The 57,671-nt window shown below is 45.6% G+C and carries 54 protein-coding genes (2 of these 54 running past the window's edge); 27 read left to right on the top strand and 27 right to left on the bottom strand.

Going from position 1 to position 57,671, the window contains the following annotated elements; genetic code table 11:
- Positions 1–2,883: the 3' portion of a S8 family serine peptidase gene (locus tag L5M17_RS03745; RefSeq protein WP_263145306.1), read on the top strand. 981 nt of this gene lie to the left of the window's left edge; 2,883 of the gene's 3,864 nt are visible here — the last part of the coding sequence; its start codon lies off the left edge, out of view; it ends in the stop codon at positions 2,881–2,883.
- A 68-nt stretch (positions 2,884–2,951) separates the two neighbouring features.
- Here L5M17_RS03745 and L5M17_RS03750 read toward each other — a convergent pair whose 3' ends face one another.
- From L5M17_RS03750 to L5M17_RS03790, 9 genes are all read right to left on the bottom strand, one after another.
- Positions 2,952–3,722 (bottom strand): ABC transporter permease, encoded by a 771-nt coding sequence (locus L5M17_RS03750; RefSeq protein ID WP_006080287.1) that lies wholly within the window; start codon positions 3,720–3,722, stop codon positions 2,952–2,954.
- Positions 3,719–4,657: an ABC transporter ATP-binding protein gene (locus L5M17_RS03755; RefSeq protein WP_028761727.1), complete on the bottom strand. Its 939-nt coding sequence runs from the start codon at positions 4,655–4,657 to the stop codon at positions 3,719–3,721. The genes L5M17_RS03750 and L5M17_RS03755 overlap by 4 nt, the downstream gene beginning before the upstream one ends.
- A gap of 202 nt (positions 4,658–4,859) precedes the next feature.
- Positions 4,860–5,390, bottom strand: coding sequence for a hypoxanthine phosphoribosyltransferase (gene hpt, locus L5M17_RS03760; protein ID WP_028761726.1), 531 nt, complete (start codon positions 5,388–5,390; stop codon positions 4,860–4,862).
- Positions 5,391–5,397: 7 nt separating this feature from the next.
- Entirely contained in the window at positions 5,398–6,057 is a 660-nt protein-coding gene (locus tag L5M17_RS03765; protein ID WP_028761725.1) for a flavin prenyltransferase UbiX, read from the bottom strand.
- A 1-nt stretch (position 6,058) separates the two neighbouring features.
- Positions 6,059–7,453, bottom strand: coding sequence for a UDP-N-acetylmuramate:L-alanyl-gamma-D-glutamyl-meso-diaminopimelate ligase (mpl, locus tag L5M17_RS03770; RefSeq protein ID WP_263145309.1), 1,395 nt, complete (start codon positions 7,451–7,453; stop codon positions 6,059–6,061).
- 447 nt (positions 7,454–7,900) lie between these two features.
- Entirely contained in the window at positions 7,901–8,539 is a 639-nt protein-coding gene (locus L5M17_RS03775; protein WP_063883553.1) for a hypothetical protein, read from the bottom strand.
- 169 nt (positions 8,540–8,708) lie between these two features.
- Positions 8,709–9,575 carry a sterol desaturase family protein gene (locus tag L5M17_RS03780; protein WP_263145315.1) on the bottom strand — a complete coding sequence of 289 codons (867 nt, stop codon included), beginning with the start codon at positions 9,573–9,575 and terminating at the stop codon, positions 8,709–8,711.
- A gap of 131 nt (positions 9,576–9,706) precedes the next feature.
- Positions 9,707–10,738 carry a DUF2804 domain-containing protein gene (locus tag L5M17_RS03785; RefSeq protein ID WP_168824786.1) on the bottom strand — a complete coding sequence of 344 codons (1,032 nt, stop codon included), beginning with the start codon at positions 10,736–10,738 and terminating at the stop codon, positions 9,707–9,709.
- A gap of 215 nt (positions 10,739–10,953) precedes the next feature.
- Positions 10,954–11,478: a porin family protein gene (locus L5M17_RS03790; RefSeq protein ID WP_411568932.1), complete on the bottom strand. Its 525-nt coding sequence runs from the start codon at positions 11,476–11,478 to the stop codon at positions 10,954–10,956.
- A gap of 227 nt (positions 11,479–11,705) precedes the next feature.
- On the opposite strand from L5M17_RS03790, the gene L5M17_RS03795 reads away from it, so the two are divergent.
- The 4 genes from L5M17_RS03795 (at position 11,706) to L5M17_RS03810 (ending at position 14,981) form a co-directional block, all read left to right on the top strand.
- A complete protein-coding gene (locus L5M17_RS03795) occupies positions 11,706–12,272 on the top strand; it encodes a YajG family lipoprotein (protein WP_105250136.1) in 567 nt (188 codons plus the stop codon).
- 29 nt (positions 12,273–12,301) lie between these two features.
- The gene (locus L5M17_RS03800; protein WP_028761870.1) at positions 12,302–12,886 is read left to right on the top strand and encodes a peptidylprolyl isomerase; all 585 of its coding nucleotides are present in this window, start codon (positions 12,302–12,304) and stop codon (positions 12,884–12,886) included.
- Positions 12,887–12,959: 73 nt separating this feature from the next.
- Positions 12,960–13,280 (top strand): hypothetical protein, encoded by a 321-nt coding sequence (locus L5M17_RS03805; protein ID WP_028761869.1) that lies wholly within the window; start codon positions 12,960–12,962, stop codon positions 13,278–13,280.
- A gap of 285 nt (positions 13,281–13,565) precedes the next feature.
- Positions 13,566–14,981, top strand: a complete 1,416-nt coding sequence (locus tag L5M17_RS03810; protein ID WP_263145319.1) for an AmpG family muropeptide MFS transporter — start codon at positions 13,566–13,568, stop codon at positions 14,979–14,981.
- A gap of 121 nt (positions 14,982–15,102) precedes the next feature.
- Here L5M17_RS03810 and L5M17_RS03815 read toward each other — a convergent pair whose 3' ends face one another.
- The gene (locus L5M17_RS03815) at positions 15,103–15,588 is read right to left on the bottom strand and encodes a YajQ family cyclic di-GMP-binding protein (protein ID WP_006080274.1); all 486 of its coding nucleotides are present in this window, start codon (positions 15,586–15,588) and stop codon (positions 15,103–15,105) included.
- A 155-nt stretch (positions 15,589–15,743) separates the two neighbouring features.
- Between L5M17_RS03815 and L5M17_RS03820 the strand changes: the two genes are divergently transcribed.
- The 4 genes from L5M17_RS03820 (at position 15,744) to L5M17_RS03835 (ending at position 19,112) form a co-directional block, all read left to right on the top strand.
- A complete protein-coding gene (locus L5M17_RS03820) occupies positions 15,744–16,106 on the top strand; it encodes a VanZ family protein (protein ID WP_105250138.1) in 363 nt (120 codons plus the stop codon).
- 50 nt (positions 16,107–16,156) lie between these two features.
- On the top strand, positions 16,157–17,113 hold the full coding sequence (locus L5M17_RS03825) for a ketopantoate reductase family protein (protein ID WP_263145321.1): 957 nt from the start codon (positions 16,157–16,159) through the stop codon (positions 17,111–17,113).
- 350 nt (positions 17,114–17,463) lie between these two features.
- Positions 17,464–17,802, top strand: a complete 339-nt coding sequence (locus L5M17_RS03830; RefSeq protein ID WP_105250140.1) for a P-II family nitrogen regulator — start codon at positions 17,464–17,466, stop codon at positions 17,800–17,802.
- Positions 17,799–19,112, top strand: coding sequence for an ammonium transporter (locus L5M17_RS03835; RefSeq protein ID WP_263145324.1), 1,314 nt, complete (start codon positions 17,799–17,801; stop codon positions 19,110–19,112). The genes L5M17_RS03830 and L5M17_RS03835 overlap by 4 nt, the downstream gene beginning before the upstream one ends.
- Before the next feature lie 83 nt (positions 19,113–19,195).
- Here L5M17_RS03835 and L5M17_RS03840 read toward each other — a convergent pair whose 3' ends face one another.
- The 6 genes from L5M17_RS03840 to L5M17_RS03865 all read right to left on the bottom strand — a co-directional run bounded on the left by L5M17_RS03840 (position 19,196) and on the right by L5M17_RS03865 (position 25,432).
- On the bottom strand, positions 19,196–20,716 hold the full coding sequence (locus L5M17_RS03840; RefSeq protein ID WP_263145326.1) for an EAL domain-containing protein: 1,521 nt from the start codon (positions 20,714–20,716) through the stop codon (positions 19,196–19,198).
- A 160-nt stretch (positions 20,717–20,876) separates the two neighbouring features.
- Positions 20,877–21,749 (bottom strand): DMT family transporter, encoded by an 873-nt coding sequence (locus tag L5M17_RS03845; protein WP_263139577.1) that lies wholly within the window; start codon positions 21,747–21,749, stop codon positions 20,877–20,879.
- A 188-nt stretch (positions 21,750–21,937) separates the two neighbouring features.
- Positions 21,938–22,786, bottom strand: a complete 849-nt coding sequence (gene kdsA, locus L5M17_RS03850; RefSeq protein WP_105250144.1) for a 3-deoxy-8-phosphooctulonate synthase — start codon at positions 22,784–22,786, stop codon at positions 21,938–21,940.
- A gap of 58 nt (positions 22,787–22,844) precedes the next feature.
- Positions 22,845–24,092 carry a DUF819 domain-containing protein gene (locus L5M17_RS03855; protein ID WP_105250145.1) on the bottom strand — a complete coding sequence of 416 codons (1,248 nt, stop codon included), beginning with the start codon at positions 24,090–24,092 and terminating at the stop codon, positions 22,845–22,847.
- 156 nt (positions 24,093–24,248) lie between these two features.
- Positions 24,249–25,037: a SirB1 family protein gene (locus L5M17_RS03860; RefSeq protein WP_168824767.1), complete on the bottom strand. Its 789-nt coding sequence runs from the start codon at positions 25,035–25,037 to the stop codon at positions 24,249–24,251.
- On the bottom strand, positions 25,037–25,432 hold the full coding sequence (locus tag L5M17_RS03865) for a SirB2 family protein (RefSeq protein WP_006080263.1): 396 nt from the start codon (positions 25,430–25,432) through the stop codon (positions 25,037–25,039). Before L5M17_RS03865 ends, L5M17_RS03860 begins: the two co-directional genes overlap by 1 nt.
- A 119-nt stretch (positions 25,433–25,551) precedes the next feature.
- On the opposite strand from L5M17_RS03865, the gene L5M17_RS03870 reads away from it, so the two are divergent.
- Positions 25,552–25,965, top strand: a complete 414-nt coding sequence (locus L5M17_RS03870; protein ID WP_113939757.1) for a GNAT family N-acetyltransferase — start codon at positions 25,552–25,554, stop codon at positions 25,963–25,965.
- A 203-nt stretch (positions 25,966–26,168) separates the two neighbouring features.
- Here the strand turns inward: L5M17_RS03870 and L5M17_RS03875 are convergent, their stop codons facing one another.
- Positions 26,169–26,372, bottom strand: coding sequence for a YheV family putative zinc ribbon protein (locus L5M17_RS03875; protein ID WP_012088350.1), 204 nt, complete (start codon positions 26,370–26,372; stop codon positions 26,169–26,171).
- A 253-nt stretch (positions 26,373–26,625) separates the two neighbouring features.
- On the opposite strand from L5M17_RS03875, the gene L5M17_RS03880 reads away from it, so the two are divergent.
- Positions 26,626–28,539 carry an ABC transporter ATP-binding protein gene (locus L5M17_RS03880; RefSeq protein ID WP_263145330.1) on the top strand — a complete coding sequence of 638 codons (1,914 nt, stop codon included), beginning with the start codon at positions 26,626–26,628 and terminating at the stop codon, positions 28,537–28,539.
- 54 nt (positions 28,540–28,593) lie between these two features.
- Positions 28,594–29,055 (top strand): TIGR02444 family protein, encoded by a 462-nt coding sequence (locus L5M17_RS03885; protein ID WP_263145332.1) that lies wholly within the window; start codon positions 28,594–28,596, stop codon positions 29,053–29,055.
- Between the two features lie 78 nt (positions 29,056–29,133).
- Here the strand turns inward: L5M17_RS03885 and L5M17_RS03890 are convergent, their stop codons facing one another.
- From L5M17_RS03890 to L5M17_RS03900, 3 genes are all read right to left on the bottom strand, one after another.
- Entirely contained in the window at positions 29,134–29,544 is a 411-nt protein-coding gene (locus L5M17_RS03890) for a GFA family protein (protein ID WP_263145334.1), read from the bottom strand.
- A gap of 51 nt (positions 29,545–29,595) precedes the next feature.
- Positions 29,596–31,191: a GMC family oxidoreductase gene (locus L5M17_RS03895; RefSeq protein WP_263145336.1), complete on the bottom strand. Its 1,596-nt coding sequence runs from the start codon at positions 31,189–31,191 to the stop codon at positions 29,596–29,598.
- A gap of 69 nt (positions 31,192–31,260) precedes the next feature.
- Positions 31,261–31,767 (bottom strand): TAT leader-containing periplasmic protein, encoded by a 507-nt coding sequence (locus L5M17_RS03900; protein WP_263145337.1) that lies wholly within the window; start codon positions 31,765–31,767, stop codon positions 31,261–31,263.
- Between the two features lie 188 nt (positions 31,768–31,955).
- Here L5M17_RS03900 and L5M17_RS03905 point away from each other — a divergent pair, with 188 nt between their 5' ends.
- From L5M17_RS03905 to L5M17_RS03915, 3 genes are all read left to right on the top strand, one after another.
- Positions 31,956–32,999 carry a hydrolase gene (locus tag L5M17_RS03905; protein WP_113939745.1) on the top strand — a complete coding sequence of 348 codons (1,044 nt, stop codon included), beginning with the start codon at positions 31,956–31,958 and terminating at the stop codon, positions 32,997–32,999.
- On the top strand, positions 32,983–33,228 hold the full coding sequence (locus L5M17_RS03910) for a YheU family protein (protein WP_113939743.1): 246 nt from the start codon (positions 32,983–32,985) through the stop codon (positions 33,226–33,228). The genes L5M17_RS03905 and L5M17_RS03910 overlap by 17 nt, the downstream gene beginning before the upstream one ends.
- Positions 33,229–33,318: 90 nt before the next feature.
- Positions 33,319–34,206, top strand: coding sequence for a phosphoribulokinase (locus L5M17_RS03915; RefSeq protein ID WP_011847692.1), 888 nt, complete (start codon positions 33,319–33,321; stop codon positions 34,204–34,206).
- A 545-nt stretch (positions 34,207–34,751) separates the two neighbouring features.
- Here L5M17_RS03915 and L5M17_RS03920 read toward each other — a convergent pair.
- Positions 34,752–35,261 (bottom strand): GNAT family N-acetyltransferase, encoded by a 510-nt coding sequence (locus tag L5M17_RS03920; protein ID WP_263145343.1) that lies wholly within the window; start codon positions 35,259–35,261, stop codon positions 34,752–34,754.
- Positions 35,262–35,449: 188 nt separating this feature from the next.
- A complete protein-coding gene (pepB, locus tag L5M17_RS03925) occupies positions 35,450–36,742 on the bottom strand; it encodes an aminopeptidase PepB (RefSeq protein WP_263145346.1) in 1,293 nt (430 codons plus the stop codon).
- 188 nt (positions 36,743–36,930) lie between these two features.
- On the opposite strand from pepB, the gene sfsA reads away from it, so the two are divergent.
- From sfsA to L5M17_RS03975, 10 genes are all read left to right on the top strand, one after another.
- The gene (gene sfsA, locus L5M17_RS03930; RefSeq protein ID WP_105251524.1) at positions 36,931–37,635 is read left to right on the top strand and encodes a DNA/RNA nuclease SfsA; all 705 of its coding nucleotides are present in this window, start codon (positions 36,931–36,933) and stop codon (positions 37,633–37,635) included.
- A 163-nt stretch (positions 37,636–37,798) separates the two neighbouring features.
- Positions 37,799–38,242, top strand: coding sequence for an RNA polymerase-binding protein DksA (gene dksA, locus L5M17_RS03935; RefSeq protein WP_006082967.1), 444 nt, complete (start codon positions 37,799–37,801; stop codon positions 38,240–38,242).
- A gap of 169 nt (positions 38,243–38,411) precedes the next feature.
- Complete coding sequence (gene gluQRS, locus L5M17_RS03940) at positions 38,412–39,326, top strand: tRNA glutamyl-Q(34) synthetase GluQRS (protein WP_263145351.1); 915 nt, start codon at positions 38,412–38,414, stop codon at positions 39,324–39,326.
- A 19-nt stretch (positions 39,327–39,345) separates the two neighbouring features.
- Positions 39,346–40,887: a polynucleotide adenylyltransferase PcnB gene (locus tag L5M17_RS03945; protein WP_173497280.1), complete on the top strand. Its 1,542-nt coding sequence runs from the start codon at positions 39,346–39,348 to the stop codon at positions 40,885–40,887.
- Complete coding sequence (folK, locus tag L5M17_RS03950) at positions 40,887–41,369, top strand: 2-amino-4-hydroxy-6-hydroxymethyldihydropteridine diphosphokinase (RefSeq protein ID WP_263145355.1); 483 nt, start codon at positions 40,887–40,889, stop codon at positions 41,367–41,369. Before L5M17_RS03945 ends, folK begins: the two co-directional genes overlap by 1 nt.
- A gap of 56 nt (positions 41,370–41,425) precedes the next feature.
- Positions 41,426–42,223 carry a 3-methyl-2-oxobutanoate hydroxymethyltransferase gene (gene panB / locus L5M17_RS03955; protein WP_028761774.1) on the top strand — a complete coding sequence of 266 codons (798 nt, stop codon included), beginning with the start codon at positions 41,426–41,428 and terminating at the stop codon, positions 42,221–42,223.
- A 24-nt stretch (positions 42,224–42,247) separates the two neighbouring features.
- Complete coding sequence (panC, locus tag L5M17_RS03960) at positions 42,248–43,093, top strand: pantoate--beta-alanine ligase (protein WP_173246722.1); 846 nt, start codon at positions 42,248–42,250, stop codon at positions 43,091–43,093.
- Positions 43,094–43,483: 390 nt separating this feature from the next.
- The gene (locus L5M17_RS03965; protein ID WP_263145357.1) at positions 43,484–44,011 is read left to right on the top strand and encodes a DUF4124 domain-containing protein; all 528 of its coding nucleotides are present in this window, start codon (positions 43,484–43,486) and stop codon (positions 44,009–44,011) included.
- A gap of 553 nt (positions 44,012–44,564) precedes the next feature.
- Positions 44,565–44,984, top strand: a complete 420-nt coding sequence (locus L5M17_RS03970) for a curlin (RefSeq protein WP_105251518.1) — start codon at positions 44,565–44,567, stop codon at positions 44,982–44,984.
- 14 nt (positions 44,985–44,998) lie between these two features.
- A complete protein-coding gene (locus tag L5M17_RS03975; RefSeq protein WP_263145361.1) occupies positions 44,999–46,504 on the top strand; it encodes a curlin in 1,506 nt (501 codons plus the stop codon).
- Positions 46,505–46,669: 165 nt separating this feature from the next.
- On the opposite strand, the gene L5M17_RS03980 is transcribed toward L5M17_RS03975, so the two are convergent.
- Positions 46,670–47,335 carry a helix-turn-helix transcriptional regulator gene (locus L5M17_RS03980; protein WP_014611267.1) on the bottom strand — a complete coding sequence of 222 codons (666 nt, stop codon included), beginning with the start codon at positions 47,333–47,335 and terminating at the stop codon, positions 46,670–46,672.
- 394 nt (positions 47,336–47,729) lie between these two features.
- Complete coding sequence (locus L5M17_RS03985) at positions 47,730–48,338, bottom strand: DUF2238 domain-containing protein (protein ID WP_105251516.1); 609 nt, start codon at positions 48,336–48,338, stop codon at positions 47,730–47,732.
- Positions 48,339–48,492: 154 nt separating this feature from the next.
- On the opposite strand from L5M17_RS03985, the gene serA reads away from it, so the two are divergent.
- Together serA and ygfZ are read left to right on the top strand one after the other, a co-directional pair.
- Positions 48,493–49,722, top strand: a complete 1,230-nt coding sequence (serA, locus tag L5M17_RS03990; RefSeq protein WP_105251515.1) for a phosphoglycerate dehydrogenase — start codon at positions 48,493–48,495, stop codon at positions 49,720–49,722.
- A gap of 154 nt (positions 49,723–49,876) precedes the next feature.
- Positions 49,877–50,839, top strand: coding sequence for a tRNA-modifying protein YgfZ (gene ygfZ / locus L5M17_RS03995; RefSeq protein ID WP_263145364.1), 963 nt, complete (start codon positions 49,877–49,879; stop codon positions 50,837–50,839).
- A gap of 88 nt (positions 50,840–50,927) precedes the next feature.
- Here ygfZ and L5M17_RS04000 read toward each other — a convergent pair whose 3' ends face one another.
- The 3 genes from L5M17_RS04000 to L5M17_RS04010 form a co-directional block, all read right to left on the bottom strand.
- Entirely contained in the window at positions 50,928–51,944 is a 1,017-nt protein-coding gene (locus tag L5M17_RS04000; RefSeq protein ID WP_263145366.1) for a two-component system response regulator, read from the bottom strand.
- 48 nt (positions 51,945–51,992) lie between these two features.
- Entirely contained in the window at positions 51,993–57,326 is a 5,334-nt protein-coding gene (locus L5M17_RS04005; protein WP_263145369.1) for a PAS domain S-box protein, read from the bottom strand.
- 130 nt (positions 57,327–57,456) lie between these two features.
- On the bottom strand, positions 57,457–57,671 hold the 3' end of the coding sequence (locus L5M17_RS04010) for an alanine/glycine:cation symporter family protein (protein WP_105251512.1). Its footprint extends 1,144 nt past the window's final position; the window shows 215 of its 1,359 coding nt (coding positions 1,145–1,359); its start codon lies off the right edge, out of view; it ends in the stop codon at positions 57,457–57,459.

A 57,671-nucleotide genomic window follows, 5' to 3' on the forward strand; every position in this document is an offset into this window, starting at 1 on the left:
GATGTAATCAACAACTCATGGGGGGGGAGTGCTGGTAGTGATCCAGCTAGCAGCCCATACAAAACCATGTTTGAAGCTGCAGAAGCTGCGGGGGTTGTTGTAGTTAGCGCTGCCGGTAACGATGGTAATGGTCCTCAAACTATCGGCTGCCCTGCTTGTATTGAATCAGGAATAACTGTTGCTAACACTACAACAGGGCGTTTTTTCGCTAATAGCTTTAATACCGGTGGTGATGATTTACTTGCTATCCCAAGTTCTGATGCAGTGCTTTCAGAAGATATTACCGCTCCAGTGATTGCGGCCGTTAATTTAGATGCTGAAAATGCCAATGGTTGTGATGCCTTTGCTGCGGATTCGTTCAAAGATGGCATTGCATTGATTTCTCGCGGAACATGTAACTTCTCATTAAAAGCCACAAACGCAAAAGCTGCAGGCGCTAAAGCCCTTGTAGTTTATAACAATGCGGCAGGTGCACCAACGACTATGTCTATGCCTGGTGAACCATTCCCTGCTGTCATGATTACGAAAGATGCAGGTTTAGCCGTAATTGAAGCCATGGGAGATGCTGCAACAACAGGTACGATAGTTGCAAAAACTAAACGTATCATGGTTTCTGAACTTGCTGATAACCTAAATAGCACCAGTTCACGCGGTCCTGATGGCAACCAAAATATTCTTAAACCGGATATTGCAGCACCTGGTACCAACATTCTGTCAGCTTTTTCTCCTGATGATGGTGGTGAAGACTTTAATATGATCTCTGGCACCAGTATGGCAAGCCCGCACGTAGCAGGTGCTGCAGCTATGATGCGTCAATTACATCCAGATTGGTCTGCAAACGATATTAAAACTGCTTTAACATCAACAGCTAAATTTGATGATATTTTAGATGATGATGCAACAACACCAGCCACACCATTTGGTATGGGTGCTGGACGCATGGATTTAGATGCTGCAGCCAAAGCTATATTAACGTTCGACAAACCATCCATCGCATCAGACTCTTGTGTTGGTCCATGTACTTTCACTCGAACGGTATATAACAAGAGTGACGCAAAAACATCTTGGAACTTATCAACTTCATCCGATAGTACAGGTATAACAGTATCACCTTCTAGCTTAGAACTTGCCGCAGGAGCCTCTGCCACGTTTACTGTAACCGTTGACTCAACTTTCGCAGAATATGGTGAGTGGATTTTTGGTAATGTAATGATAAGCAGCACCGAAGGACTGCAAGATGCTCACTTACCTTTGGCTGTGTTAGCTAAAGAGTCAAGTGATGCCTCACTGATTTCGACTATGAGCAAGAAAACCGAACTTAACGCAACCGATGCGATTCCAATATCAGTTGTGATTAACAATAACTCATTTGACAGTACAGTGACTATTACAGCGCAAGCACCAGAAGGCACGAAACTAACATCGAAAGATGATGTAAAAGTTAGCTTAGCTGGCGCGACGCAAAATGGTTTACAAATCAACGAAGATATAGGCAACATTACTTGGGTTGGGTCACTTAATCTTCCTAAAATGACGACAACTAAGGGCTCAGCTGGTTTCCCAAGCATAGTGAGTCTAGGGGTCAAACCAATTACTTGTCCAGAAGGTTGTGATGAACAAGCGTTCACCTTTACTGTGCCTAGCTTTAAATACAATGGGGTTAGCTATTCCAGCATCACTATGTCTGACAATGGTCTAGCGATTGTTGGAGGTGGAAGTGCAAGTGGTACATTTGCGAACAAAAAGCTACCTGATGGCAGCAACCCAAATAACATTTTAGCGCCCTTCTGGTCAGATTTTGATTTATCAGATAAATCTGCTGGCGATACTGGAGGTGGTGACTTAGCCGTTGGTGTATTCACAGATGATGATGGAGTTAAATGGTTAGCTTTAGAGTGGAATAAAGGCCAACTCTATGGTGATACATCAAATACACCTTATACGTTTAGCATTTGGATTAAGACAGGTAATACTGAAGAGGTTGTATTCAATTACATAAATATTCCAAATATGCCTTCAAACGTCACTATCGGCGCTGAAAATATAGGCGGAACAATTGGAACAACTTACCACTTTAATGGTGAAGGTGATTCGGTTGTAACAGGTAATACATTGACGCTGAAAAACACAACGGCAGGTAATGTTACTATCGACTATCTGGCTAAAGCGACAGAATTCTCCTTTGGCACTGGCGATATGGCAGAAGCTACAGAAGAAACCTCAATAGAAATTGATTTGCTCGCAAATGATATCAATCCAGATCAAAAAGTTGCTCGCGCATCAATCACAGGCAATGGCATAACCGCCAATGCACAACGTGTTTTGGATATTGCTCCTGTAGGTACATTGTCTAAAGCAACTGTAGTAGACGCACCTGCCAATGGTGCTGTCACTATCAGTGAAGCTGGCATTGCGACTTATCAGCCTAAGAAAGACTTCTTTGGCACCGATAGCTTCACTTACAGCGTCGAAGATGCCGATGGCAACGTATCAAAAGCGACTAAAGTGACTGTGACAGTTGCTAATGTCAATGATGCACCAACTGTCGCCCCAACAGGAGAAACCTTGCCTACAGGCCAAAAAATCACCGTCATGTCAAATGCTAAAGATGTCGATGGCGATGCACTCACCTATATTTGGACACAGACATCAGGTCCTACAGTGACTTTTGATCCTGCAGCAAAAAATATTAGCTTTACCCCAAAAGAGCAGGGAACCTATACATTTACTGTTATTGCGAATGATGGCACATTAAACAGTAATACTGGTGAAGTGACTGCGGTTGCTGCACCAAATAAAAATACAGACAATGGAGGAGGTTCACTCGGTTGGTTAACCGCCTTATTGTTACCACTTGCGGCAATGCGTCGTCGTATGAAGTAACGAGTTGTTGACAGTAAAAAGGGAGCCTTAATGGCTCCCTTTTTCTATTACGCTCTAAAGAAATATGTCTAGGAACGCAGGCCTATTCCGCGCGAGACTAAGTAATACGCTAAGGTCCAAAGTGCGACACAGAAACCGATCATAATGGCGATGGATAATGGCACGCTGATATCGGCAAAGCCTAAAAAGCCGTAGCGGAACACGTTGATCATATAGACCACAGGGTTAAGTGCCGACACGCCTTGCCAAAATGGGGGCAAGAGTGACAGGGAATAAAATACGCCGCCAAGGTAAGTTAATGGGGTAAGCACAAAGGTGGGGATGATACTGATATCGTCGAAGCTTTTGGCAAAAACAGCGTTAATTAAGCCACCCAATGAGAATAGCACTGAGGTTAAAAATACCGTCATCACCACTAAACCTGCGTGATGTAAGCTAATGTCGACAAAGAACATGGCCACTAACGTCACTATCAGGCCAACACACAAACCGCGCGCCACGCCGCCGCCTACGTAGCCAGCAATCAGCACATAATGGGGCACAGGTGCCACCATCAGCTCTTCTAAATTACGTTGAAACTTGGCACTGTAAAATGAGCTAGCAACATTCGAGTAAGAGTTAGTGATCACCGACATCATGATCAAACCAGGGGCGATAAACTCCATATAAGATACGCCGCCCATTTCTCCAATCCGGCTGCCGACTAAGTTACCAAAAATCAAAAAATACAAGGTCATGGTAATCGCTGGCGGGACTAAGGTCTGGATCCAAATTCGCGTAAAACGATTGATCTCTTTACTTAAAATACTTTTAAAGGCAATAAAGTAGAGCTGATTCATGCTGAGGCTCCCTGAGTTTTCTTCACGAGTTCGACGAAGAGTTCTTCTAACCGATTAGACTTGTTACGCATCGATAGCACTTCAATATTAGCTGCGCTCAATTGGCTAAAAACATCGTTAAGATTATGCTCTTTCGCTACATCCACCTCTAAGGTATGAGAGTCGGTTAAGCGACAAGCCATGCCATCGAGCACGGGGGCCGTTTCAGTATCGCGACGAAGATCGAGAATAAACGTCTCCATATTCAGCTTACTCAGCAACGCCTTCATGCTAGTGCATTCCACTAAAATACCTTTATCAATAATGCCGATATTACGGCAAAGCATTTCCGCTTCTTCAAGGTAATGAGTGGTCAGGATGATCGTCACGCCCTGCTGGTTTATTTGTTTGAGAAACTCCCACATAGAGCGGCGCAGTTCAATATCCACACCTGCGGTAGGTTCATCTAAAATCAATAATTTAGGTTCGTGCATCAGCGCGCGCGCAATCATTAACCGTCGCTTCATGCCGCCGGATAATTCCCGCGAAGGGCTATTGCGCTTTTCCCACAGATCCAGTTGACTTAAGTATTTTTTGGCACGCTCAAGGGCGATAGGTTTTGGCACACCATAGTAACCCGCTTGATTCACCACAATTTGCAGCACGGTTTCAAACTGGTTGAAGTTAAACTCTTGTGGCACTAAACCAATGCAGAGTTTGGCGTGTTCTAGCTGCTTATCGATATCATAATCAAAGACTTTGACCGTACCTGAACTCTTCTGCACTAAGGAGCTAATAATACCAATCGTGGTGGATTTACCAGCACCATTGGGGCCGAGCAAGGCAAAGAAATCCCCTTGATTGACGGTAAGGCTGATGCCTTTAACCGCTTCTACGCCGCCTTTATAGGTTTTTTTAAGCCCTTCGAGTACTAGAGCATGGGTAATATTCGCCATATTTGTACCGATCCTTACACATTAGAAAGTAATAAGATGGTGCTAAAAAACACAATTACAATGATGGGTTGCAGAACTAAAGCAAAAAAATAGCTAATTGATTGAAAAAAAATCTTTAATGATTCTATCATTTATATTTTTTATATAGCCGCAAAAAGCAAAACTCCCGCCTGCTGCGGGAGTTTTAAACTGTATCGGACACTTAATCGAGTGGTACGACTTTGGCGATATAAGGTAGATTGCGATACTGCTCGGCATAATCAATACCATAACCTACGATAAACTCATCAGGGATAGTAAAACCGATAAAATCGACCTTCACATCCACTTCACGACGCTCAGGTTTATCCAACAGGGTGCACAGTGCAAGACTCTTAGGCTCCCGCAGTAACAACATCTCGCGCACTTTGCTTAAGGTGTTACCTGAGTCAATCAAGTCTTCCACAATCAGCACATCGCGACCGGCGATATCTGATTGCACATCTTTCAGCACTTTCACATCCCGTGAGCTGGTCATAGTATTGCCATAACTGGAAACCGACATAAAATCGATTTCAACATGGCCTTTAATGCGGCGACACAGGTCTGCCATAAAGACCACTGAGCCTTTTAACAAGCCGACCATCAGCAGACGTTCACTGTGGGCATAATGGGCATTGATTAGCTCTGCCATTTGATCCAATTTCTGGCTTATCTCTTCTGCAGAGATCATCACTTCGGTGGTGTGTTTCATATAAGTCTCAATTGTCGAGGTCGCGGTTAGACTGTTTGTCATAACCCCAGCGACTCGTTAATGCATGGTCAACGCCCAAATGATCGAGAATTCGAGCGACCATGAAGTCTACCAGATCTTCAACCGATTTGGGATTGTGATAAAAGCCGGGTGCGGCGGGCATAATGGTCGCGCCGAGGCGAGAAAGGCTTAACATATGCTCTAAGTGTATGGCACTAAAAGGAGTTTCCCTCGGTACTAGGATAAGCTGACCGCGCTCTTTAATCACCACATCGGCGGCGCGTTCGAGTAAATTATTACTCATTCCGGTAGCAACTGCCGCTAACGTCCCCGTTGAGCAAGGACAAATCACCATTTGTTTAGGTGCAGCGCTACCCGATGCAGGCGGTGAAAACCACTCATCTTTGCCTAATACCACTAGCTCGCCAGCAATAATCACGCCTTTTTCGTGCAGCAAAGCCAACAGCTGGGCATGGGCTTTGTCACTGTTGGCGCTTAACTGTAAGCCGTGTTCCGTCGCCAATACCACTCGAGCGGCACTGGAGATCATCAAAAACACTTGATAACCCGATACCAACAGACACTCGAGTAGCTTAAGTCCATAGGGAGCACCAGAGGCGCCCGTCCAAGCTAAGCTAATCGCCTTAGTCGACTTTGCGTAGGCCATCTTAGCTAACCTGCTCTACAGTTGAAGCCTGTTCTAATGCGGCCAGCAGCTTCTTATGTAACCCACCAAAACCACCGTTACTCATCACCACTATGGTGTCGCCTGCTTTGGCGGTTGCTGCGACTTTGGCGACCACATCATCAATTTGATGTAACACAGTCACAGGGATCACCGCCGCTTCCATAGCTTCTTTCATATTCCAGTCAATGGTATCGGCTTGATATAAAAAGGCTTCGTCGGCTTGCATCATAGAAAAAGCTAAGGTGTCTTTATGGACACCGCTCTTCATGGTATTTGAGCGCGGCTCGAGTACCACAGTAATTTTGCTCTGCCCAACCTTAGCCCGCATACCTTTTAACGTGGTCGCAATGGCCGTTGGATGGTGAGCAAAATCGTCATATACGCTCACACCGTTAACGGTTCCGAGTAATTCGAGTCGACGCTTAGGTGGCATAAACTTAGCTAAAGCTTCAATTGCAGCACTCGGCTTAACGCCCACGTGGCGTGCGGCAGCAATAGCCATTATGGCGTTTTCAATATTATGTTGACCAATCAAATCCCATTCGAGAATGCCTTGAGACTCACCATCAAAAAACACTTCAAAGCGATGGCAATCATCACTTAACGCTTTGCCATACCAACCGCTGGTCGATTCGGCTAAATGATAGGTTTCTTGCTCACTCCAACAACCCATATCAATCGTTTGCTTAACAGCATGGGAATCGGCGGGCCAAATGATCTTGCCTTCACCTGGAACGGTGCGAACTAAGTGGTTAAACTGTTTTTGAATCGCAGCCAGATCGGCAAAAATATCGGCATGATCAAACTCAAGATTGTTGATCACTAAGGTACGCGGATGATAATGCACGAATTTCGAACGTTTATCGAAAAAGGCACTGTCGTATTCGTCGGCCTCAACGACAAAGAAAGCGGTCTTGCCTAAACGTGCCGACACACCAAAGTTTTGCGGTACGCCACCGATTAAGAACCCAGGCTCATAACCACAATCATCTAAAATCCAGGCTAACATGCTAGATGTCGAGGTTTTACCGTGAGTGCCAGACACTGCCAGCACCCAACGCTCAGGCAAAATATGATCGGCTAAAAACTGCGGGCCAGAAGTATAAGGGATGCCAATGTTCAACACGGCTTCCACACAAGGATTACCCCGGCTCATGGCATTACCAATGACAACTAAGTCAGGATAGTGCCCTGCTTCACCCAGCTGGCTAGGGTCAAAACCTTGAATAAGCTCAATGCCTTGGTCCTCTAGTTGCGTGCTCATAGGAGGATAGACATTGGCATCCGAGCCCGTCACTCTGTGCCCTTTTGCCCTAGCCAATAACGCTAGACCACCCATGAAGGTTCCACAAATTCCTAAAATATGTACGTGCATACCGCTCGCTCTGATGTGTTGAATTCACCGCCATTCTAATCCATCGAGCGACAGATTGGCAGGTAACAATCAGGGAAAAGCAATGCAATCGCAAATGACAGTTTTTAAATCCGTGGATTTCACATTCAAGTTGCAGCACTGAGATTTTTAGATAACAGGTCAACTAACACAAGGCCGAAAACTGTCGCAATGCAGGGTACTATACCCAAACAACCTGAAGATGCAGGATTCAGCGGGAGTTTAACGCACTTTAGGCAAGGCGGTTATTTGCAGACCTAGCGAGCTAAGTTAAAAATAACCAACGCAGCATAAAGTGCGTTAAAACCCGCCGGAACGGAGCGCCTAGGGCACTTCACTTCCGTGTTGCATCAATTCAAAAGGTGGCCGACATTCTGTCATTGATGCGCCTTGAATTGAAGCACCCTAGGCGCTCTGAAACTCGTATCTTCAGGTTGCTTGGGTATAGCGTAAGTCACGGTAGAGCTGAGCGTGCTGGCTACGGTGACGACTAAATAAGAATTGACGTAACGCTTCACGCTCTTCGGTTTCGGCCTGAAACTTAACGAAGGCCAGACCTTTCTCGCTACGAATAGGCTCGATATCGACGCGCATAGTCTCGCCATTGGGCAATTGTAATTGCAAGTCTTTACTGCCTAACAATTGTTTAAATTGCTGCTGTGATTTAGCACGAATGGCCATGCCAGAACTAGATAGCGAGGCAACAGACCATTGCTCACCTTGATCGTGGTCGAATATCCACACATCATCGGCTTGAGTTAACCGCCAACTGCGCTCCACTCCCGAGGCATCTAGCACTTCAGGTACACCTAAAGTGGGTTGAAACTGTCCAAAGTCATCCACTTTCATCAGTAGCGGAAACCAGAGTTTATAGGGTCCGACTTCGGCCAATAAAGTGAGTTTTGCCTTGCCGAGAATCGAGGCGATAACTTGCGGCACTTCAGTTGTGACTGTGAGCACATGATTGACCAGGGGATCGTTAGTCAAGGCAGTGCCCACACGAGTCGGCGAAAAAAGTTCGCTAAAACAAGCAAGCTCCTCCGCGGATAATCGAGGTTCATCCATCATGATAAGTCCTCCCGAGTTAAATTCCTTACCCCAAAAAGTACCACCAAAGTATGGGATTGTACATTTTTACACCAAAACAGTGGCAAAAAACGGAATATAGGCTAGCAAGGCTAAATTCAAGACTCTATTAGCCATTTGCGCTATTTAACTTGGAAAATGCAGTGAATTGTTATTCCTCGCTTTTTAAACTGCTGGAAGGCGGAGCAAACAAGATACGCAGTCGTTGTTTAACACTCAATCCTGTCGCTGTGACCTCTGCAAACATGTCTCGCCATTCACTAAAAGTCACTTTAAAGGGATTAAAACTATTCACTGGCTTAGTGATGCCGTAAATCACAGTATCTACCTCGGGCTCAAAGGTACCAAACAGCTTGTCCCAAATAATCAGCACACCCGCATAGTTCTTATCTATATATTGGGGATTACGACCGTGGTGCACCCTGTGATGTGATGGAGTATTGAAGACCCATTCCAGCGGTCCGAGTGATTTAATCGCTTGGGTATGCACAAAAAATTGCAATCCCAGATTGAGTAATACCACAAACACCACCCAGTTTGGATCGAAACCTATGACCACCAGCGGTAACCAAAATACCCACATGCCTGCAAAGGGATACATTAAACTCTGACGAAACGCAGTGCTAAAATTCATATTCTCAGAGCTATGGTGCACCACGTGAGCCGCCCACATCCAGCGGACTCTGTGGCTCGCCCTGTGGAACCAGTAATAACAAAAGTCCTGCGCAACCATCAAGGCAATAAAGCTCAATGGGCCCATTTCAATATCGAATAACTTCCAACCAAACATCGCCAAATATAGCTTAGCGATCAGCAAACCAGTGAGCAGATCGGCACCTTGGTGCATGGCCGCGAGGCTGAAATTACACAGCACTTCTTGGCCGCGATAACGTGCACTTAACGGTAGCTTTTGTCTTTTATCGCCAAAGTACCATTCCAGCAAAATACACACGAAAAACAAAGGTGCAAGCACCAGCAGTAACAATTCTGGGTGCTGGATCAGCGAGGCGATATCCATATAAGATCATCCTGTTCTATTTTTATTTTATGATTATTTTTATTGTTACTTTTATAAAAACTCTAACTGCATTCTATAAACCGCATTCAACGCCACAACGCAGGCAGCTGCGATCCGTTAGTCATCGTTAGCTACCAGCGGGCATAATGATCTTCGGCGAGCCCCAGAACATTATTTAACTGGTAACTGTGTCCTTGATTATCGGTAATCGTGCCGCTGAAATGACCGATGAATTGGCGGAAATTACTCTTAAGCAAGAGCAAATTACGCTTTTCACTGCGACAATTGCGCGCCGCAAACTGCAAATCCACTTGGCCATTTTGACTGTAGACTCGCCAAACCTCGGCGCCGAGCGTGGCATGGCGATCAAACTCAAATTGCACTGGCCCGAGTAAATGACGCTCGCCATTAATCCAAAAGACATTTTCAGTAGCCCCAGTTTCATTAACACCCGCCGCTAAATTAAGCCCCATAATGCCCTCATGGATCCGCGCGTTAATTGACGCCCAGCGCCAACTGGTATCACGGCGCATGTAACCCGCTGAAAAGTCATAGCCTGCTAAAGCTTGATTCAGCGGCTGCGGCTCATGACCCACAGTCAAACTACCTTTAACGGTCAAACCATTATGCTTTTGTGTGTAAGTCCAGCCGTTGTATCCAGTAGGACTACACATAGCCATAGGCAAACTTAAGGGGGCTGAGTGTAAAGTCACATCGGCTTGAATATTTTTAGTATCAATCACTAACCGCCAACCGCCCTCTACAATCTCAAAGCTTAACTGCGCCCCTTTACGGCCAATACTACTTCGGCCCTCGGCTGGCGATGGTGTCATTTGATAGCCAAACCTCAAAGGTTTTAGCCAATCAAGCTGGGTGAGTGTGTTGGTTTTTATGTCGTATAAATAACAAAAAGCACTGCCGACGTAGGCAATATCGGCAAGCGCGATGCCTAGGACATAACGCGGCGTGACCAAAGAGACAAACTGAAATTGTTTATAATCGAAATGCTTAGCCCACGCTGAAGCAGGTTTATCCATGGTATCAAAATAGGCAAAGTCCGCTAAACCTAAGGTTTTGACTATGCCATCGAAATGACCGAAATGGGGTAACCCCTTCTGATTGATCAGGTTATCTGGGGCGATTTGCGTTGCTATCGTTAACATGACTAAGCCTTACAAAAAAGACGCGGGAGCATCTATGCTCTCTCATTCTAAACATCGAATTTTTACTCTAACCTGTCCCCCATTGCATTAAAAGAGTGCAAGGACAAAATGTTGTCATTTTGTTGCCAGTCAGTATTCGGTTTAATGTTTTAAATTCCTTGTTTGTAAAACGATTAAAGCGCCTAAAGGCGCTTTAATCGTTGGATAAGGAAAGATTAGAATCGGTAACTAATACCAAAGTTGATCCCCTGTAATTCAAGCTCTTTCATCGGGATATATTGGTATTCCAAATTCAAACCGAATCCTGACTTAAATCGATATTGCCAGCCTGCAGCGCCATAAAAACCTACATCATCCGAGTCCATATCTTGTTTATCTATCTCATAGCTGACTTGAGTGTAAGCTGCGCCTAATTTGGCATACAAGCTGTTACCACGAGACAAAGCATATTCAGCGTAAGCGGCGGTTCTAACACCTTGGTAACGTAAATCTTTTATCTCACTGATGACGCTAACAAGCGCACTCGCCACCCCACCTGAACCCGCTAAATAACCCGCCTCAAACCCAAAATGCTCGTTGAGCATATAGCGGTAATATAAGTCGCTGGTTAAGGTGTCACCCGCATCATATTTACCGTTCTTAGTTTCAAATTCTTGGGTACCGTAACCTAAACTACCACCCAGTATATGGGCAGAATCGCCCGCGAGCACATTGGAGCTCATCATGCCTGACGCCAGCATCAGGCCAACAAATAACGAAGTGAATGATATTTTTTCCATATTTAACCTGCCTTCCATGCCTTGTAACTATGCGAATAAATGATGTGAATGCACAGAAAACACGGATGTGAATAATGAGCACAAGATATTAGCAATAAAAGCTGTACCTCAACTGAATCACGGTGTTCTGTGGCATCAAAAGTGATTTCTGGTATGCTGTAGCCACTTTTACTTGTACGAGAGATCCCATGAAACGGCTATTACTGACCTTGACTTTCCCCCTGCTGTTCGCGGGCTGTGCCAGCCAAAATCCGACTCATATGGCTTTCAGCCCTCAAGTGCCCAATATCAGCCAACAAACGGCGCAACTTGTACCTATCGCTCTTGAAACGGTAGATACACGCACAGTCGATTATGTTGCTCGTTTTATTGAAGAAGGGACAAAAACACGTTTAGTTGGCCCGAGCGAACCGCCTAAACTGTTACTCGATGAAGTATTCCGCGCAGGTTTTGCTCAAGCGGGCTACCAAATCGACCCAAGCGCAACTAATTCAGTGCAAATTCAATTAGAAGAATTGCAAATGGATATCACTAAAAAGACCTTTGGCTATGAGGCAAAACACAGTGTGTTAATCGCAGTTCAAGCCAAAAATTCCACCCAAGAGCTGGTAAAACGCTATAAAGCCAAAGGCACTTTAAAAGGTCCTTTAACGCCCGATTTTGCAACCTTAGAACTGGATATGAACAAATTGCTCGGCCAACTTACCGGCGAGATTCTAAACGATCCTGAGCTTAATCAGTTTCTACAAAAATAACAGCGTCAGTTTATTATAAGGAAATCAATATGCTCCGTTGGATATCAGCCCTCTTACTCATCTTTATGAGTCATCATAGCCTCGCACTCGACATTCAGGCCGATACCTTGTATCCCAGAGTCGAATTTGATACTAGCTTAGGCAAAATAGTGGTCGAGCTAGATAGAACTCGTGCACCAATCACTGTCGATAACTTTTTAACTCATGTCGTTAAAGGCGAATACGACAACACAATATTTCACCGCGTGATCAGTGACTTTGTGGTGCAAGGCGGCGGACTCACCCCCAAGTATGAAGAGCTCCCCGAGGGTAAGCCGATAGTCAACGAATCAGGAAATGGCCTAACAAATAGCATGGGCACTATCGCCATGGCACGTGAAAACGAGCCGCACTCAGCCACTCGTCAGTTCTACTTTAACGTAGCCGACAACACTAAACTCGATCCCTCTAAACGTCGTTGGGGTTATGCCGTATTTGGTGAAGTGATTGAAGGTAAAACCGTCCTCGAAGCTATGGCTGTCGTTGAGACAGGAACTAACACTAAGCTCAATTGGCCCGATGTTCCTGTTACCCCTATCATATTGAAAAAAGCCAAATTATTACCAAAACAGTAATCAAAATATAATTTCGAGCAAAAGCGCTAATTTTGCATCTATACTGTGATAGTAAACAAAAAGGAGGCAAACGATGACGGCAACTGAGTTCATCGATAATAAAGCGCCCCAACTCGCCTTCTATGGAAAAGCGTTTTTGAGTGAAGAACTCGACTTCCATGAAGTGCAACTTTACTTATGGGACACGTTAGAAGAATGGCAGCAACTGAATTCGACTGGCGAAGCGCAAACTGAAACTGAAAAAGTGTTTTGGCACTTGCTCCACAGCTTTAACAGGTGGCCTGACTGTGTGATCCGCGGTAATCAATATCTGCGTAAGCAAGTAAATGATTGCTGTGACTACCTGAGTTTAGGAGGCCGAGTGCCGCAGGGATGCATCGGGATAAGACCTTAAGTTCAGCATTCCTATCGAAATAAAAATGGCCCTGTAATAGGGCCTTTTTTATTTCGTAAACCAATTCCTCGTGTGTACATTATTACGCTCTCCTTACTATCAAGATCTATGCTAGCGATAAAGATAAGCGGTAAACTTTTAGCTACAAGCAGTTAACTCTCGAGCCATATTCAACCATCTTATAGTGCTAAACGGGACTCCAAAGTAAAAGGAATACCATTAGCCCTTGAACCCTATGGCACCTTACCCGTAAGCTAAGCGGATTAAACACTTAGACTCATGCCTATGTCCGCAACAGGTTTTATTCAACGTTCACTCGATGCCCTCAGTGTCTATTATCACAAGCGGGTTTTGATCCTGTTATTACTGGGTTTTTCTGCTGGTCTACCATTAATGCTGGTATTTTCAACGTTATCCTTTTGGTTGCGTGAAGCTGGTGTTGATCGCACTTCAATCGGTTATTTCAGCTGGATAGCCTTAGCCTATGCGTTTAAATGGGCTTGGTCACCCTTAGTCGATCGGCTTTCATTGCCGCTGCTAACTCGATTTCTAGGCCGCCGCCGTAGCTGGATGCTGTTCGCTCAGTTGTTATTGGTTGGTGCCATCTTAGGCATGTCTTTTAGTGACCCTCTCAAAGATCTCGAGCGCTTGGCACTGTTCGCATTAATGGTCGCCTTTGCCTCAGCCACTCAAGATATTGTTATTGATGCCTTTCGGATTGAATCAGCCCCAGAAAAGATGCAAGCCGCACTAGCAGCGGCCTATCAAGTGGGTTATCGCAGCGCCATGATTATCGCCACCGCAGGTGCTCTCACGATAGCGGCTTGGGTTGAACCCGGTAACACGGCATACAACTTAGTGGCATGGCAAACTTCTTACCTGATTATGGCAGGATTGATGTCTGTTGGGATTTTGACCACGCTTTTTAGCCGCGAACCCGAAGTCGATACCCGCGCCGCCGATGCCACTGAATTAGTGCTAAAACAACGCTTAAGTGCACGTTATCCTAGAATTATCGCAGCGGGCATATCTTGGGTATATACGGCCAGTATTTTACCCTTTATCGACTTTTTCAAACGCTATGGCCGCAGCGCTATCCTTATCTTATTACTGATTTCTTGCTACCGGATCTCGGATATTGTGATGGGGATTATGGCGAACGTCTTTTATGTGGACATGGGATTCACTAAGGAAGAAATTGCCTATTTGAGTAAAATCTATGGCCTGATCATGACCTTAGTCGGCGCAGCCTTCGGCGGTGTTTTGTTAGCCCGCTTCGGAACTATGAAAATCCTTTTCCTCGGTGCCTTACTGGTTGCCGTAACCAATCTGCTATTCGCATGGCAGGCAGTGATTGGCTACAACGTGCCCTTTTTAACCTTTGCTATTTCCGTGGATAACTTCAGCGCTGGGATAGCCACGGCGGCATTTATAGCCTATCTCTCGAGTCTCACTAGCAACGGCTACAGTGCAACGCAATATGCCTTACTGTCTTCGATTATGTTGCTTTTCCCTAAATTTATCGCGGGCTTCTCGGGCGCTTATGTCGACGCATTTGGTTATGTGAACTTCTTTGTCGCCGCCAGTGTTATTGGCTTTCCGGTGTTGTTTTTGGTTGTCTTAGTCAACAAGTATGCGCCGCATCCAAGCACATCATTAATGGATGATTCATCAAAAAGTGCACCAACAAAATCGGATTAAGGTCTCATAGCACTTATGTCATCAATATAAAAAAGCCCTCACACCTTAGTGTGAGGGCTTTTACATTTAAAGACGAAATGGCAAACGCGATACTGCATCACGTTAAACCAATTCTGCTCGATTAATCTTTAAAGTTATCAAATTGGAAAGGCTGGCCTAACTCAGACTCACGTGCCAACGCCATGACAGCTTGTAAATCGTCACGTTTTTTACCTGTAACTCGTACTTTCTCGCCCTGAATAGACGCTTGCACTTTAAGTTTGCTGTCTTTAATTAGCTTGACCAGTTTTTTAGCAATTAAGGTTTCTATACCTTCTTTAAACTTCACTTTTAGGGAGAAGGTTTTACCGCTGTGGATGGCTTTCTCATCGACTTCCATCGAAGACGGATCCACATTACGTTTGCTCAGTTGCATACGTAAAATGTCCACTAATTGTTGGCATTGGAAGTCATCTTCAGCGGTTAACGTGACCACATGGTCCTTATATTCCACGTCAGCCGTTTTACCTCGAAAATCGAAACGTGTCGCCAGCTCACGCTTAGTATTATCAACCGCATTACGCAGTTCAACTTCATTCACTTCTGACACAATATCCATTGAAGGCATAGTTTTTATGTCCCATATCAAATTAATATGCAGCTAGTTTACCCACACACTGGCCTAAGTTGAAGGTAAAGCCTAGAATAAAAGCGTAATCATGGGTGACTTTAGCCACACATTTTCCTATCATTGCCCCACTCTAAGCTAATACAAACATATTTGTGATAACTAAAAACACCCTATTTAAGCTGGCTTTAGCCGTAGCCTTTGTCGTGATCAGTTATCTGGTATTTTCCAGACCAACCTATTCGCAAAGTATTCCGAATATCGACAAGGTCGGCCATCTTGGGAGCTTTTTTTGCCTCTCCTATCTCACCTATCTTGCTTTCAAACCTAAGTGGTATTGGTTATCTCTCACACTGGCAAGCTACGCCATTTTAATTGAGTTAGTGCAATCACGTTTGCCCTACCGTAGCGCTTCTGTGGGTGACGTTATTGCCGACTTTTCGGGTATTGCACTGTTTTACTTTTGCAATTGGGCCTATGGTAAATACTTCCGCGCAGCGCAATTGCGAGAAGATTAACTCAGGCGCTTCAAACTGGTACTGATGACCGATACCTTAAGGCTACACATATGACTCATGCTGTGAACATAAATCGCGTGGTGGATATTGCGATTTTAGGTGCTGGTGCCGTTGGGCAGCTTATTTGCCACCAACTGACTACAGCGGGCATGGGTGTTGGTCTTATCGGCCGCGATTCAATTGCATCTATACAGCAGACACTTAGCGTCACTCCATTAGCGCCGGCCAATGATAATCAACAGAAAACACACGCACTCCAGTATTCTGTGCCTATCTTAGCGGCCAATGCGCTCGATAATATCCGCCTCGTGATTGTCTGCGTCAAAGCCTATCAAGTGCTCGATGCACTTTTGCCCTTACTTAACCAACTGCCCAGACAATGCCACATTTTGTTGTTACACAATGGAATGGGACCTCATTTAGCCCTAGCGCCGCTAATTGATGCGCAAGCTGATGGCAGAGGGCTAAGCCTAGGGACAACTTCCCAAGGGGTGTTACGTCAAGCCAGTTGGCAAATTAGGCAAACTGGACAAGGGCTAACTCAATTTGGGCATTTTGCAGGTACAGAGCTCACTGAGCATTATCGCAATGCTTTACTGACGGCTATCCCCAACAGTGAATGGGTGGATGCCATTGTGCCTTGTCTATGGCAGAAACTCGCCGTTAATGCCGCAATTAATCCGCTTACAGCACTATATCAATGTCCTAATGGCACACTCGCCGAGCCAGATTTTAGTGACATGATTAAAGGCATTCTCGACGAGTTAGTCACGGTTGCCACACTCGAGGGCGTGCCTCTAGATAAACAATTGTTACACGACAGGGTCTATCAGGTGATCCGCCTCACTGCGGGGAATTTCTCATCGATGCACCAAGATATTGCACACCAAAGACGAACTGAGATAGACCAAATTAATGGTTATATCTGTGAGCGTGCACGAGCGCACGGTTTAAGTGCGCCAGTTAATGCTGACCTCTGGGCGCGCGTCAAACAGCTAGAAGCTTAAGCAAGAAAACTCACATAACAAAACTAAATATAACATCATGTTTAATCTATATAATTTTTAATTCTTTGCTAAATCCCCACTTTTTATTTACCGCATTAAAACGCAAATTACACTAGCGCCATACTCACTCGGCGTTTGCTGCACTCATGCTAGTCAAGCAAATTTACCTTGCACCAAAAATACGCACCAAATCAGGGCAGATTAACTTTGCTTTGCACCGTTTTGCATCAAAATTTTAAGCTATTTCGGTGCATTTTAATGTTAACGCAATGATAATAAATGCTTTATCTATATGGCCTAATTCCTGCTTTATTCCAATAAATTGAGTCTACAGCTTGTTGGAGAGAAAATTGAAACTGGTCACCGCTATCATTAAACCGTTCAAATTAGACGATGTACGTGAAGCCTTAACTCAGCTCAGCGTCCATGGCATGACTGTCACTGAAGTGCGCGGTTTTGGCCGCCAAAAGGGCCATACGGAATTGTATCGTGGTGCTGAATATGCAGTGGACTTTTTACCTAAGATTAAACTCGAAGTTGCCATTCATTCCGATCAAGAAGATGCTGTTATTGATGCCATTATTGCTGCAGCCCATACGGGCAAAGTGGGTGATGGCAAAATCTTTGTGACTTCGTTAGAACAAGTGGTGCGCATTCGCACTTCGGAAGAAGGAGTTGATGCCCTATGATGCTAGTGAGCTTCAGACTCAGTATTAAATACCTATTGATGTTATTCAGTATATTGGCGACGAATGCCGTCGCCGATGATGGTCAATTTAGCGCTGCAAATACAGCGTGGATCTTAAGCTCATCCGCATTAGTGTTGTTGATGACCTTGCCAGGATTAGCCTTGTTTTACGGCGGTTTAGTTCGCAGTAAAAACGTGCTTTCAATATTGATGCAATGCTTCTCTATTGCCGCCCTTGTTTCAGTTTTATGGTTCGGGCTAGGTTATTCACTCGCATTCGACACAGGTAACAGTTTCATCGGTGGCTTAGACAAAGCACTACTGTCAGGTATTGGTCGCGATAGTCTTAGCGGGGATATTCCCGAGCCGCTGTTTATGCTATTTCAAATGACCTTTGCCATCATAACGCCAGCTTTAATCATCGGTGGTTTTGCCGAGCGAATGAAGTTTTCAGCTGTGCTTATCTTTTCAGGTGCTTGGTTATTACTGGTTTATGCGCCGATCACCCACTGGGTTTGGGGTGGTGGCTGGTTAGCACAGCTAGGACTGTATGATTTCGCGGGCGGAACCGTGGTGCATATCACCGCAGGGGTTGCTGCGCTCGTGGCCGCTAAAGTGCTAGGTCCACGCAAAGGATTTCTAAACTCGGCCATTATGCCGCACAACCTGACGATGACTGTCACAGGTGCGGGCATGCTGTGGGTGGGTTGGTTCGGTTTTAACGGCGGCAGTGCGCTCGGTGCCAATGGCACCGCAGCCATGGCGATTCTAGCCACTCATCTCGCCGCTTCTATGGGCGCGATGACATGGGCGGCAATTGAGTGGATTAAGTTTGGTAAACCCAGCGCCCTTGGCATAGTCACAGGCATGGTAGCGGGCTTAGGCACTATCACTCCCGCCTCTGGTTATGTTGGCCCAGCAGGCGCCTTAGTCATAGGTTTACTCGGTGGAATCGTGTGTTTTTACTCAACGGTTTATATCAAACAGAAACTTAAAATCGATGACTCCTTAGACGTTTTCCCCGTGCACGGTGTCGGCGGTATTCTTGGTACCCTTTTGGCGGGTGTATTTAGCTCGACCCAATTAGGCGTCTTTAGCGGCTACGGTTTTGCGGCCGTGAACGACACTATGATAGACCAACTTGGGGTACAGATTATCGGGGTTGCGGCGACATTCACTTATACTGCGGTGGTCACTTGGTTGCTGTTTGTGATCATCCGTAAGCTACTTGGCGGCCTTCGCGTCAGCACAGAGCAAGAAGTTAACGGCTTAGATTTATCGGAACACGAAGAAACGGGTTATAGCCTTTAATCAGAACCTCGAACCTTTAGTTAAGACAGTTGAATAGCCATAAGGGTACCAAGGCGCCCTTATGGCAGACTTACATCATGATGCTACTTTTTGAAATGTTCGACTAACCATAACTTTAAATCCGCCAGCTTCATGGGCTTAGCAAAGAGATAACCTTGTAAAAAATGGACTTGGCGACTGGTCAAATAATCTGCCTGCTCCTGGGTTTCAACCCCTTCAGCCACCACCACATAATTCATCTTATGGGAGAGCTCAATAATGGTATCGAGTACGTGGGAAGTCACGGAGTCCTGCCCTATGGTATCGATGAAGCATTTATCGATTTTCAAGTAATCCAATGGCATGGTTTGTAACAAAGATAAGGTTGTTTGCCCAGTACCAAAGTCATCGATAGCCACTAAAATCCCCAACTGGCGTAAGCTTTCAATGCGCTGGCAAATATCCGGCGTTAATAATTGCCGTTCGGTGATTTCGATTAAAGGCTTAACGCCAATACGATCCAAAGAATCCCGCAGATGAATAAATTTCGACTCGATATCATCTTGGGTAAAATGCTCTGGCGCCACGTTGAATGCGACTCTAAAGCCCGATTCAACCTTCATATTAGCAAAATCTTTTAATGCCTTTTCGAAGATATAATTGGTCAATGGAACAATCAACTTGCTCTCTTCGGCGATAGGAATAAACAAATCAGGCCGTACTAAGCCCATTTGTGGGTGCTGCCAACGCACTAATGCCTCGACTCCTTTGGCCTTGCCGTCCTCAGCGCAGATCACAGGTTGATAAACCAAAAAGAACTCTTCGTTCTCTATCCCGCTACGAATATCATCAGCAAGGGAGTGACGAGATAACCGTGAATAGAGCACAAACAAGATAGAACCCGTAATCAAAATAATGCTAAAGGGTAATGAGATGGCAAAAAATATCCAAAAAAAATGCCTAAAAAAAGCAGGTGACATTTCTAGTAACACTGAAAAATTGTGCTCATCAGAATCTAAAGTCATTACCTCATTTTTGATAAATCCGAGTGATTCAGGAATCGTTTTACCATTGATGGATAAAGCGACATTGATAACTGCGCTGGGAAACACATCGGGCTGTACAAAGGAATCTACTAAATATTTCCCTTCAATAATCACAGCGGCGCCGTGTTTAGATTTAGGGTCCCATTTAGATGACACTATCGCCGGCACCTCAGGCATAAAAGGCGTGCCCGTAATAATAAACTGGTTAGATATTTCAAGATTTTCGGTAGCACTAACAATGCTCAGGGGAGTATCAATATCACCGGTTTTAGATGAGCAATAAACATGTTGTGAATCATATATTAAAGCCGAGCGAAAGTAGGGTTGGAACAACATATAGTTGTATAACTCTTGACACTCAGAATCCTTCAATGCCAATGCATAATGGCTGATTTCATTAGCATGGGACACCAAAGTATCAATATGACTCACATAAATAGCCCCAACACCTTTGACTTTATCTTCAACAAAATACTGTGCAGAGAGATAACTTGCGACAGCAGCAATTCCAATTGGAAACAATATGACTGCCAGCCATTGCCATAATGACAGATTTAATTTTGCTAATTTTTTTCGCATATATCCTTAACTCGCACAGCGCTCGGTTAAAAATGGTATCAAAATCTATGGAGCAAGACGTGTGTATATTTGTATCTCAGCGAATGTTTGCTTGATATAAACACACTGAATCGAGTTCTATTTTAGTCTAAAAAACCATCACACCTTCTATTAATTTAGTCTATTCCCACATCACCAAAATAGCGGCGATAGCGATCAAGACTAACCCTAGCATATCTTTTATCTTTACTTTTTCCTTCAGCCAAAAGGTGGCAATCAAGATCATAAAGAAAACTTCAACTTGACCTAAAGTTTTAACATAGGGCACAGCCTGCAACGACATAGCACTAAACCAACCGATAGAACCTAAACAACTGGCGATGCTTGTCAGTAAAGTCAACTTAGGTCGTTGCCATAATGCTATCAGCGTAAATTTATCCTTAAGCAACAAATAACTGACTAACAGCAAAGTTTGTAGGCCTATCACAAATAGCAACACCCAAGCTGCGCTATGGGGGAAACCCACATTCAAACATAAACTCGCTTCTCGTACCCAAAGCGATGTCAGCGCAAACGAAGTACCGCAAGCCAAACCAATCAATACCGTATTGAGCGACAAGCTTCGCAGGCCTTGCTTGGCACTCATGAGAAAAATTGCCACACCACCCAACAACACTCCCGACCAACCTAAAAGGGATAAATGCGTCCCAAAAAACACTGTGCCTAAGATCGCAGCGACCACGGCTTCACTCTTGGCTAGCCCAGCACCAACGGCAAAGTTCTGTTGCTTGAACAATTTCACCATCAAGCCCGTCGCGAGGATTTGCATCGCCGATGCTCCGAGAATAAAACCGATAAAACGGTCGCTAAAATCGGGGATTCCGACATCCTGCCAAAGATATAAGCTCGCCAGATACACTGCGGCAATCGGCCCAGCCCAAATAAAACGCGCTAAGGTCACGCCCGCAACACTCACTTCTTTACTCAGCTGGCTTTGAAACGCATTACGCCAAGCCTGCATAAATGCCGCCAGCAAAGTGAGTAAGATCCACATAAAGGTATTCCGTAAAGAATCTGGTCGGCTATAAAAACAAGATTGTTAGGCAAAGCCCATCATAAAACATTAATGTTTCAGATAGCTACGGGGCTATACCAATCACATTCCTCGACTGAAAAACAAAAGCCCCGAACGAGTCGAGGCTTTGGGATTAAGTCACTAATTCATTAAGTCTTAGCTTGCGATTACTTACTGGTATCGATTGGCTCGAAGGATTTAACCAAATCGTCGATCGCTTTCATTTGCTTCAGATAATTTTCTAACTGATGCAAAGGCAGCGCACATGGGCCATCACACTTAGCGTTATCAGGATCGGGGTGCGCCTCAATGAATAGACCCGCTAAACCCAGCGCCATACCACTGCGCGCTAATTCGGTTGCCTGTGCGCGACGTCCACCCGCTGAATCGGCACGACCACCAGGGCGTTGCAGTGCATGGGTCGCATCGAAAATCACCGGATAGCCAGATTGCTTCATCTCGTCCATACCCAACATATCAACGACTAAGTTGTTATATCCAAAGCTTGAACCACGTTCACACAAGATGATCTCGTCATTACCCGCTTCGTTAAACTTAGTGATGATATGGCGCATTTCATGTGGTGCTAAAAACTGTGGCTTTTTCACATTGATGATAGCGCCAGTTTTTGCCATCGCGACAACCAAATCTGTCTGGCGTGCTAGAAATGCAGGTAACTGAATAATATCAACTACTTCTGCCACTGGCGCACACTGATGCACTTCATGCACGTCGGTGATCAAAGGTAAATTAAAGGTCTTTTTAATCTCTTCAAAAATCTTTAAGCCTTCCTCCATACCTGGACCGCGGTAAGAGTTAATCGAAGAACGATTCGCCTTATCAAAAGACGCCTTAAATATATAAGGGATCCCCAGCTTTTGAGTCACTTCGGCGTAGGTTTCAGCAATCGACATAGCGAGATCGCGAGACTCAAGCACGTTCATGCCACCAAACAACACGAAAGGTTTATCGTTGGCAATCTCGATTGAACCTAGGTTTATGATTTTATTACTCATCGCAACTTCTCTCTAAAATGCTGGAACCTTTCCCAGCGGTGAATAGGAGCTAAGGCGGTTATACCGCAACTAACTGTAAAATTTGACCACAAATCCATGCCATATAGGTTCCTAACGCATAACCTAATACGGCTAACAGTACGCCCACTGGTGCTAAAGCGGGGTGAAATGCCGCCGCAACTACAGGGGCTGACGCAGCGCCACCCACATTCGCTTGGCTGCCTACGGCCATATAAAATAACGGGGCTTTAATCAGCTTAGCCACCAATAACATAAAGCTTGCGTGAACTATCATCCACACAATACCAATTAAAAAGTACAATGGCGTATCGAGCACCTTACTCACATCCATATGTAGACCAATGGTCGCAACTAAGATGTAAAGGAAGGCTGAAGCCACTTTTGATGCCCCCGCCGCCTCTAAATGACGCACTGGGCTGAATGACATCGCCAAACCAATCGTTGTGACTATCACCACTAACCAGAAGAATTTAGAGGTTAAACTGTAATCTGCGGTCCAAGGATAGTTCACTTCAAAAAATGGCCCCAGAAAATCAGCGGCGATATGAGCAATACCTGTGATACCAAAGCCTACAGCGACAATCAGCATAAGATCGCGCAGATTAGGAATACGCGCATTTTCAGCATGATACTTTTCAACTTTATCTTTTAACGCTTCAATTGCAGAAGTATCCGCACCGGTTTTAGCATCGATCTCTTTCGCTTTTGAGGCTAGGAACAGCAGCACTGCCATCCAAATATTGGCGACTATCACATCGACTGTCACCATCACAGAGAAAATATTACCGCCCACATCATAAATTTCTTTCATTGCAGCTTGGTTTGCACCGCCACCAATCCAGCTCCCAGCTAAGGTCGTCATACCACGCCATACCGCATCGGGGCCATCGACCCCAATTAAAGAAGGTTCAATAACCGACACCAGCAACAAGGCGATAGGGCCGCCGATAACGATACCGACAGTGCCAGTTAAAAACATGATCAAAGCTTTCGGCCCTAAACTTAAAATAGCTTTTAAATCAACGCTTAAAATCAATAAGACTAAACAAGCTGGCAGCAAATAACGGGATGCCACAAAATACAGTTGTGAGGTATTACCATCGATTACCCCAAAGGTATTCAATAACGATGGCAAGAAATAGCACAATAAAAGGGCGGGAATAAAACGATAAAACTTCTGCCAAAAAGGATGACTACTGCTACTGGTATAAAATACAAAACCTAGAATTGTCGCGAGTATTCCTAACGCCGTGGCATCGTTCGTCACTAAAGCCGTGCTTGTCATGCTAATTTCTCCCTGTTGATACAGTTATTATTTTTATTAGAGACTTAACTTTTAAGTCCCTGGGTCAAACTTCCATCTGCCCAGTGTTATTATTTTTGCGGATTGAATTCGTTAATAAAAGTTGAATAAATAAGAAGAGCCCCGAAAGGCTCTGCTTTAGTGATAAACCTCGGCGTGTTCGTTTAATTCTTTGAGCTGCATCTTCACTATCTCGATCACGGGATCGTGAGGACTATTATCAACAAAATGCTGCAGATCGGCGGCGGCCACATTAATACAACCCAACTGCTGTGCAATAAATGCCCGCTCACGATTCAAATGTACATCGTCAACATGCCATTGCAACAGCAGACTGCAACACTCCATCGCTGCCTCAAATTGATGCGACACTATGCAACCCGCCTTAAGCTCATGCAGCATACGCGTCAGCAGTTTTTTCACCGTTGCAGGCTTTAAGTAACTTGCCTTAAGCTCAGCAGCATTACCTAACTCGCCGCGCACTAACACGTGCAACTGGTGACGGGTGAGTTCCTTGCCCGTTAAAGGATCCAAATAACTCACTTCGCCGCCAATCTTACAACGCAGCACCGTATTGCCAGGTAGCAATATGGGTTCGAATTCAAGATCTAACTGCTTCGCAAGCAACATCAATACCGTCGCCAGCGTAGTACTATTACCTTGGCGACTAATTAAGCAAGTACCTAAATCTGCCGCCTCGGTACTGAAGTAGTTCTCACGAACACAAAAACCTAAATCCTCGTAAAACCAATGCAACAGCGCATTAAAACGCTGTTGTTGATCAACCAAGTAATGAGTTAATACGGCTCCCGCCATTTCAAACCAAGCCCATTTAGCGGCTTCAAGTTTAGAAAATCCAAGGTGCGCACCTACATCCAATGCCGACTCGGGCAATGAAATGCCATCTTGCAGAGTGTAGTTACCCATTAACCCAATAATACCGCTTGTTTAAAATGAGCCAATTTAGCAGCATAAACCAACCAACCTATCGCGCCTAAGTAAGCAAACACTTTGAACAATTTGTTTCTGTTCGCTTTTATGGCAATGGCGCCTAGGACAATGTAAGCAACTACAGCACCGATTTTTTCGGTCATCCAAGGATCCACAAAAGGAAATTGCTGGATCATAAAACACAAAGTTAAGCCCGACAGCAGTAGGAAAGTGTCGATAACATGGGGCGCTATCTTGAGCAGCTTCTTCTCCATCAGAGCCGATTGGCGCAGATGCAGGACAAAGCGCACGGTAAGCAGTAACACGCTCAACGCGATAAAGGTAAAATGCAGATGTTTAACCGCAGGATATAGACTGTAAAAAGTTTCCATTACGATACTTATGGCCAGTGACAAAGGCGCTAGTTTACCCTAATCCTTGGCGGCATACCAATGCCTATCAGCCTAGATATTCAGAGCTAACATCATAAAAAATCAAACGAGAAGTGACGATGAATTTAAGCTTAATTAACGATGAATCAACCGAGTTCGCCGACGCTATAAAACAAAAAATTGTCGAGTTCAACCAAGTCCAATGGCAGGGGCTTAGCCGTAAAAATCTCGGCCTCAAATTACAAGATACCGAAGGTAAACTGTTAGCGGGAATAAGCGGCAAAACCTTCGGCAATTGGTTGTTAATCGATTATCTGTGGGTCGATGATTCTTTAAGACTCCAAAGTATAGGCACGCACTTATTGTTAGCCGCAGAAAGCCAAGCAAAAGAACGCGGCTGCCAATTTGCCCTACTCGATACCTTAGATTTTCAAGCTAAGCCCTTTTATGAGCGCCACGACTATCGCGTGCAGTGGATACAACAAGCCTACCCAGAAACCGGCAGTAAATTCTTTATGGTAAAAGTCTTGTGATGTTTAAGGTAAGCGGTCATAACCGTACCCAATGCTTAGGCTACCATTTCTGATATCTAACTCAGACCGTTTCAATGAACTTGAGCTAATTGCGAGTGGTTAATGATTTGCGCACCTTTTACTCGCAAAGCTACAAACGGAAAAATAAGACATAGGACAGGGCGTCCTCAGCCGAAGCAACCCAATTGAATTAAATCTTCAACCTAATCCGGTTTAAACACGCCGATCACAGCACCGGTGGCTTTTTCTGTGACCTTTTCATCGGTTTGCTGTTCACGGTAATCACACTCTGTGCATTCAACGGTTTCGATGCCGTTTTCCTTGTAGAGTAAAATGCTGTCTTTGGCGCTACATTTTGGGCACTTAGCACCGGCTACGAAACGCTTTTTGATTTTAGTGTTTGTCATAATAGATAAAGGACCAGATAGCAGGGCCAAGGGACTCGGCCGAAGAAATTGCCGCTATTTTGCCACACTGATGATTGAATGCCAGTGTTACCTGAAAGTATGAGGCCTTAGGTCGATGTGATGCGATTCACTGAAGATCGTCCTGAAAAGTCGAATAATTGTCCGAGTTATCGGGTCAGGCTGTGGTTTGAAACTGGGTTGTACGCTATTATCTGTGCCCTGACGAATTTACGTTCTAACCAAGTTGTAGTTAATGATCAGCATCAACCAAGCGCAATTAATCCGTGGCAGCAAAACCCTGCTAGATGAGACCTCTCTCACGATTTATCCCGGCCATAAGGTCGGTTTAGTCGGTGCTAACGGCACAGGCAAATCCTCACTGCTCGCATTAATTTTAGGTCACTTAAGCCTAGATAAAGGTGAATTTAGTCTGCCTTCTGGCTGGCAAATTGCCACTGTGGCCCAAGAAACCCCTGCGCTCGACGTCTCGGCACTGGAATATGTGATCGATGGCGATAGCGAATATCGTCAATTAGAAGCCCTATTACACAAGGCCCAAGAAGATAACGACGGCAATGCCATCGCACTCTTACACGGCAAAATCGACGCTATCGGTGGTTATGCGATTCATTCGCGCGCGGGTTCATTGTTAGCGGGTCTGGGCTTTAGTGAAGCCGAGCAAAGCAATCCAGTCAAAAGCTTTTCGGGTGGTTGGCGTATGCGCCTCAACTTAGCCCAAGCGCTACTGTGCCGCTCTGACTTATTACTCCTCGACGAACCGACCAACCACTTGGACTTAGATACCATGTACTGGCTCGAAGGTTGGATTAAGTCCTATCAAGGCACGCTGATTTTAATCAGCCATGATAGGGACTTTATCGATGAAATCGTTGATGAAATCGTCCACGTTGAAAATCAAAAACTCAATTTCTACAAAGGCAATTACAGTGCCTTTGAGCGCATTCGTGCCGAACGTATGTCGCAGCAACAGGTTGCCTTCGAACGTCAACAAAAAGAACGTGCGCACATGCAGTCCTTCGTTGACCGCTTCCGTTACAAGGCAAGTAAAGCCAAACAAGCGCAGAGCCGCTTAAAGGCACTAGAGCGCATGACTGAGTTGTTGCCGTCTCAAGCCGATAGCCCCTTTTATATGGAGTTTCGTGCTCCAGAAGCCCTACCCAATCCGCTGATTAAGATGGAGCAAGTCGCGATCGGTTATAGCGATAAGCCAATCCTTAGCAAGGTGCATTTAAACTTAGTGCCGGGTGCGCGCATTGGTTTACTCGGCCGTAACGGTGCAGGTAAATCGACATTAATCAAGCTGTTATCGGGCCAATTATCGCCAATGACAGGTTTGTATGAACCTAATCCTGGCGTCAATATCGGCTACTTTGCACAGCACCAAATCGAATTTTTACGCCTCGACGACACGCCGATGCAGCATTTAGTACGTCTGGCACCCAATGCCAGAGAGCAAGAGTTGCGTAACTTCTTAGGCGGTTTTGGCTTTAATGGCGATATGGCGCTCTCACCTGTACGACCCTTTTCTGGCGGCGAGAAAGCCCGTTTAGTACTGGCGCTATTAGTTTGGCAACGCCCTAACCTATTGCTGCTCGATGAACCCACCAACCATTTAGACTTAGAGATGCGCCACGCCCTGACAATGGCATTGCAAACCTTTGAAGGCGCTATGGTTGTCGTCTCGCATGATAGGCATTTACTACGATTAACCTGTAGCGATTACTATCTGGTGGATCAAGGTGAAGTACGCGCCTTCGACGGCGACTTAGACGATTATCACCAATGGTTGCTCGATGCGGCGAAAGCCAACTCGAATCAAAACAGCACCAGTGACGAGATCAAACCTGCGGCCGATAAGAAGATACAGAAACGCCTCGAGGCCGAGATCCGCCAAAAGGTATCGCCGCTCAAGCGCAAACAAACTAAGTTAGAAACCGAGCAACAAAAGCTGAGCGAACGCCTCGCCGAGCTAGAGCACTTGCTGGCCGATAGCGAATTGTATGATCAAGATAACAAAGCCAAGCTAACCTCGGTATTAACCGAGCGAACGAGCTTGACGCAAACCTTAGAAGACAGTGAAATGCAATGGCTCGAGTTGCAAGAAGAGATAGATGCAATGGAGCAAGAGGTCATGGAGCAACAATAACTCCAGCGTTCTTTTACATAAAAGTCAGTAGCAGCGGCAATACAAGGAAATAGTATGGCGGTTTTAACCCAGTTCGACAGTCAACTCTGGCAATGGTGTGATATGAGCTATGCGCAAAACAAAGCGCTCTGCCTCGAATTGCAAAATAGCTGTCAGGTGAACGTCAATCTACTGCTACTGGCGCAATATTTAGATATCACTATGGATGTGTCTGGGCCGCAGCAATACAGCACAGACCAATGGCAAACACTGATGAATGCAGTAGGTGAATGGGATGAAAGATTTCTCATGCCCTACCGCAAATTACGTAAACTCGCTAAGTCCAGCCTGAATGAACAAGAGTATCAGCAGATGCTCGCCGTTGAGCTGATGATGGAACGTAAAGCGCAACGAACCATCTTAAATAAACTCAATGAACTCAGCCCAAACGGCCAAACGACAAATCTCGTGAGCTACTTAAGCCTGTTTGGACTCAGTGAAATAGACGCCAACGAAATCGGCTTAATCGCGCCCTGATCTAACCAAATCACGTTAAATCAAGCACAGCCAAGTTAGATCGAGCTCAATCAAATCAACGCAGTAATCATCAAATCGCTAACGGCTACGTGCTTGCGGATAGCGTTCACAGTCATCCTTGATCACCAACCAGTTCAGCTGACTCTCAGTATAAATATGGTACTTAGGCTGAACTTGGTTAGCATCGTCCAGACTCGCTATGCTCAAGGTCAAATAATCGGGATATTGAGTATGTCGGTAAGTTAACGATGTACCGCATTGGTCACAAAATCCACGGCGAATAAACTCGGACGATGCAAACTCAGTCACCTGACCTTTAAGCCAAATCACTTGGCTGAGTTTAAAATCCATCCAAGCCCCAAATGCAGATCCCGTGCTTTTTTGGCATGAACGGCAGTGGCAATAATCCGCATCAAAGGGTTCACCTTCAATCTGATAACGAATCGCGCCGCATAAGCAACCACCTTCCCGTAATATGTTTTCAGACATTCACACCCCATCAAGCTTTATCAAGCTAAGCTGCATTTTGATAAGATAACATCAGGCTTTACCGTCAGTGAGCTTCTGTGCGAGTGCGGTGGCATTACGCGCCGTGATGCCATAAATCGACAGCTGCGGATTAGCGCCAAGGCTGGTCGGGAAGATAGAGCCATCCATTACAGATAAATTTTCTAAATAGTGCGACTGACCATAACTGTTGACCATAGAAAGCTTTTCATCTTCGCCGAAGGGACAACCGCCCATCACATGGGCCGATGCAACGATAGTGCGCAGTGGCGCGAGTGACATCTGCGCAATGCTTTCTTTGGCGTCTTTCCACGAGGATAAGTAAGGCATGCCATCGCTGATCGGCAACACTTTTAAGGCGCCAGCCGAGAATTGTAACTCCGCCATACTAGCAAAAGCGCGTCTCGCGGCCTGCCAAAAAGCATCGGTCAACGGATAATCTAAAGCAAAGCCCTTATCCGTTAAGTGTACTTCACCGCCTTGACTGTCGGGATGATAGCCATCGCGGATCAAAGCGATAGTTACTTGTAACTGATTGAATTGTGACATTAACTCAGCATGACTCGTACCATAACCTAAAGTTTTAGAGGCGATTAAAATCGGATGCACCGGCGGCACTTCGAGTTTATAACCCAACTCACCATCGGCGCCATTGTTCCATACAAACTCATCGGAATAGATAGATTGCGGCGCACCGCTATGGCCATTGATCGAATCGGCAAATACGCCGCCGGATAACAAAGTAGGATGTAAAAAGGTGCGTTTACCCAAAAGTTGGTGGGGATCGGGCACTTGCGAACGCATCAAAATCGTCGGTGTATGGATAGCACCCGCACTCAAGATATAATGTTTAGCCTTAAATAACAGCTCAACGTCAGTGGGTCGTAAATTCACATCCAACGCCTGCGCCTTTAACGCAAACACTTGGCCATTATGGTGCTCAATCTTAGTCACTTTAGCGCGACTGATCAGCTGCGCGCCTTTCTCAAGTGCCGCGGGAATAGTAGTGACTAACATAGATTGCTTCGCATTGACCGGACAACCCATGCCGCAATAGCCAGTATTCCAGCAACCCGCCACATTGCGTTTAATGACTGTGTATTCCCAGCCAAGATTGATACAACCTTGCTTCAGGGCGGCATTATTGCGATTAGGCTCATAATTCCATTCATGAATGTTGAGCCGTTGTTCCATTTGCTCAAACCAAGGATCTAAACTCTCGCGATTAAGCCCAGCAACCGATTTATGTTGCGCCCAAAAAGCTAACGCCTCGGTCGGAGTGCGGATTGAAGTGGTCCAGTTAACTGTGGTTGAGCCACCGACTGCGCGGCCCTGAAAAATTCCAATCGCCTTGTCGGCGGTTTTCATCGCCGCAGCTTGTTGATACAAGTTGGGATAAGCAACTCGCTCTTCCATATTAAAATCGCTGGAGGATTTTAGCGGTCCCGCCTCAATCATGATCACGCTCAGCCCTGCTTGGGTGAGGATTTCAGCCGCCACACCGCCGCCAGCACCTGTACCGACAATAATCACATCGGCTTCAAACTGCTGGTTTTCTTGCAATTGGCTCGCATCAGTGTGCAACCAACCAGAGTTTAAACCATTCACTATAGGATCTATGATTGCCAACTTGAGTGCTCCACTGTCGCGGGTAAGATGCTTATTATTCGGCGTTTGATTAGGTTAAAAATGGACTCGCTATTTGAACAGTTCAGGCTTGGCATAATGCAAGCGGCTCCAGTGCTCAGGACAAGCGTAGTAACTTGCCATCACTAATTCGCGCAATCCGAGATAAGCCGTTTGTAACAAAGCAAAATAACTGTGGCGCCAAGTTTCTAACATATCAGTTAACTCGGCGGGAGAGCGCATCAATAGCGGTGTCATGCTCGAGGTGAGTACTAGTAAACCAAGACGATTTTCGAGCATATCGAGCAGCTCAAACAATTCGGTCTGCTGCTCATCGGGTAACACAGCAATCGACTGTTTGATGGCATCTAAAGTGCGGTTTTGCGCCGCCAACTTATGGATGGCCACATCAGGCAAGGCGCCGTCGAGCATCACAGGCAAAAGCACGCTAAACAACAAACGATAATCTTTGCCTTCGCTATCCTCGGGCAAACTAAACTCAGGAGAATAGAGATTAACCCCTAAGGCTAACGCCGCCGTACCGGCAAACGCGCCCACTATAAAGGTTCGTCGCTTCATCTCTATCTCCTAATTATCAACCTAAATGTCGGCCTAAATATCAGCATAAAAAACAATTGTGCTACAATGGCCGCGAGTTTATACCCAAGCGACCTCAAAATACGAATTTCAGCATTTTGAGTTGGTTTGGGTATAAATTAAACACACGTTTTAATTTTCAGCAATAGCCGATATCAAGATAAACATCTATGCCAAATTCCTTTATGCCACCTTGGTGGGCCAAGAGTCCCCATATACAAACGATTTTACCCGTATTCACTAAAGTGGCCAAACCAGCATTACAGCGGCAGCGCTTAGAGTTACCCGATGGCGATTTTATCGATTTAGATTGGCAGGATGTTCCACAGTCTGGCAAACCGATCGTGGTGATCATCCACGGCTTAGAAGGGAGTGCTCAGTCACATTATGCGCGGCGGATACTGCAAGCCTGTAAAGAACAGCAACTCGCTGCCGTCGTGCATCATCACAGAAGTTGTTCGGGTGAGGCCAATCGCCTCGCCCGCAGTTATCACAGTGGCGATACGGACGATTTACAGTTTAGTCTATCGACACTGAAAAGCGCGTATCCGCAATCGCCCTTATTAGCCGTAGGTTACAGTTTAGGCGGCAATGTGCTGACTAAGTATCAAGGCGAATATCAGGATGATAGTTTATTAGCCCGCGCTGTGGTTGTCTCTGCACCGCTGCAATTGTCAGCCTGTGCTAAACGCTTGGAAAATGGCTTTTCAAAGGTGTATCAAAGTTATTTAATCAAACAGTTGCAACAGAAGATAAGCCATAAACTGAATGATCCCGACTTAGCCATCTCTATGCCGCTAAGCCAGTTGCAGGTCGACCGTTTAAATACCTTCTATGATTTTGACGATAAAGTCACAGCGCCATTACACGGCTTTGACGGCGTCGACGATTACTATACGCGTGCCAGTGGCTTACCCTTTGTCAGCCGTATAACTAAACCGACGCTCATCATACATGCTAAGGACGATCCCTTTATGACCGATGAAGTGATCCCCCAATCGAGTCAATTGTCGGGCTATGTGGAATACGAACTGCATCCCTATGGCGGCCATGTCGGCTTTATCGAAGGCGGTACACCTTGGAAACCGCGCTTCTACCTTGAGAGACGGATTTTACATTTTCTACTCGGCGAGCAAAGTGTTGACTCACTTAGCGCAGACCCAATCAACGGCGACAATATCACCCAAGGAAACACCGATGCTCATTCCCTATGAAACCCTGTTACAACTCCCAAAGGAAACGCTCGCCAATGTGATCCGCGAATATCTCTTAGGTCAAGTGGAGGATGGCAGCTTTGCCAGTCTCGATGAACAGGAACTGATGCAGGCGATAGTCCAATGTCAACAAGCACTTAAACAAGGTAAGCTGAAATTAGAGTACAGTGAGGACGATGAGTCCTTCGCGATACGCTCGGCGGATCAAATAGCACAGCAGCAAGATTGACCAGTCCTATCTCTGTACCGTATAAATAGTACTCGCGTTTTTATCGCTTCCCCATAAGCGGCTCTTTTGGTTCCTAGCTAGGTAGAAAAAATGTCAGCAAAACATCCCATTATTGCAGTTACAGGCTCATCAGGCGCGGGAACCACCACGACGACCACCGCCTTTAGCCATATTTTTCGCCAACTCGGGATCAATGCCGCCTTTGTCGAAGGCGACAGTTTTCATCATTTTACCCGCGCCGAAATGGAAGTCATGATCCGCAAATCCCAAGCTGAAAACCGCAATCTTAGCTATTTTGGCCCAGAGGCTAATAACTTTGCTCGTTTAGAACAATGCTTTCGCGATTACAGCACCACAGGCCAAGGTGAAACCCGCAGCTATTTACACACCTTCGATGAGGCAGTGCCTTTTAACCAGATGCCCGGCACTTTTACTCAATGGCGACCACTACCTGAAAATACCGATATGCTCTACTACGAAGGCTTACATGGCGGCGTAGTTACTGGTGATGCCAATGTCGCCCAGCATGTGGACTTGCTGATCGGCATGGTCCCCATAGTCAACTTAGAGTGGATCCAAAAAATTATCCGCGATACTTCGGAGCGTGGCCACAGCCGTGAAAAAGTCATGGGGTCAATTGTGCGCAGTATGGACGACTATATTAAGCACATGACGCCACAGTTCTCCCGCACTCACATTAACTTTCAGCGAGTACCGACGGTCGATACCTCTAACCCATTTAGTGCCAAAGATATTCCGAGCTTAGACGAGAGCTTTGTGGTGATCCGCTTCCGCGGTATCAATAATGTCGACTTCCCCTATTATCTCAATATGATCCAAGGTTCATTTATGTCACGGGTCAACACACTCGTCGTCCCCGGCGGCAAAATGTCGCTGGCGATGGAGCTGATCCTTACACCTTTGATTAAAGATTTGATGGAAAAACGTCAGCAACTTAATACCCCAGAAGCGAACTGAAACCTTGAGGATTTGTGGGCAATTTTGACTAAAGGCTAAGGAAATAAAGTCTTTTTTTGCAATGGATTAAGTTTTATTTAAGCCACTAGCGCTAATCTTGTCGGCATCGGGATTTCAGGCGAAAGAACGATAGTTGGCATACTCTTGGGAGTTAATTCCCCCATCTTGATCTGTTGATTTCCTTGAGTATGTCAGCAACCTTTTAACGTAACTTTAAGTCTTCAGAGTTAATTCCACATCCATACTTGATCTGTTGATTTCCTTGAGTATGTCAGCAACCTTTTATGAAGAATGAATTCCACATCTATGCTTGATCTGTTGATTCCCTCGAATATATCAGCAACCTTATCTTAAACTCTAAATCTTCAGAGTTAATTCCGCATCCATACTTGATCTATCGATTTCCTTGAGTATGTCAGCAACCTTTTTAACGAAACTATATAAGTTAATTCCGCATCCATGCTTGATCTATTGATTCCCTTTAGTATGTCAGCAACCTCTGATGAATAGCTAACTCCATACCAGTGCTTGAGCCAATATGCATTTTAAACTGATTTTCTGCGCACGAGATTCTTGTACATCACCATACACTCTAAGGCTATTCCTCTGGGCGAACAGTAAATAGATTCCTCCTCTAACCCCTCACCACCAAAACCACAGTGGCGATAGAAATCCACCGCATTTAAAGTTGACTCCAATCTGAGTTGGGCTATCCCCTGATTAAAAGCCATAGTTTCAATAAATTGTAGCAATACCTTGCCGACACCTAACCCCATAGCATCGGGGGAAACAAACAAGGCTTCTAACTGGGCATAGGGTTCATCCAACATGGCAGTGCCGACCACAGTCTTAAGCTGCAACTCGTCAGAGGACAACTCTGCCACATAAAAATGTGCATCGACGATACGGCTAAATTGCTCGGTCAGTTCGCCCTCGGTCCAAATCACCAGATCGCCAGCATCATAAAATCCAGCGCAGCCCTTATTAATAGCTGCATTACGGATATCCCAGCAGGCCTGAGCATCCGCTTTCGTCGCTTTTCGTATAGTTATCATCATGTTTCCCGATTAAAAATGCTCAGCCATAACATGCCATGAAGCCGCTAAAACGCCAAGTAAACGAGTGATCTCATCTTTCAACCAATAAAAAACCGCCCGTAGGCGGTTTAATCAAAGCTACAGAACCTTAATGGATCTTAGCTAACATATCTGACTTAGTCTTAGCGCTAGACTTAAATCTAGGCTTAGCCTTTAATCAATTCACTAATAGTCAATACGCCGTGGGTTGTTGCACCCGCGCCCCACATGGCAGAAGCTGAATCTTCAAAAGCGCCCGCTAAATCAACGTGTAACCATTTAGCTTCGGGTGACACGAAACGCCATAAGAAACCAGCGGCATTAGAAGCACCACCTGCACCGCCGCCTTTCATTGCGCGGCTGTTTGCGGTGTCAGCATAGGCAGATGGACACATTTCTTTGTGCCAAGGATCCAGCGGCAGCGGCCATACTCGCTCGGCAACGCTAGTGGCTTTTTGCTGGGCCAGTTGCAACACATCCGCCTGTGGCGAGAAAATCGCGTTGTAGTTAGAACCCACCGCCATCACAGCGGCGCCTGTAAGGGTCGCTGCATCGATAATAAAAGGTGCGCCAGTAGCAGAAGCAGCTTGTAGACCATCGGCCAACACTAAGCGCCCTTCCGCATCTGTGTTCACCACTTCAACTGTTACACCATTTTTGTAGGTCAGAATATCACCTAACTTATAGGCGCGACCGCTGATCAAGTTTTCAGCACAACATAAGAAGAGTTTAACGCGTTTGTTGAGGCCAGACTTGATCGCTAAACCAAGTGCTGCAGTCACAGTCGCCGCGCCGCCCATGTCGCATTTCATGCCTAACATGCCTTCAGAAGCTTTGATGCTGTAGCCGCCAGAATCAAAGGTAATCCCTTTACCCACAAGCGCCACAGACACAGGTGCATCGGCGGCTAATGGGTTGAAGTCTAACTCTAACATTGCTGGTGGACGCTCACTGCCGCGACCGACGGCATGGATACCAATCCACTGTTCTTCAAGCAGCGCTTCGCCTTCGATAATCCGATAACTTACCTTGTCGCCACCAACGTCAGCCAACCATTTTGCTGCTTGTTGGGCAAGCTTCACTGGCGACAGGTTTTCAGGCGTATCGTTGATCAGTTGACGGGCAAAGGTTGCCACATCGAGTCGACGTTGCAATTCTGCTTGCACAGCTTCATCACCACACCAATGGATTTGATAACCAGGTTTTGCCGTCGCGAAACCTTGGGCAAACACCCATTGGCTATTGAGATCCCAAAACTGCCCAACTAATTCCACACTGCTAATACCTTGACTGCGCAGTTTACGGGCCGCCATTTGAATTTGACGCAGCTCATCGCCACCCGCTAAATGAATTTGCGCACCATCGGCAGTATAAGTCACATCAGCCTTGCCCCAGTGCGCGGCGGGTGCTTCTTTAGTTAATTGCACTTTCATCAATTCAGTTACTTTTAGTTCACTCATTAGGGATCCTTATTTTTCGATTCGTTTTAGAACAATCAATCAGCAATCAGAACAAACTTTATGGCGGCAGTTTACTGCTAGCAGGCGATGACGCAAAGCGATTGGCTGAAGTAACTCAGGTAAAATCTGTAAACATTTGCGAAATTTGCTAGGCTTTGCGACCTAGAACAGCCGAGATAGGTCTATCGATGGAATTTACACCGCCACTACAACAGGGCATTTTATTGCGCCGCTATAAGCGTTTTCTGGCCGATGTGCAGCTAAGCGATGGCAGTGAAATCACCCTACATTGCCCCAATACCGGCTCTATGCGTAATTGCCTGTATCCCGGTGAAACCGTGTGGTTTTCTACCTCTGATAACCCTAAACGTAAATATGCCCATACGTGGGAACTGATGACCACGCCAGATGCAGGCTTAATCGGTATCCACTCGGGTCAGGCGAACACCTTAGCCGAAGAAGCCATCAATAAAGGTATCATCAAGGAACTCACGGGTTATGATAGCCTCAGCCGTGAAGTCAAATACGGTGATGAAAATAGTCGCATCGATATCCTGCTACAGGGTGCTCAAAAACCCGCCTGTTATATAGAAGTCAAAAGTTGTACTTTGCTCGAAGATGGCCAAGGTTATTTTCCCGATGCTGTAAGCCTACGCGGTCAAAAACATTTACGTGAATTGATGCACATGGTGAGCCAAGGCCATAGAGCCGTATTGCTATTTGTGGTGCAGCATAGTGAAATATTCAGTGTTGCCCCCGCAGCACATATCGACCCTGAATATGCTAAGTTACTGAAAATGGCTGTGTTAGCCGGCGTTGAAGTGCTAGCCTATCGCTGTAAAATCTCCCCTACAGAGATTCACCTAGCCCAAGCCTGCGATGTACGAGTATGATGTTAAGGCTGAGTTAAATTTGATTTCATTTGAATTAGCGAACATAGTCAAAAAATTCAATCAAAGCAGAATGAAAAGTTTGCCTCGATGTGAAGATTCTGCTATAGATAGCGGCCGTTCTTAAGGACGCCCTACAAACGCAAATGATTACAGGAGATGCGTTATGCCTGAAGGCACCAAAAAACTTGGCGTACTCGCTATCGCAGGTGTAAATCCTTACCAGGAAAAGCCGGGTGAGGAGTATATGAACGCTAAGCAACTGGGTCACTTCAAGACAATTCTTGAAGCTTGGCGCAATCAGTTGCGTGAAGAGGTCGACCGTACTCTTAGCCACATGCAGGACGAAGCCGCAAACTTTCCCGATCCTGTTGACCGTGCAGCACAAGAAGAAGAGTTCAGCCTCGAACTTCGTGCTCGCGATAGAGAACGTAAGCTGATCAAAAAAATCGAAAAAACACTGCAAAAAATTGAAGAAGACGATTTCGGCTTCTGTGATTCTTGCGGTATCGAAATCGGCATCCGCCGTCTCGAAGCGCGTCCAACAGCCGATCAATGCATCGACTGTAAAACGCTTGCAGAGATCAAAGAGAAACAAATGGCTGGTTAATCAAGCATATTGGGCGGGGATTTCCCCGCCTATTTGTTTCTAGCAACTCGTAATCTCGACGAGCTTAAGCCAAGCTCACTCCAATTTACCCCGATTCGCTTTTCTCTTAGCATCCCTCTAAAATACATCCACTTTTACCGTCGCGACTTTAAAACGCCATCTAGTTGTTATGTCAAAGCCATTACATTCCGATTTATCCAGCCAGCCCTATGTCGGCCGCTTTGCGCCTTCGCCTTCGGGTGCCTTGCACTTTGGCTCGCTTATCGCCGCCCTTGGCAGCTATCTCCGCGCCCGCTCGCTACAGGGTAAATGGCTAATCCGCATCGAAGATATAGACCCACCACGAGAAGTCAAAGGTGCCGCCGATGATATCTTACGCACCTTAGAAGCCTATGGATTTGAGTGGGATGATGTGCCTCTGTATCAAAGCCAGCGCACAGCAGCTTATCAAGCGCAAATTGACTCGCTGCTCGCCCAAGATAAAGCCTATTTCTGCCAATGTAGTCGCAAGCAAATTCAAGCCATGGGCGGCGTCTACGATGGCCGCTGCCACCGATTGCCACAAACCCAGTCTGCAAATCTTGTTAGGTCGGGTGCGGTGCGAATCGTCAACATGGCGCAAGTGCAAGAATTTGATGACAATCTAATGGGCCATATTTGCGTTGATCGCCATTTTGCCGCAGAGGATTTCATCATCAAACGCAGTGATGGTCTGTACGCCTATCAACTGGCCGTGGTACTCGACGATGCTTATCAAGGGGTCACCGAAGTGGTTCGAGGCTGCGACTTAATCGAGGCCAGTTGTCGCCAACTGAGTTTGTATCAAAGCTTTGGTTTAGCCGCACCGCAATGGCTGCACTTGCCACTCGCCTGCATAAGTAAAGGCTTTAAGCTCTCAAAACAGAATCATGCACAGGCAATTGATACACTTAATCCACAGGCGAGCCTCAATGCGGCGCTGGCATTTTTAGGCCAACAACCCGTTGAGACCCATGGCTCTGTGGCGCAAATGCTCGCTCAAGCCGTGGATCAGTTTCAATTATCCACTATACCGCAACAATCTGAGATACTGATCGAGCCCTGATATACTCATTAGGCCGCATTTGGTATATGATAGCCGCCAGATTTTTAATCAAATAACAGATCATATTTCGAGGTGTCCCATTTTTCGCCGTATCAGCCAATTCTGCAAACAGCTATTTGAAGACGCGCCTAAAACGACCGCTCCGACTCCAGCTCAGATTGAACCAACAACACCTGAACAAAGTTCCGGTGCTTTGAGTTTAGAGTTAGTACCAAGAGATGCCCATACCATCTCGCGCAAACAAATCAGCGAGAATGCCCTTAAGGTATTATACAGACTGAATAAATCTGGCTTTAAAGCCTATTTAGTCGGCGGCGGTGTACGCGATTTACTCTTAGGGATTGAACCGAAAGATTTCGACATAGTGACCAATGCAACACCGGAAGAAATCAAAAAATTATTCCGTAATTGCCGTGTTGTCGGTCGCCGTTTCCGCTTAGCGCACATTGTTTTCGGTCGCGATGTGATTGAAGTCGCCACCTTCCGTGGTCACCATGGCGAAAGTAATGAGAAAGTCTCTAAAGCCAATGCCGAAGGGCGTTTGCTGCGCGATAACGTCTATGGCGAAATCGATGAAGATGCCGAGCGCCGCGACTTTACCGTCAATGCCCTCTATTACGATATCAGCGATTACTCGATTCGCAGCTATGGCGGCGGTATGGCCGATCTCAAAGCGGGCACCCTAAGATTAATTGGCGATCCAGAAACCCGTTACCGTGAAGATCCGGTGCGTATGTTAAGGGCAGTGCGTTTCGCCACTAAACTCAACATGGGTATCGAAACCGTCACAGCCGCGCCGATTAAACAATTAGCGCCGCTGCTAAAAGATATTCCGGCAGCACGTATGTACGAAGAAGTGTTAAAACTCTTCTTTGCAGGCAAAGCCTTAGCCAACTTCGAACTGATGCAAGAATACAAGCTATTCGCGCCGCTGTTTCCGCAAGTGGCCGCTCTGCTAAAAGATGATCCTAAAGGTACGACCATGAAAATGGTGCAAGCCATCATGAAGAGCACAGATCAAAGAGTTAACGAAGATAAGCCGGTCACACCTTCATTCTTCTATGCTGCGCTTCTCTGGTATCCACTGCGTCAACGCGCCGAAGATATTGCCGTTGAAAGTGGCCTGACGTTATACGATGCCTTCTTTGCCGCCATGGGCGATGTGATGGAGCAGCAATGCCAAACCATTAGCATTCCGCGCCGTTTTAGTACGCCGGCAAAAGACATTTGGCAATTGCAGTTACGCTTCGATCGTAGCCAAGGCACCCGCGCCTTTAAACTGATGGAACACCCTAAGTTTAGAGCCGCATATGATTTGCTCTTGCTCAGGGGCGAAGTCGAAGCGGGTAATGTCGCTAAAAGTGCCGCTTGGTGGCAACAATTTGTCGAAGCCGATGAAACAGAACGTTTAGCCATAGCGCGTAGCGGCAGTAAATCGCCAAACCGCAACCGTAATGCCACCCAACGTCGTCGCCGTCCTCGTGCACCAAATGCCGATGGTTCAGCGCCGACGAGCGCACCTAAAGCGAGTGGCACACCTAAAGTTAAAACGGCTGAATAATGCCCCGCGTCTACGTCGCATTAGGCGCAAATCTTGAAGATCCCAAGGCTCAATTGGACAATGCCGTGACGGCATTGTCCGCCTTAGACAATAGGCTCGTCGTTTCTCCCTATTACCATTCGACGCCCATGGGCGATGTCGTGCAACCCGATTATATTAATGCGGTGGCGAGTTTCGATACTGATCTTGCGCCATTAGCTTTACTCGATGCACTGCAGCATATTGAAAACACCCAAGGTCGAGTCCGCCTAGAGCGTTGGGGGCCTAGAACCTTAGATCTCGATTTACTCTTGTATGGTAATGAGAACATTGATATTCCTAGACTCAAAGTGCCCCACTACGGCATGAAAACGCGCAGCTTTGTGCTCGTGCCTTTAGCCGCAATTGCACCGGATCTGATTCTGCCTTGCAACACTGCCATCGACAGTCTTATCGATACAAAAATGTTGGCCGAGTTACAACAACTGGGCATTGATCATTGAAGTCCGTCCTCAGTTAGCTTATAACACCACTTCTATTTGGTTTGAAGATCATCCATATGTCTAAAATTACTAGCTCAACCCTGTTGAAATACAAACAGGAAGGTAGAAAATTCACGGCACTGACAGCCTATGATGCCAGTTTTGCCAGCGCGTTCGATAGCGAAGGTGTCGATGTGCTGCTGGTCGGCGATTCTTTGGGAATGGTTCTCCAAGGCCATGACGATACCCTGCCCGTCACTACTGCAGAAATCGCTTACCATACTCGCTGTGTTCGTCGCGGTATTGAACGTGCCCTGCTGATCGCCGATATGCCCTTTATGAGTTACGCCACGCCAGAACAAGCCATGGTCAACGCCACTGAGTTAATGCAAGCTGGCGCGAACATGGTCAAAGTCGAAGGCGGCCACTGGTTACTCGAAACCGTCACTAAGCTCACCGAACGCGGTATTCCTGTATGTGCCCACTTAGGCTTAACGCCTCAGTCGGTTCATGTGTTTGGTGGTTTTAAAGTGCAAGGCCGCGATGCCGAAAATGCCCAGCGCATCCTCGACGAAGCTAAGGCTTTAGAAGCCGCGGGGGCTCAACTACTCGTAGTGGAATGTATCCCTGCGCCTCTCGCTGCGGCGATCACTCAAGCCTTAACGATTCCAGTCATTGGAATTGGCGCAGGCGCATCGACCGACGGCCAAATATTGGTGATGCATGATGTGTTAGGTATTTCAAGTGGTTACATTCCTCGTTTCTCGAAAAACTACCTAAAACAAACCGGTGAAATTCGTTCTGCGGTACGTGCTTATATCGACGAAGTTGCCCAAGGAACTTTTCCTGGCGAAGAACACACTTTTAACAAATAACAGATTTATGCAAGGTAAGGCTCAATGATCACTAGCGCCCATATTGATGATATTCGCACTCAAGTGCGTGCATGGCGTGCCAAGGGCGAGACTGTCGCCTTTGTGCCGACCATGGGCAATCTCCATCGGGGACACATCACCTTAGTGAAAGAAGCGGCTAAACGTTGTGATCATGTGGTGGTATCGATTTTCGTCAATCCAATGCAGTTTGGCCAGAACGAAGATCTCGATGCCTACCCACGCACACTCGCCGCCGACAGTGAAGCCCTCACCGCCGCTGGCGCTGAGTTGCTGTTTACCCCAACACCAGCCGTGATGTATCCCAAGGGCTTAGCGCAACAAACCTATGTTGAAGTGCCAGGTATTTCAGATCTGCTCTGCGGCGCTAGCCGTCCGGGGCATTTTCGTGGCGTTGCGACAATCGTCTGTAAACTATTCAACATAGTACAGCCCGATGTGGCACTCTTTGGCAATAAAGACTATCAACAGCTATTAGTCATTGAAACTATGGTTGAAGACTTGTCATTACCGATTGAGATTATCGGTGTTGATACCATACGTGAGGACTCAGGTTTAGCCATGAGTTCGCGCAATGGTTATCTCACCGCCGCAGAAAAAGCCGCGGCACCAGCGTTAAAACAGGCAATAGATGCTATGGCTGCAGGGATCAAACAAGGTCAGAGTGTTGATGCTGTCACCGAGCAAGCGAAAATCAGTTTAGTGGCGGCGGGCTTTACGCCGGATTATCTGGAAATTCGTCATGCCCACACGCTTGAGAAAGCGCAGAGCCAAGACCAAACCTTAGTCATTTTGGCCGCCGCCTATATAGGTAAAGCGCGACTTATCGACAACTTAAGGTTCGATCGCTAATCTCTTAAGCGTTATCAATAAATAAAAAGGAGCAGTCGCTCCTTTTTATTTACCTAATGACCGACCAGAAGCTATTTTCTTCTTTAGAATCAATCCAAGCGCCAAAAATTTGAAGCGTCAAAAAACTGGTTTTATCCCTAAATTTACGCCATAGTATGATGCAGATGTTAATTTAAGGTAAATGATTAGCGGCAGACATTGACGAGTGAATTTGACCTTATAATGATGCATGGCTAATCCTTTAATTTATTGGGCTTAACAGCCGGTTAAGCCTAATAAAAAACGGTTATAAAGGCATAATAATGTAAACGTCACAATCATTATTTATCATGCTTAATCAAACAATTAAATCATAATAGCTATGCAAGTGTACAAAGGATTTGTGGCCTCATGGCAAGACTGATACTCACCCTAATTTGTGTTATTTTGCCCACTGCAATACAGGCAAATACCATTTATAAATGCCGTAAAGATGACAAAATTGTCTTTAGCCAAACCGCTTGTCCGCAGGAATTTAGCCAACATAAAATCGAATACCAGTTAGGGATAACGACTGAAGTAGACTCTGATAAAAGAGACATTCCTGTCGATCCCTTACACACTCTACTGAATAGCCGAACCATTTCTAAAGAAAAATTATTGCAGTTACTCGACGGCGAGATATATCGTCTTAAGCAGGAAAATAGCTATTTTGAAATCCTGCGCGCCAGTGAATTGCAGAAATTAGAACGTAAGCGTTATTGGCAAAATAAAGAGAAAACCGATCCTGAATACATTAACGAAATGGACGATATCAATTCTCGCTTCAATGCGTTAACTGTGAGTAATAACAGCGCGATGCAACAACTGCAAGACCGTAAAAGCCAAATCAGTACAGAAGCATTCCATGAAGAGTTAAAAGAACCAGAAAAGCACTGATCTCGCATAAAACAGTAGTATTAATCTTTTCTCTACCCCATTAAGGAATTTAATCATAATAATGGTTAATTTTCCGCTCACAGTAATGTCCCTTTATTTAACCTAGGATTCATTACCGCAAAGACAAGAAGCCTGTTGTTGCACACTGGGTAAATGACATAGGTTGCTACAGTTAATTAAACCCCACAGCAGTTTCTCGCTGGCACAAACGCGTGCTTTTTTATCAAGAAAATGCAAACGCGATAGTCGATGTATTTCCCTTCACTTGTTATTGCATTGTTTAAAAATCAAATACTCTCTTCACAACAAATACGACTTAACTACTAGGACAACTAGGCTAGACCCCTTAAATAAAAACACGTCAATAAACATATAAAATCTATTTAATCAATACGATATTAATACAGCCATCATTTACCTTCCGTTAATCCTTTCTAGAATAAATACCCGTTTGGCCAATTGCGACATATTAACGGGACTCGTATCTTCAGGTCTGAATTTGGGATGCAAGTTGCTTTAAGCAGCCCAAGATATTTGATGCAAGGAGTCACCCGTGCCAAATACCTCTATACGCTTTTTGGTGCCGCTGATCTTGCTCTGTAGTTGTATGACTTCAGCACAAGAGCTGAATGTCAACGAGTTACCCGTAACCCTTCAGGCATTACTGGAACGTTCCGGTCGCGATAACCTTATCGAGCTGGTTCAACAAGGCACTGCCAACCAAGGATTACTGTTCCAGTCAGGCAGCGATAACAAGGCCGATGTAACACAAGTGGGCAATGATAACGATGCGCTAATCACACAGATTGGTTCAAACAATGAAGTCCAACTACTGCAAGTCGGCAGTCAAAATACGGCTTCAGTGACACAAATTGGCAATGACAATCTCGTGCAACTGAACCAACTAGGAAGCGGCAACTTTTCGATTCAACAGATTGCGGACGGTGCTGCAATCTCAATAACTCAATATTAAACAGGGAGCGTCACATGAAATCACAAGCTAAAAAATCACTTATTGCTTTGGCCATTGCAACAGGTTTAAGCGGTCAAGCTTTTGCTGCCAGTACAGTGAGCGAAATTAGCGTAGTACAGTCAGGCCAAGCCCAAGACACTTTAGTCTCACAAACGGGTGGCCTTAACGCTGCTGCGGTTGTGCAAACAGGTACAGCTCAAACCGCAACTGTCATCCAAGACGGTGTGTGGCATGAAGCGGCTATTAATTCAACGGGTGATGATAACAAGGTCCAAATAACGCAACAAGTTGACTGGCATGTGGCAAGTGCAAATGTTGTAGGTGACAACAACAATGTAAATGTGTCGCAAAATGGTTTCTTTAACCAAAGCAGTAGCGATGTTACTGGCAACGATAACACGGTATTCGTTAACCAATTAGGCGAAGTCAACGAAAGCCAAGTTGAAATCACTGGCGCTGAAAACAGCGTGTTTGTTGAGCAAGAAGGCGACGCAAACTTTGCAGTTTTTCGCGTTGAAGGCAGCAACAACGACGGTAAAATCACACAAATCGGTGACAACAACCAAGCAGGTTTAATCGCTCTCGACTTAACCGCTAACGTGGGTAACAACAACGACGTTTCTGTTAATCAAGCGGGTAACAATAACTTTGGCGCAGCGAAAGGTATTGCAGGTAATGACAACACAGTAGACATGGTCCAAAAAGGTGATAACCATGTTGGCTTCGTTTACGCACTGGCCGGCAGCGATAACGATATTTCAATGGATCAAAAAGGTAACGGCAACACGGCTTATCTTGCGATGACTACGGGTGATGACAACAGTGTCGATATTACTCAAAATGGCAGCGGCAACACTATCGGTGATACTTTAGTGGCCGATATCCAAGGTGATGATAACGATATTACTATCACTCAAAAAGGCGATGTCAACGGTGCGGAGTTCCAAGTATGGGGCGATAGCAACGACGTTGACTTGAAACAAAAAGGCGATGCGAACTTCGCGACCTTTGGTGCATACGGTGCAGATAATGACTTCGATTTATCTTCTAAAGGCGATAACAACGAAATCATTGCCTTCGCTGATGGTGAAGATAACAGCATTGAAGTCAGCCAAGAAGGCGATGAGAACTTTGCTTATGTAGATGCCGTGGGTAGCGATAACGAAGTTGATGTTGAGCAAGATGGCGCTGAGAACGAAACATTGATTTCTGTTACTGGCAACAACAATGCCGATGTCAGCGCACTTCAAAGTGGCGATCTTAACGTTATTGACCTGATTATTGAAGGTGATGAAAACACCGCGCAAATTACTCAATCAGGTAAAGGTAACTGGGTAGGCGGCGATAGCGACACTTCATTTGCTTCAAATTCATTTGGCGTTAGCGGTGACAATAACAGCCTGTCAATCACTCAAACGGGTAATGACAACTTAGTGTTAGGTTCTCAAGCAGGCACTAACAACAGCATCAACGTGAACCAATCAGGCAATATGAACGTTGCCACTGTAGTGCAATACTAATCAATACTGTTAAACCACCACAGCTAAACTCTTTGGTGGTTTATAAAATGGGTGTTAAACAAAAAGCGGGAATGTTTAAATAAACATTCCCGCTTTTCTATGTTGATATGCCAGCAATCATTAACCACTCACAGCGAAAAGCTAACGACCAATATCTTTAACTGACTAACTGCACAGCTCAAAGTGAGTTTGATAGGTTTGCGCCCAACGTAAAAGCTCAACCCGATTACGAGACTGGGTCTTGCGGAAAATAGAAGAAATATGCGCCTTCACTGTATGTTCGCTGATACATAACCTATGAGCGATTTCTTTATTCCTCGCACCACTCGATACGAATTGAATGATAGTGCGTTCACGGGATGTCAGCATCTGCAGCATAGCCACAGTATCAGAGGGCATTTCATTATTACCTTCTAACTTTTGTACGACACGGCGGAACATTTTGCTTAGCAAAGTTCTATCGTACCAAAGTTCCTCTGCCACCATTTTACGTAAACCCGTTAACATCAGATCCATACGTTGATCGGCAAATAAAATACCTCGAATGCCGAGTAACATTGCAGATTCTTGGTCTAAGGAGTCTCGCTCAACTTGATACAGCGCCACAGGAAAATGTGACACTAATCGCGAAGCTAACAGAGGTATCCCTTTGTTATCTAATGCTGAACCTTTTTGGGTGATCAGATAAAAACTACGGCGACTCTTGTCTAAATCCAGTTCAGCCGCATGCTTTACTATTCGCGTTTTCAAACCTATGGATTCAGCGAGTAACGCTAAATGACATGGCGCGGCCATTTGGTGTAAAAAAACCAATTCATTAATTGTGCTCAATGACTCTCCTCCCTGAAAAGTATTCTCTATTGCAAAATGGTATGTTTGACTCGTCTTTTTAGTTAGATTTTTCAACATTCCATTAACCTAGTTAATTCTGACTAGTTAACGATTGAAAAACATCACCCAAATGTACTATTCCCTGTTTAATGCTAGTAGGTTCGACTAACTCACCACAATAAAATGGAATAACAGTCAAAAATACCGTTTTACTTGGCCAACGCCCAGCACCTAATACTTTCCAACTATGACGTTATCAATCCAAAGTTGCAACACAAAGAAAACACAATAACAACACTAAAGTATGACAACTCAATGTCATCACACTCACACCATATATTTCAGGGAAGAAAGTCTTACAACTCAAACAGAGAGCATCACCCACTTTTAGCCGCTAAATCCTCTGCTTGAGTCTCGCGATTTGTTTATCTTGAAAACGAGACAGTAAAGCTAACGCGACAATTGCGCCAATGAGGGCAAGAAACATGTCGGATTGGGTATCCCATACATAGCCTTGAGTCCCTAAAAAGGCTTCAGCCCCTTCGCCGGTTGCCACGGCAACCCACCATTCGATCAGTTCATAAAACGCCGAAAATGCGAGCACAAAACAAGTAGCAAGAAACGCGCACCAAGCCCCAGGTTTGACAGCTTGATTACGCAACATAATTTCACGGGCGAGCATGGCTGGGATAAAACCTTGCGCAAAATGACCCACTTTATCGTAATTATTACGTTCTGAACCCATCCAATCCGCAATCGTGTCGAATAACGGCACTTCAGCGTAAGTATAATGAGCACCTACAAACAACACACAGCAGTGTATTAAGACGAGAAAATACACTAGAGGTGTTAGTGGAAAACGTTTGCGAGTAAAGAATAAAATCGGTACAGCAATCAATGCAGGTAAGGCTTCGAGCCACCATGTGAAAGGATCTGCGGGTTTTATCGCCGACCACACCAAAACTGAGAGGTAAATACCGCACCATGCGATTTTGTTATTCAATGTTTCTTCCTCTTATGCGATATTGTTCTAAATTTAGAATATTAACTTTAGCCATCTAGCCCTCCACACTGAGCAAAAAAAGTGCTATTTTGGTGGGTGAAGGTTGTGAGCATATCATAAGAAACATTTCTATTAATTAGAGGGTACCCATATCATGGCGAAACATTCGCTGGACAAGGATAAGATCAAGATCCTGCTGTTGGAAGGCGTCCACCAATCTGCGGTCGATGTATTTGAACGTGCGGGATACACCAATATCGAATACCACAAAGCTTCCTTAAGCGATGAAGCCTTACTTGAGTCCATTAAAGATGCGCATTTTGTGGGACTTCGTTCGCGTACCCAATTAACTGCAGAGGTGCTGAAACGTGCCGAGAAGTTAATCGCGATAGGATGTTTCTGTATTGGAACCAACCAAGTTGACCTTGCCACCGCCGAATCCCTTGGTATCCCAGTATTTAACGCTCCCTTCTCAAACACTCGCAGTGTTGCAGAACTCGTGATTGGCGAAATCATTATGTTGATGCGGGGTATCCCTGAACGCAACGCTATCGCTCACCGTGGCGGCTGGATGAAAACCGCAGCGGGCAGCTATGAAGTGCGTGGTAAAACCTTAGGTGTAATTGGTTACGGCCATATTGGTACTCAACTTGGCATTCTGGCGGAAACCTTAGGTATGCGCGTCGTGTTCTTCGATATCGAAGACAAACTGCCACTAGGTAACGCACAACAAGTCCATTCGTTGGAACTCCTATTAGCACAAGCTGATGTAGTAAGCTTACATGTCCCTGAAACTCCACAAACAAAAGACATGATAGGCGCTGCCGAGTTTGCAGCAATGAAAAAGGGCAGCATCTTTATCAACGCATCACGCGGTACTGTAGTCGATATTGAAGCTTTAACCGTTGCGTTAAAAGAACGTCACCTCGCAGGTGCAGCAATCGATGTATTCCCCGTTGAACCACAATCGAATGACGATGAATTTATCAGTCCTCTACGCGGTTTAGACAATGTTCTACTCACGCCGCATGTGGGCGGTAGCACGGCCGAAGCCCAAGAAAACATTGGTATCGAAGTCGCGGGTAAGCTCGCTAAATACTCAGACAACGGCTCAACCGTTTCTGCGGTTAACTTCCCTGAAGTGTCATTACCAACGCATAAAGGCACCTCGCGCTTGCTGCATATTCACCAAAACCGTCCGGGCGTGTTGATCAAGATCAACCAAGCCTTCTCGGAAAAAGGCATCAACATCGCCGCCCAATATTTGCAGACCACCGCAGAAATTGGTTATGTCGTGATGGAAGTAGACACAACTCAAGCGGAAGAAGCCTTAGTTGAACTCAAAGCCATTGAAGGTACATTGCGTACTCGCGTGCTGTTTTAAACTTTAAACTCCACTCGCTTTAAGCCTATCGACTAAAGCACACATATTAAGGCGCACAGATCATTCACAGATATGTGCGCCTTATGCTTTTGAGCCAACTGGAATTCCGTTACAATCTAGCCTCTCACATCGTCTTCATTTTCAGGATCTCGCTATGACTATTTCAGTTTCTACGCCCCATTGGGATCTGGACGCTACCTTGCCTCCACTTATGCTTGCCAACTTATCTCATTTGGGCCTCATCAAAGTCGTTGGAGAACAAGGCCGCAGTTTTATCCATGGCCAAGTGACCACAGACATCAGCTCATTGGCCACAGATCAATGGCGCTGGGGCGCGCATTGCGATCCTAAAGGTAAAATGCTGGCCAGTTTCAGAACCTTTGCCATTCAAGATGCACTCTTTATGTTGATGCCAAAGGATGCCATCGAAGTCGATTTACCCCAGTTACAAAAATATGCCGTTTTTAGTAAAGCCACCCTAAGCAATGCATCCGCTGAGTGGACTCTGCTCGGGGTTGCCGGTGAACAGGCAAGCCAATTCGTGAACAAACATTTTGGTGACATTCAGCAAGAGCTCACACTCATTGAAAATGGTGCGATTTTAAAAGACGCTGAACGTTTTATTTTAGTATTAACACCAGATGCCGCAGCGGCTTTAGTTGCGCAATCGGAACTGAGTGTATTTGACGCCAGTGCATGGCAAGCGTTAGAGATTGCAGCAGGTTACCCCAACCTTGCCGCCAGCCATGCCAGCCAGTACGTACCGCAGATGTGTAATCTACAAGCGGTTAACGGTATCAGCTTCAACAAGGGCTGCTACATGGGACAAGAAACCATAGCGCGAATGAAATATCGCGGTGGTAATAAACGCGCCCTGTATATTTTGCACGGCCACACTAGTCTTCAAATCACCCTAGCATCAGGCCTTGAAATCGCGATGGAAGACAGTTTTCGCCGTGGCGGTCAAATCATTGAGTTTGTACAGCGCGGCAACCAAGTCTTGTTAACCGCCGTACTTCCTAATGACACGGCTAATGATACTCAGCTACGTTTTGCCGACGATGAACAATCACATTTAACGATCCAAGCCCTGCCCTACTCATTAGATGAAGCGTAATGCTTTGATTTAATATGATTAGTATAAAATATTGAAGCAGAATAAAGGCGCCAATGGCGCCTTTACCTTAGTCAATGCACTTCGAGCATCAATTTTCTAAATAAGTATCTCGAATGGCAATTGCTTCTGGCAGGATTTGCTTGAACTCCTCCACCAGCTTAGGATCGAAATGTTTTCCCGCTTGATTTTCAAATAACTCCATAGTTGCTTCAATCGTCCAAGCCTGCTTGTAAGGCCGTTGCGAAGTCAGCGCACCGAACACATCCGCAATCGCGGTGATACGCCCTTCAAGGGGGATTTCTTCGCCTACCAAGCCATTAGGGTAACCTGAACCATCCCACTTCTCATGGTGAGTTAAGGCGATACGACGGGCCATTTGCAATAACGGATCGCTATGTTCACCAATAATTTCTGCACCTATGGCGGCGTGCTGCTGCATAATTTCCCATTCCTGCGCATCAAGTTTCCCAGGCTTTTTCAGCACAGCATCGGGCGTACCGATTTTACCAATATCGTGCATAGGCGCCGCGTTAAAAATCAAGTCACAAAAGGTTGTCGGTAAGCCGAGCTTTATCGCTAATATGCGGGCGTAATGGCTCATACGCACAACATGTAGACCCGTCTCGTTGTCCTTGTATTCAGCGGCACGGCCAAGACGACGGATAATCTCGAAACGGGTTTCTTCTAATTCGTGAGTACGAACTTTAACTTGTTGTTCGAGTAGACGTTTTTGATCATAAAGCGCAAGATGTGTTTTAACCCGCGCTTTAACGACAGGCGCGCTGACAGGCTTAGTAATGTAATCCACCGCACCCAATGCAAAACCTTGGGCTTCATCAGCAATTTCAGATAAGGCGGTCACGAAGATCACCGGAATATGGCTGGTCAGCGGCTCTTGCTTTAGCACCTTGCAGACTTCATAGCCATTCATACCTGGCATCATGACATCGAGCAGAATCAAGTCAGGCCGCGATTTTGTCACTAACGCTAACGCCCTCGGGCCATCGATCGCCACTTTGACTTTGTAATCATCACCTAAAATACCAATCAAAATATCGATATTCTCAGGTGTATCATCGACGACTAATATTGTTGCTTTTTCCATTAACAACTCCACTCAATGTCACGCATTATAAATTCGCGCTACCGCTTTCTATCCTAACTGTGTAATCACATCGTCAATTAAGTCGATTGCCTCATCAAACTGATACTGGTTAATCATAGATAAAGCGGGGCTTAATGTTTGCCACATCGCACTACTCACCTTCGGCTTTAAGGCATCAATTTTTACCACTGCGCTGGCATCGGCATCATCTAGATTCTGCCGCAAGGCCTGTAATGCCGCCCTTAAATCTTCAGCAGATAATAAATCAACGGCTTGAGGTTCGGCTTGATTTACCGCTGCTGGTTTGTCGTGTTCAATCGCATCGCAGATAGAGGCCACTAGCGGTTGAATTTGAACCAATTCATCTTCATAAGGCGCTTTCTCTGTTAAATGCAACTCAAGCAAACGCGCTAATTCCACCAATTTTGCCGAACTTAAATTACCCGCTAAGCCTTTAAGGGTGTGGGCGATACGCACCGCATCTTCGACTTGATTCGCCGCGATGGCTTTGCGAACCTGCTCCACGACATTACGTTGACTGCTCACAAAACGATCAAAGATTCGTTGATAAAGACGCGTCGAATGCTGCACCAGTTGCAAACCTCTATCGATATCCAGCTCAGGGTGTTCTGGCCATTTGAGCAATACCGTTTGATCAGCGCCATTGCTGACTTCACCCTGTGCGCTGGACGAAGTTAACCGAGTTGAGGCTTCCGCCCTTATCGCAGCAGAAATTCCAGAAGAAGATCCGAGGTATTTCAATAGGGTTTGATAGAGCACATTCACTTCTATGGGCTTGGCAATATGGTCATTCATCCCAGCCCGAAGACACATATCTCTATCACCAGCCATCGCATTCGCAGTCATAGCGACGACAGGTAAATTTGCCAACTCAGGCCTTTTCCTTATCGCTTTAGTGGCTTGATAACCATCCATCACCGGCATTTGACAGTCCATTAACACTAGATCGAAATGCTGTTGGGATAGCTTATCTAAGGCAATTTGTCCATTGGTCGCTATGGATAAAATAATCCCCACTTGCTCTAAAAACTCGCTGGCGACTTCGAGATTCATCTCGTTATCTTCCACTAATAAGATACGCTTCCCTTGAAGTGGTAATAATAACTGCGGCGCCAGGTCTTCGGTACGGCGTCTGACTGGCAATATGCCTTCACGGCCAATCGCATTCATTATGCCATCGAGCATGCGTGAGGCGCTGATGGGTTTACTGATGTACCCCGCCAGTGCTAATTGCTCAATTTGAGTGATAAATTCATGATTCGCATGGGCGGATACCATCAAGATCTTAGGCTGAGACTTAGCCTGTAGTTGGATCTGACGGGCGGTTTCTAACCCGTCCATATTGGGCATTTTCCAATCGATTAATGCCACTTCATAGGTCTGCAGTAAACAGCGGCTTATTGCTTCTTCACCTGAACGAACCGTATCGACTCTAAAGCCCATACTTTCGAGCGTTGTACGCATTATGTCCCTAGCGGTCGCGTTATCATCTACCACCAGCACAGACATGCCCTCAAGCTCTTGCTCAAGCACTAATTTTTGGCCCTCGGAAATTTGTAACTTCACAGTGAAATAGAAGGTGCTGCCATGACCAAATTGACTTTCGACACCAATATTGCCCCCCATGAGTTCAACGAGTTGCTTGCAAATAGCCAAGCCTAAGCCTGTACCACCGTATTTACGGGTGGTTGAAGTATCCGCTTGGGTAAAGGATTTAAATAATTTTGCTTGCTGCTGCTCAGTTAAGCCTATGCCGCTATCACGCACACTAAAACGCAGCACGACATCATCATCTTGCTGTTCAACAAGATTTAACGACAGTAATACTTCACCCCGCTCGGTGAATTTAATGGCGTTATTCATCAAGTTAATCAACACTTGACCTAAGCGTAGCGAATCACCATATAAATAACGCGGCACGTTAGGGGCGACTGCAAATAACAATTCAATCTGCTTATGTGCGGCTTTCTCAGAGAACATATCGCTGAGATCTTCCAGCATAGTATCGAGCTGAAATGGCACAGATTCGATGTCGAGCTTACCCGCTTCAATCTTAGAGAAATCCAGAATGTCATTGATAATAGACAGTAAAGACTGCGATGCCCTCTCAATCTTCTCCACATAGTTTTTCTGTTTTTTATCTAATTCGGTCTGTAAGCACAGCTGGGACATGCCAATAATGGCATTCATTGGGGTGCGTATTTCGTGGGACATATTCGCTAAGAAGTCACCCTTTGCTTTACTGGCGGCATCGGCTTGCTCTTTGGCAAGTAACAGTTCATCGGAGAGCAATTTAAGCTCTGTCATATCGACCATGCTGATCACAGCCGATTCAAATTGTCCTTGGGCATCTAACAATGCCGACACATTGACCGTCATCCATAAAGGCGCACCGGAAGGACGAATAAAACTCCTCTCGCCACGATAATGGTCAATTTTGCCACCGACCAATTCCTTAAATTGCGCCTTGGCAATATGCTTATCTTGCGCGCTAAGGACCTCAAAAATTGCGGTATTGCGTAAACTCTCCCGTGACCGCGCCATATCGGCACAGAATTGGTCATTACAATCTAAGATAACGCCTTTAACATCCACATTGACGATACCAATGGTCGCACCATCGAACAGTGCCTTAAAGTGCGCTTCACTGAGGGCTAACTCTTGTTCTATGCTCTTGCGTTGGGTGATGTCCATTACATACCCATTCCAAGTAATAGCGCCATCTTCTTCAACATGGCCGCTCGCACCCGCCTCCATCCAACGTATGCTGCCATTGGGATGGCGATAACGAAACTCGCGGATCCATTGAAACCTATCTTCACTCTTACCCGAAAGTGCCCGCACGACATCCGGCCTTTCGTCATCAAAAATCCGCTCAGCGATGGTGTCAAAATTACTAATAAGATCATCACGATGTAGCCCCAGCATTTTCATTGCCGCACCAGAGAGAAAGGTAAATCTGCGATCAGTAGGCGAGTGCCATAACAATTGGTACACGGTACAAGGAATAGACTCTGTAATATTGGTCAATTGCAGGCGCGAAGCCTCCAACTGCCCTATAGCAAGCTTACTCTCTGTGATGTCATCAATACTGCCGTCGAACCAAAGTGGAACGCCCTCTTCGGTATAACTTGCCTTACCTTTCTCATGCACCCAGCGCACACTGCCATCGCGATGGCGGATACGATATTCCACTTCAAAGGTTTCTTGCTGCGCGAGTGCTCTATCAATATGCAAATGACATGTAGGCCGATCCTCTTCTAAAATCAGCGAAGCAAAAGTACGTTGGCGATTTTCAATAAACTGACTCGCTGCATAACCCGTAATCTCAGCAATATTGTCACTGATATATTCCATGAACCATACATCCCCGATACGAGTCCGATAAACGGCGCCGGGAATATTAGTCACTAAGCCACGAAAACGCTGTTCGCTATCACGGATCTTCTGCTCAACGGCCAGTTTTTGTGTCATATCACGTATTGAAGCCGCCACTTGCCTTTGTCCATCAAAGGCAGGGGGAAGAATACTCAGCGCTATTTCCGCAATAAATTCATTACCATCGGCTTTTAACGCCCGTACATGACGGGCATTTGCCATGCCTCTATCGCTGCCTTCGCGCAGGAATGTTTGCCGCTCAAGTACATGCCCGTTTCCTAACTCTTGCGGCAATAACGCCTCAACCTGCAAACCCAACATAGCGCCCGTTTCGTATCCAAAGAGCTGCTGACAGCGACTGTTAGTAAAGACGATTTTCCCCAATTCGTCGACAATGAGCATGGCCTCTGGAGCTGCTTCTAGTACGGCATTTGACCAGACTGCCGCTGAAAACTGCTCAGTAACATCGGTAAATAACATCTCCACCGACATTAACTCACCCGTATCTGATAATAACGGCTGCATAAATACATCGAGCCTTCTTAAATGCCCTTTTTCATCCAGCATTTCCACTTGGTGCGAAGGCACATTTTGGCCCTTTAAGGCCAAATCGGTATATTCCCAGTTTTTCTCATTAAGGGGATTAGCCGAGAAGAGCCTTTGATATTTGCGCTTGAGCAAATCAGGTGAGATCCCCAACACCTTAGTTACCCCCTCACTGACTTGGGCGAGTTGACCATTAGGTTCGAGGGAACAATAGAAAGATTTATCACTCATACCATCAATTAGGCGCGCAAAGCGATTACCGCGAGAATCAAGAATGGCTTGTTCACGTTCTGCGAGTAATTCCGCCATTTGATTGAAGGTAGTACTCAGCGTCACTATTTCACTCACGGCACCTTTAGGTACAATGAGCTGCTGAGCTTTACCCTGTCCAAAGGACAAGATACCCGACTCGAGTAGCTCTAACGGCCGAGTTAATCGTTTCGCCGCCAGATAACAAGTCAGCAATAATAAGAGGGTTAATAAACTTAAATTGAGGATAATAGATGCCAGATCATCAAGTAGGGAGTTGAATAAATCTTGTTCTGGCGCGAATACAATCACACGCCACTTTAATTGAGGGACAGTCGCAATACTCGCAAGATAAACAACATCTTGGTTATCAACAAACCTTGCTTGACCATCAAGCCTTTTATCCTGTAGCGTCCAAAAATCGGCATTTTTATCTTTATTCTTATCGAGCCACTGGGCTGAAGTCGTTGCCAGCACTTTTTCTTTATCTATATGATAAATAAGCCGCCCTTGGTCGTCTAAAACCACCAGACGATTTGGTGCAATCCCCAATTGTTTTGGCAATTCATCTAAAGCTAAATCAACCGTGGCGACCCCAAAATAATTGCCTACCTCACCAAAAGGAGCCGAATAGGTCAACATCAGAATATTCCCAGCCCCCTCATCAAAATATGCCTTTGACCAATAACCGTTCGCTTGATTGATAGCCTTACTCCACCAATCCCAAGTGCCATCGGTATAGTCGTAGCCTTCAGCACCAATATCGAGGTAGTGTAAATCGTTACCACCACTTGTATCGCGGTAAACATAGGGGGAAAAGAGCTTTCGATTGGGGAAGGTATTAGGTTTAAATGCGACTGCGGAGCCAAAAAAATCAGGGTTACGTTTGACTCGATTCATCAAGACACTTTTAACACTCTCAGTGTCATTCATGTCTTCTTTACTTGACAAAAAACCAATAAAATCAGCAAGACCTTGGGTGTTGGCCTGCGCATGCTCGAGCAGAAACTGCAGACGAGAAGCCGAATGACTCGCCTCTTGTGTCAGGCTATGGTAAAGCCGATTCTCTGTGGAGATATAACTAAACCAAGCGTTTACACCATAGACACTCGCCATAATTAAAATGAGAGGCAAGGCTATGTGGGATAAAATCCTACTGCGAAAAGTACGAAGTTTACTTTTTTCCATGGCGTCGCCCTAAAGCCCTCGATTTTATAAACACTGCATTTAAAAATAGCACTTATAAAGTAAACGAAGAATTTAGTGGCGACAATGTTAAAGTTAAAATAATGTGAAGTAATTTATTGTTTTAAAAACACTAATAAGCCGTCTCTAAGGTTTGATTAGGTAAGATACGAGCAAAATAGCTTTGGGTTTCGGCGATAATGATATGCCTCAAGCCCACAATGGCAATCAAGTTTGGAATCGCCATCAAACCATTAACCGTATCGGCCAACAACCAAATCACATCCAGTTTGATAAAAGCACCACCCGCAATCAGCACCAAAAACACCACTTGATACATGCGTAATC

This window comes from Shewanella sp. SW24, assembly GCF_025653395.1.
GTDB lineage: Bacteria > Pseudomonadota > Gammaproteobacteria > Enterobacterales > Shewanellaceae > Shewanella > Shewanella oncorhynchi.

What these genes read in the sequence shown, in the direction of transcription:
- folK (WP_263145355.1), top strand. Translation starts at nt 40,887, where the DNA reads ATGCCCCGCGTCTACGTCGCATTAGGCGCAAATCTTGAAGATCCCAAG.
- L5M17_RS03825 (WP_263145321.1), top strand. Translation starts at nt 16,157, where the DNA reads ATGACTCATGCTGTGAACATAAATCGCGTGGTGGATATTGCGATTTTA.
- L5M17_RS03915 (WP_011847692.1), top strand. Translation starts at nt 33,319, where the DNA reads ATGTCAGCAAAACATCCCATTATTGCAGTTACAGGCTCATCAGGCGCG.
- L5M17_RS03795 (WP_105250136.1), top strand. Translation starts at nt 11,706, where the DNA reads ATGAAACGGCTATTACTGACCTTGACTTTCCCCCTGCTGTTCGCGGGC.
- L5M17_RS03860 (WP_168824767.1), bottom strand. Translation starts at nt 25,037, where the DNA reads ATGGGTAACTACACTCTGCAAGATGGCATTTCATTGCCCGAGTCGGCA.
- L5M17_RS03790 (WP_411568932.1), bottom strand. Translation starts at nt 11,478, where the DNA reads ATGCTGGCGTCAGGCATGATGAGCTCCAATGTGCTCGCGGGCGATTCT.
- L5M17_RS03870 (WP_113939757.1), top strand. Translation starts at nt 25,552, where the DNA reads ATGAATTTAAGCTTAATTAACGATGAATCAACCGAGTTCGCCGACGCT.
- ygfZ (WP_263145364.1), top strand. Translation starts at nt 49,877, where the DNA reads ATGACTATTTCAGTTTCTACGCCCCATTGGGATCTGGACGCTACCTTG.
- L5M17_RS03775 (WP_063883553.1), bottom strand. Translation starts at nt 8,539, where the DNA reads ATGATGGATGAACCTCGATTATCCGCGGAGGAGCTTGCTTGTTTTAGC.
- L5M17_RS03845 (WP_263139577.1), bottom strand. Translation starts at nt 21,749, where the DNA reads ATGTGGATCTTACTCACTTTGCTGGCGGCATTTATGCAGGCTTGGCGT.
- L5M17_RS03755 (WP_028761727.1), bottom strand. Translation starts at nt 4,657, where the DNA reads ATGGCGAATATTACCCATGCTCTAGTACTCGAAGGGCTTAAAAAAACC.
- panC (WP_173246722.1), top strand. Translation starts at nt 42,248, where the DNA reads ATGATCACTAGCGCCCATATTGATGATATTCGCACTCAAGTGCGTGCA.
- L5M17_RS03975 (WP_263145361.1), top strand. Translation starts at nt 44,999, where the DNA reads ATGAAATCACAAGCTAAAAAATCACTTATTGCTTTGGCCATTGCAACA.
- mpl (WP_263145309.1), bottom strand. Translation starts at nt 7,453, where the DNA reads ATGCACGTACATATTTTAGGAATTTGTGGAACCTTCATGGGTGGTCTA.
- L5M17_RS04000 (WP_263145366.1), bottom strand. Translation starts at nt 51,944, where the DNA reads ATGGAAAAAGCAACAATATTAGTCGTCGATGATACACCTGAGAATATC.
- L5M17_RS03780 (WP_263145315.1), bottom strand. Translation starts at nt 9,575, where the DNA reads ATGGATATCGCCTCGCTGATCCAGCACCCAGAATTGTTACTGCTGGTG.
- L5M17_RS03910 (WP_113939743.1), top strand. Translation starts at nt 32,983, where the DNA reads ATGCTCATTCCCTATGAAACCCTGTTACAACTCCCAAAGGAAACGCTC.
- L5M17_RS03885 (WP_263145332.1), top strand. Translation starts at nt 28,594, where the DNA reads ATGGCGGTTTTAACCCAGTTCGACAGTCAACTCTGGCAATGGTGTGAT.
- dksA (WP_006082967.1), top strand. Translation starts at nt 37,799, where the DNA reads ATGCCTGAAGGCACCAAAAAACTTGGCGTACTCGCTATCGCAGGTGTA.
- serA (WP_105251515.1), top strand. Translation starts at nt 48,493, where the DNA reads ATGGCGAAACATTCGCTGGACAAGGATAAGATCAAGATCCTGCTGTTG.
- L5M17_RS03965 (WP_263145357.1), top strand. Translation starts at nt 43,484, where the DNA reads ATGGCAAGACTGATACTCACCCTAATTTGTGTTATTTTGCCCACTGCA.
- L5M17_RS03815 (WP_006080274.1), bottom strand. Translation starts at nt 15,588, where the DNA reads ATGCCTTCAATGGATATTGTGTCAGAAGTGAATGAAGTTGAACTGCGT.
- L5M17_RS03905 (WP_113939745.1), top strand. Translation starts at nt 31,956, where the DNA reads ATGCCAAATTCCTTTATGCCACCTTGGTGGGCCAAGAGTCCCCATATA.
- L5M17_RS03875 (WP_012088350.1), bottom strand. Translation starts at nt 26,372, where the DNA reads ATGACAAACACTAAAATCAAAAAGCGTTTCGTAGCCGGTGCTAAGTGC.
- L5M17_RS03805 (WP_028761869.1), top strand. Translation starts at nt 12,960, where the DNA reads ATGACGGCAACTGAGTTCATCGATAATAAAGCGCCCCAACTCGCCTTC.
- L5M17_RS03765 (WP_028761725.1), bottom strand. Translation starts at nt 6,057, where the DNA reads ATGGCCTACGCAAAGTCGACTAAGGCGATTAGCTTAGCTTGGACGGGC.
- L5M17_RS03890 (WP_263145334.1), bottom strand. Translation starts at nt 29,544, where the DNA reads ATGTCTGAAAACATATTACGGGAAGGTGGTTGCTTATGCGGCGCGATT.
- pepB (WP_263145346.1), bottom strand. Translation starts at nt 36,742, where the DNA reads ATGAGTGAACTAAAAGTAACTGAATTGATGAAAGTGCAATTAACTAAA.
- L5M17_RS03855 (WP_105250145.1), bottom strand. Translation starts at nt 24,092, where the DNA reads ATGACAAGCACGGCTTTAGTGACGAACGATGCCACGGCGTTAGGAATA.
- L5M17_RS04005 (WP_263145369.1), bottom strand. Translation starts at nt 57,326, where the DNA reads ATGGAAAAAAGTAAACTTCGTACTTTTCGCAGTAGGATTTTATCCCAC.
- L5M17_RS03880 (WP_263145330.1), top strand. Translation starts at nt 26,626, where the DNA reads ATGATCAGCATCAACCAAGCGCAATTAATCCGTGGCAGCAAAACCCTG.
- L5M17_RS03920 (WP_263145343.1), bottom strand. Translation starts at nt 35,261, where the DNA reads ATGATAACTATACGAAAAGCGACGAAAGCGGATGCTCAGGCCTGCTGG.
- L5M17_RS03810 (WP_263145319.1), top strand. Translation starts at nt 13,566, where the DNA reads ATGTCCGCAACAGGTTTTATTCAACGTTCACTCGATGCCCTCAGTGTC.
- sfsA (WP_105251524.1), top strand. Translation starts at nt 36,931, where the DNA reads ATGGAATTTACACCGCCACTACAACAGGGCATTTTATTGCGCCGCTAT.
- L5M17_RS03800 (WP_028761870.1), top strand. Translation starts at nt 12,302, where the DNA reads ATGCTCCGTTGGATATCAGCCCTCTTACTCATCTTTATGAGTCATCAT.
- panB (WP_028761774.1), top strand. Translation starts at nt 41,426, where the DNA reads ATGTCTAAAATTACTAGCTCAACCCTGTTGAAATACAAACAGGAAGGT.
- L5M17_RS03840 (WP_263145326.1), bottom strand. Translation starts at nt 20,716, where the DNA reads ATGCGAAAAAAATTAGCAAAATTAAATCTGTCATTATGGCAATGGCTG.
- L5M17_RS03750 (WP_006080287.1), bottom strand. Translation starts at nt 3,722, where the DNA reads ATGAATCAGCTCTACTTTATTGCCTTTAAAAGTATTTTAAGTAAAGAG.
- gluQRS (WP_263145351.1), top strand. Translation starts at nt 38,412, where the DNA reads ATGTCAAAGCCATTACATTCCGATTTATCCAGCCAGCCCTATGTCGGC.
- L5M17_RS03900 (WP_263145337.1), bottom strand. Translation starts at nt 31,767, where the DNA reads ATGAAGCGACGAACCTTTATAGTGGGCGCGTTTGCCGGTACGGCGGCG.
- hpt (WP_028761726.1), bottom strand. Translation starts at nt 5,390, where the DNA reads ATGAAACACACCACCGAAGTGATGATCTCTGCAGAAGAGATAAGCCAG.
- kdsA (WP_105250144.1), bottom strand. Translation starts at nt 22,786, where the DNA reads ATGAGTAATAAAATCATAAACCTAGGTTCAATCGAGATTGCCAACGAT.
- L5M17_RS03785 (WP_168824786.1), bottom strand. Translation starts at nt 10,738, where the DNA reads ATGTTAACGATAGCAACGCAAATCGCCCCAGATAACCTGATCAATCAG.
- L5M17_RS03835 (WP_263145324.1), top strand. Translation starts at nt 17,799, where the DNA reads ATGATGCTAGTGAGCTTCAGACTCAGTATTAAATACCTATTGATGTTA.
- L5M17_RS03865 (WP_006080263.1), bottom strand. Translation starts at nt 25,432, where the DNA reads ATGGAAACTTTTTACAGTCTATATCCTGCGGTTAAACATCTGCATTTT.